The sequence below is a fragment of the Aphanothece sacrum FPU1 genome (assembly GCF_003864295.1).
In the GTDB taxonomy this organism is placed as follows: Bacteria; Cyanobacteriota; Cyanobacteriia; order Cyanobacteriales; family Microcystaceae; genus Aphanothece_B; species Aphanothece_B sacrum.
Genome location: NZ_BDQK01000006.1, coordinates 172,146 through 218,566, shown reverse-complemented (window position 1 = coordinate 218,566; position 46,421 = coordinate 172,146). Strand labels below are relative to the sequence as shown.

Below are 46,421 nucleotides of genomic sequence, written 5' to 3'. Positions count from 1 at the left end.
TTTTTTCTTAGCTTCTCTGGCTTTTTTCTCCTGTTCAAATTTATACTTACCGTAATCCATGATTCGGCAAACAGGAGGTTTAGCGGTTTCACTCACCAAAACCAGATCTAATTCTCTCTCCTGGGCTAGTTTTAAGGCATCTTCAGGAGTGACTACGCCTACTTGAGAACCATCACTATCGATGACTCGAATTTCGGGGAAGCGTATTCTTTCGTTGATTTTGGGGAGATCGCGTTGAGGGCGTCTTTTATCTATCACAGGCGTTTGTTAATTTTTCTCTATTTAGATGGATGAACTTTAGTAGATTAGGTTGATCAGAGCAATTATTTCATTTTACTAATTCTCCACAAAGTTCTGTCTGATTTATTTACTTTATTTTTAAGTTTACGCAATCGTTTTTCGGTTTTACCATATTTAGGTTTCTACCAATTTCATTTTAATCTGAGTCTTAAGTATCTTACAATCAAAAAGTGTAAAGATTTATAACGCTTACATTTTGGTATCAAATAATACACCTTGGGAAAAACGCATCGGAAAGCAACGGCTTTGGGTTTGGCGGGGTTGGCCTATCCGTTATAGTTATTTATGGGTTTCAGGTCAGAAGCAGGAATGTACTAAAACTCCCTTAATCCTATTACATGGATTTGGGGCGGCTATTGAACATTGGCGGCATAATATCCCCATTTTAGCGCAAGAATACCCAATCTATGCCTTAGATTTGTTAGGGTTTGGGGGTTCAAAAAAGGCAGCAACTGATTATAGTATGTATCTTTGGGCTGAACAAGTTCATGATTTTTGGCTAACTTTTATTGGTCAACCTGTTGTTTTGGTGGGTAATTCTATTGGGGCTTTATTATGTGTAACGGTGGCTGAACGTTATCCTGAAATGGTGGCAGGAATGGTCATGATTAGTTTACCGGATGTGTCTTTAAGACAGAAAACAATTCCTAGTTGGTTGCGTCCTATTGTTAATACTATAGAAGGGTTATTTTCCCCACCTTTATTATTAAAAGGGTTATTTAATATTATTCGTCGTCCTCAGATTATTCGTCCTTGGATTAAATTAGCTTATTATGATGCTTCTGCTATTACTGACGAATTAGTTCATATTATTACTATACCTCCTCAAGATCAGGGGGCAGCTAGAACATTTTGTTTATTATTTGAAGCGGTGAAAGGTACTGATTATGGGCCATCTATTCAAGCTGTTTTGCCTAAATTAACAATGCCTATGTTATTGGTTTGGGGTCTTCAAGATCGTTTTATACCTCCTTCTCTTGGCCCAATTTTTGCTCAATTAAATCCTAATATTATTTTAGTAGAATTAGATCACGCAGGTCATTGTCTTCATGATGAATGTCCTGATCAATTTAATCCTATTTTATTAGATTGGCTTAAAAAATTATGAATTATGAATTATGAATTATGAATTATGAATTATGAATTATGAATTATGAATTATGAATTATGAATTATGAATTATGAATTATGAATTATGAATTATGAATTATGAATTATGAATTATGAATTATGAATTATGAATTATGAATTATGAATTATGAATTATGGATTTGTGTAAAAAACCATCCGGCGGGTTTATCTAGTTTTTTTGTGAGAATCATTGATTTATGTAAAAAACCCGCTCCTAGTACAAATTTTGTGTAATTAATTTTGTCCACTTACTTATCATAACTTTAACCAATTAAAAACATCACCGACAGTTAATTTTAGTTCAGGCAGAAATTCAGGAACAGGTAAAATATCTTCTGAGGTTTCTAAGAGTAAGGGTTGTTGTTGAGGATAAAAGACAAGAACAGATTTTGTTTCAGGATCAATTAACCATCCTAAATCACTACCATTATCTAAACAATAAAAAATATTTCCCATCACTTTAATTGGGTTTTGATTAGGTGACAAAATTTCAATTGTCCAATCTGGATAGGTTAAACAAATATTAGCAATATCTCCATCTTCATCACAAGGAATTTTATCCCAACGCAAAACTACGACATCAGGAACAATAGAACGTTCCCCAAAAGTACAGCGTAACTCAGGAAAAGCATAAGCTATTTTCTGAGATTTGGCAACAGTATTAAGCGTGATAATTAACTCAGCTTGGATACGACTATGTTTTCCTTGGGGCATGGGTTTTTCGATAATTTGACCATTAATATATTCACTAGCGGGTTTAGTTTCAGGCAGTTGGAGAAATTCCTCTAAAGTGAGGATTTTATTAAGTGTTTGTACCATCATTACCTCTATGAAATTTAGTTAATTTTAATTATAATTTTCTTGATTTTAAAGGGATAAAAAAGACTGTGAACATCCCAGGAACAGTAAGTAAAAAAGCGACCATAAAAAATAAGGGATATCCAAGTTCTTGTTGAAGATAACCACTAATTAATCCGGGTAACATCATTCCTAAAGCCATAATTCCTGTAGAAATGGCATAATGAGCAGTTTTATATTCTCCTTCAGAAATTTCCATTAAATAAACCATAAAAGCGGTTAATCCTAATCCACTACCAAACTGTTCCAATGAGATAAACATTGTAGTTACTGGTAAAGAAGGTTTAACTAGAGACATATAGAAGTAAAAAAGATTAGGTAAGTTCAGGGCTAATGCCATTGGAAAAATACTCTTTTTAAGTCCAATTTTTGCTATGACAAAACCCCCTAACATTCCTCCTAATATTAAAGATATTACACCAAAACCACCATACATCAAGCCGACTTCTTCTGTACTTAATTCTAAGCCCCCTTGAGCAAAGGAATCTAATAAAAAGGGATTACTTAATTTAATTAAGAGTGCTTCACCAAAACGATAGGATAAGATAAATGCCAAAATTATTAATATTTTAGGTTTACGGAAATAGGAAGCAATAATTTGTAATGAGTTGATATTTTCAGATTGTTTCTGCTCATGAATATTAATATTCTCAGTATTATCTGATTTTTTGTTATGATAATTTGAGAATTTAGGTAAACTAAAAAAATGATATATAGAGAAAGCTAAAAAAATTAAAGCACAAACACTTAAGGCCGCTGTCCAACTCAGAGATATATTGTTCCATGATTTGGCTAATTTACCGGCCAATACTACTAAAAAACCTGAACCAAAGATCACAGCACCTCGATAAAAAATTGGTCTAATTCCGGCAAATTCTGCTTGCTGAGTAAAGTTTAATGATTCTAAATAAAACCCATCTACTGCAATATCATGGGTGGCCGAAACAAAGGCCCCTAATGTGAAAGTTATTAAAGAAATATAAAAGAAATTAGGAAGTTGTAAAGCGATCGCACTTATTCCCAAACAACTGACCATTACTAATTGAGTAATAATAATCCAATCTCTAGTTTTTCCTATTTTTTCAACCCAAGGCGACCAAAACATTTTAAGTACCCAAGGTAGATATAGAAGACTTGTCCAAAAAGCAATTTGAGCATTATCTACCCCTAGATTCTTATAAATAATAACTGAAACAGAATTAATTAGAATATAAGGAAGTCCTTCCGCAAAATAAAGAGTGGGAATGAAAAACCAGGGTTTAACTGTTGATTTTGATTGCATATAATTATTGTATGTATGGAGTCTCTTTTGTGGGACGTTATTAACTCGATGAAGGTTTCTCCCGCAGAAGTTTATCTGGTTCTACTTCATCTAGAATATATATTTGATTTGTGTAACTATAACATAGTGTTATGGCTTTATAAATAAATAAGTCAAAACGCATTTTAAATTCCTTTTGGCTTACTGGTGGGTTATTAGTTAGCATTTTTAAATTAATTCACAACCCCTCAACAATCTGAGACAATAAAGAGTTAATCTAGAATAGGAAGATGACGACAGGAGCATCATTGTGGCCTTTAAGATTGGTTTACTTGGGTTGGGAACGGTAGGCACAGGAACGGCGCAAATTCTGCTTGATCCATCGGGACGAAACCCTTTATTAGAGGAAATCGTCATTCATCGGGTCGGAGTGCGATCGCCTGATAAACCTCGTTCCGTAGAATTCTTATCAGGAGTGATGACGACAGACTTAGAAAGTATCGTCAACGACCCTGATATTGATATTGTGGTGGAATTATTAGGGGGGCTAGAACCCGCGCGATCGCTCATTTTACAAGCTATTAATCACAAAAAGCACGTTGTCACTGCTAATAAAGCTGTGATCGCCCGTTATGGAGATGAAATCTACGCAGCAGCCAATAAAGCAGGAGTATACGTCCTTTTAGAAGCGGCAGTTGGCGGTGGTATCCCCATCATTAAACCTCTAAAACAATCTTTAGGGGCTAACCGCATTAACAACATTATTGGCATTGTTAACGGCACAACTAACTACATTTTGACCCAAATGACCCTATATGGGGCAGATTTTGACGATGTTTTAGCCGAAGCGCAACAATTAGGCTATGCTGAAGCCGATCCCACTGCCGATGTGGATGGGTTAGATGCAGCCGATAAAATCGCTATTTTAGCCTCTCTGGGGTTCGGAGGAAAAGTCAAACGGGAAGATGTCTACTGTGAAGGCATTCGTCAAGTTAGCGCGGCTGATATTATCTATGCTGATAAATTAGGTTTTGTGATTAAACTATTAGCGATCGCTAAAGGATCACGGGGTGAAGCCTCAGAAACCTTACAATTAAGGGTGCATCCTACCCTAGTGTCTAAAACCCATCCCCTAGCTAACATTAACGGGGTCTACAACGCCATTTTGGTAGAAGGGAGTCCCCTGGGACAAGTGATGTTTTATGGGCCAGGGGCCGGGGCCGGCCCAACTGCCAGTTCTGTTGTATCGGATGTGATGAATATTGTGGCCATCCTTAAAAGTAGTGGCCCGGTTCAAACCCTAGATCCCCTTTTAAGTTGCGTTCATCAACATTATTGTCAGATTACCCCCATTGAAGCCATAGAAACTCGCTTTTATGCCCGTTTTCTCACCGAAGATGTGCCAGGAGTCATCGGTTATCTAGGAACCAGTTTCGGTCAACATCAGGTCAGTTTAGAGTCAATAGTACAAATTGGTTTTCAAGGGGAACTTGCGGAAATTGTGGTCGTCACTCACAATGTCTGTGAGGGTAACTTCCGCAAGGCTTTGGCGGAAATTCATTCTTTAGAGGCAATTAACAGTATTCCTAGTATTTTGCGTGTTTTATAGGAAAGTGAGTCGTGAACGGTGGTTATGGTTATTTGTCTCCCTGATCCCTCTGATATCTTTTAGTCCTTATTTGGCACAAAACTCTCCATCTTCTTTGTGTCCGGTTCCGGCCCTATCTCGGATACAACGTCATCGGGTGGCCCCAGGAGAAACTATTGAGAGTATTGCTAAGCGTTATAAACTTATTCCGGCGACTTTAGTTCGACTTAATCCTAGTTTAGCTCAGGGAAAGGTTCCAGTTGGCCAAGATATTCTTATACCTCCCTTTGATGGAATTCGGGTACAAGTGCCAAATGGGGCGACTTGGCGAGATTTATCCACTGCTTATGGTGTGCGGGCCGATGTTTTGTTTGAGATTAATGGCTGTGTACCTAACCCTAAAGTTGCTTTTATTCCGGGGGTAAATTGGCAACCATGGGAAACCCCCCGACGAGGGGATTATACAGGGCTTAAAAGCTATCCTTTGCCCTTTGTGGCCCCTATTGGACTGGGGTATGGATGGCATACGAATCCGACGACAGGACAATCATTTTTTCATGGGGGGGTAGATTTATTAGCGGAACCCGGAACCCCTGTTTTAGCGGCGGATCGGGGAATGGTTATTTTTGTGGCCCAAGAAGGAAGCTATGGCTTTTTAGTGGTGGTGGATCATGGTAATGGCCGACAGACTCGTTATGCTCATTTAAGTCGCTTTAAGGCGAAAATAGGTCAATCTGTTCAAGCGGGCGATGTGTTAGGCTATGTAGGGAAGACGGGAAAGCCTGATATTTTGCAACCTCATCTACATTTTGAAGTTCGTTATAAGTTTCCTGTTGGTTGGGTAGCTCAAGATCCCGAAACTCATTTTCCCAAAGTTAACCCATAGTTATGCAAAAGTTTGTAGGGGCGGGTTTTTTACAAAAATCACTGATTCTCAGCTAAAAGTTAGATAAACCCGCCCCGAATACCTGATTCTCACCAAAAACACGGTTCTACGGGACTTACTGTGCTAAACTAATAATTAATGACAGACCTTATGTCTGATCCTATAGAAACAAAGTCCACCTTCGTGGACTGCCATTATAGGTTGCGTAGGCAACCTTTATTTGTATAGCTTAACTCTGAGCGAGTTAAGGTCTATCATTTATAATAATTTAGAATAATTTGTCCGGTAGAACCGAAAAAATAAGGGAGATTGTTACTAATGGTTAGTCAAAAAACAATTGATTTAGTTAAAGCAACTGCTCCAATTTTAAAGGAAAGAGGAGAAGAAATTACTCGCAAAATGTATCAATTAATGTTTGAATCTCGTCCTGAGTATAGATTATGGTTTGAAACCACTTTTATGACTCATGTAGATGGGGGATCACAACCAAATAAATTAGCGGGTTCTATTTATGCTTATGCGATTCATATTGATAAATTAGATGAGTTAAAAAAAACAGTTGAAAAAATTGCTAATCGTCATGTTGATAGTCAAGTGATTGCAGAACAATATCCCGTGATTGGCGATTTTTTATTATTAGCAATGAAGGAAGTTTTACAAGAGCAAGCAACTCCTGAAATTATGGCCGCTTGGGAAGAAGCTTATACCGCTTTAGCAGATATTTTTATTCAACGAGAGAAAGAACTTTATCAAGACGATGATGTTAAGTTAGTTGCTTCATTAAAAAGTCAGCGTTTTTTTAATCATTAAGCTGGTTAAATAGGTAAGAAAAATTATAAAAATTTAATTGCACAACAAATGAAGAATTAGATTAAGGAGATAAACAGATGATTATTACTAAAAATATTGAACAGTCTTTGACTCTTGAAGAATTTCTAAAAAGTCCCGAAACTAAACCAGCCAGCGAATATATTAATGGAGTAATTTGTCAAAAACCGATGCCCCAAGGAGAACACAGTACCTTACAAATTCGTCTAGGAACAGCGATTAATAATGTTACCTTACCCCAAAAATTAGCCTATGCTTTTCCTGAGTTGCGCTGTACCTTTGGGGGACGTTCGATTGTGCCAGATTTGGCGGTTTTTAGTTGGCAGAGAATCCCAAAAACTCCCCAAGGGAAAATTGCTAATAAATTTGAAATTCATCCTGATTGGATCATTGAAATTTTGTCTCCAGAACAATCAGCTACTAAGGTTATTAAAAAGATTTTATTTTGTCTAAAACAGGGAACAGAACTAGGCTGGTTAATTGACTCAGAAGATGAGTCTGTGATGATTTTTAAACCGAATCAATTACCAGAAATTTTATCAGGATTGGATATTTTACCGGTTTTAAGTATTTTAGATAATTGGCAATTAACAGTTAAAGATATTTTTGATTGGTTAATAATTTAATATACAAATATATGACAAATATTTTTTTTTATGAATGCTAAAAACACGGTTCTACGGGACTTACTGTGCTAAACTAATAATTAATAAAAGGCTAAAGCCTTATTCTATAGAAACAAAGTCCACCTTCGTGGACTGCCATTATAGGTTGCGTAGGCAACCTTTGTTTGTATAGCTTAACTATGAACGAGTTAAAGTCCCTTATTTGTAATAATAAAGGCTTAATGGTATTAAGCCCCTACATAATTTTCATTTATTGATATTTTTCTAAAGCTTTTTTTAATGACTCAGGAATAGGAATAGGAACCGTTTTTTCTCCTTGTCGCTTCATACAAGCTGCTTCTTGTTTTCCTTTGGCCACTAATTCTTCTTCTTGGTCTGTAGTTCGCCAATATTCAAATAACATGGTAATACGATTTTGTTTAACTTCTGCTAAAGTCATTTTAATGATTACTTGATCAAAGGCGAATAATTCTGATAGATAATCACAAGAAACTGAAACCGTAACTAAGGCTAATCCTTGAGCAAGTTCTGTGATAATATCAGGAGCATTATCTTTGAGAAACATTTCTCGACAACGACCTTGCCATCTAACATAATTAGCGTAATAAACATTACCAACTAGGTTAGTTTCTTCAAAATTGACAATGTGATGATATTCGTAAGTTTTCATTGTTTCTAGTAATATAAGAGGATTTTCTTCATGACTCAGGATACATCAAATATAATTTGTTCTCAATCATTATGAAATATGGAAAATATTTTGATTATTTAGCAAATGTGGCACAAAAAATTGCTTAATTTTATTGTTAGTAAGGTGGGCATTGCCCACCCTACATTGGGGTTAAACATTTTTTGATTGATAGGGAGGGAAACGATGATAATACATGGCAATCAACATGGGAACTAGAATCATGAAATTATAAAAAAGATGTAACTCTAAACGAGGAAACCAAATTTGACCGATACTAATGGGAACAGGAGAATCAAACAAGTTTTCATGAATAATCGCTTGGCCTAAGAGTAGGGCGTGTTCAAAATGATGATAGAATTGTAGCCCAAAACCAATATCCCACCAGAGTCGGGCCCGACCAACAAAAGAAGGACGAAAAACAGCAAAGCCAAGTAACATAAATAAGGCGTGTCCATAGTGTAACCATTCAGATTTCATTAACCAGGGAAAACCTAAACCCAATAAGCCTAAACATTTGGGACGTGGCCACCCTAAACCCCAAAGTTGATAAGCTTGAACAAGATGTTCTAATAAATGAAAGGCAATGACCACCATAAAGATTTGCATGGCTGGTTTATGCCAACGTCCATTAAGCAAATAAACAAGAGAACGTAATCCATTAGAAATAGGATTAGATTGGATGCTTCTTTTAGTTGTAGTAGTCATGATTTATTGCTCCTTAGTAAGAGAATTTATGGGAAAAATTGGCAGAAATTGTAGTAGTAATGTTTGCATTTAAACGGTTTATTGGTTAAATGACAAACAAAATTAAACACCTTGATAATCAAGCGATCGCACCTCCTTTAAAACTTGTTCATGTTCTTTCACCTCCTTAACTAACACGGCAAAAACTAACGGTGTTTCAAACCCTTTTACTGCAACGACGAACGTGGCAATAATTGTTTCTCCAGCAGTCAACCAAACGACCTTAGATGTGGATTTTTTTTGCTTAGAAACAGCTTTTTGATTCATTAACATTAAGGGTGTATCAACCATCATTCCTGCTTTTTTTAAGCACTCATTGGCTGTCCAAATGCGGGTCGCTGATACATCTAGAGATTCTTGTTTATAAGCAGCAATAATGTCTGCTAAGGCTAATTTGTGGGTTCCTAAAAGATCGTGCCAAACTGTCCCAGAACGCTCTATAACAGGTTCCACATCACAGCCACATCCACCCTTGACCACTAGGGTTAACGCCCCTGTATGGGACACAGAAATCGCCTCTCCGTTGATTTCTGGTTTACCATCAAGCCTCCGATAGACTTTTTGCCCTTTGCCTTTTGCCTTTTGCCTTACCGTAAGGTTGCGATCGCTTCTTACTCGACGCTCCACTGTGGCATCTTGATCAATAATTAGAGTTAGGTTAGCATCAGGGACAACTGCCTTAATATTGCGCTCTAAATAGGGCGGTAATAGGTTAGAAATCCAAGGATCATCAGGGTTTTTATGTTTAATTATTTGTAATTCTAACCCTTGCCAAACTTCTAGTATATTCCCTTCAGCATCAAAGACGGTTAAGTCATAGATGAAAGTATCATCAAAGTGTTGCCTTTCCTTGGCTGAGACAAATTGATTTTGGGTTGCATTAACCTCATAAATGCTTAACTTTTCGATACCTATTGGCAAAATTGTGGCATGGGGAACACAAGCTTGTAAAGCATGAATTACTGCATCTCTTGCCCCTGGATCACCTAATATTAATGACTGGGGTAAATAGCGACTAAACCATTCTAGGTTGGTTTTGGTTTCAATTTCTGCCATACATTCTGTTGCTGTAAGATGTTCATAATGTTTAATCCTTTGAAAACGTCCTCCATGAAACAATAATTCACCATATAAATGTTGTTGCGGATCAATATTATTTTGTTGGTTATCTATGTTATGAATAGGGATAACTGTTCCTAGTTCACTGTTATTTCTTGCCTGACTAATAATTGTTGTAAAATGATCTACAGTAAACCCAGTTTGTTCACTACGGATCACTGTTTTTACTTTTCCTGACGGGTAAATTAAAGCAGCAATACGAATCTTTAAAGGTTCATTAGCAGAGACAACAATGGGGCGATTAAATTTGACAGATTCAATGGTTATTTTATCAACTAAATTGGGCATTAAAGAAGTTGCAACTTGCATCATTGCTTCTAAACCCATCACCCCAGGAAAGATATATTCTCCTTCGTAAACATGATCTTTGATGTAAGGATCATTATCTAGAGATAACTCAACATCAACAATTAATTCTACTCCAGGATAAGACACTTTTTGCTGTTCTAAAAACCGTAAGAAAGGTAATTCTAATGGTTCTATTTTTAGGGTAGGTGGTTCCCCAAATCTTCCTGAAACTATCACAGTTGTAGAATCAAAAGATTGAGTTATCAAACGACGTAATATATCAATACCCTGATCAGGGGGAATGGGTGTAATCCCTTGCTGCATTAAACTATCAATACGTCCTAATTTTTCTCCCATGCCTACCCCAGACCAAACAGACCATGCTACATTAAGACAGTGACAATGGGGATATTTTTCCTTAAATTCTGCTACATAATGACCTAACCATTCATTCCCTAAACCATAGTCTGCTTCCCCAGGTAGTCCCGTTTCAGCAATAATAGAACCAAAGGTTATTAAGTGTTTTAAGCTATCAGAGTTAATAGCAGCAAGCACATTTTTTAATCCTTGTACTTTGGGGGCTAATGTTTCTAAAACGTCTTCTTTTTCTAGGTTTTGTATTAATTTAGGCTTGTTTATTCCTGCACCATGAATTACAGCAGTTATTGTTCCTAACTCCTTTTGAATATCAGTCAAACATTTGTTAACTTGATCAGCATTAGTGATATCGACAGAAACATAAATGACTTTAATGCCAAGTGACTGCATACGCACTAAATTATGACTTAATTCTTCATCATTTTGTGGTCGAGATCTTCCTAATAAAACAAGATTTACTCCTGTTTCTTTTGCAATAGATAAAGCGCATTCAGCAGCAATACCTTTACCTCCTCCCGTAACACATAAAACATCATTTGAGGAAAGATTAATTCTTGATTTTTGTAGGGGTGCAAGGGTTTGCATCTCTACAGACTTCAAAATACGCGATCGCCTGATCCCTTTGTGGTCATAATAAATTTCAGTATAACCATCAAATAATAATGCTTCTGTAACGATCCAATTAATATTATTAGGATGATTAAAAGGAACATCAATAACACAAGTTTTAATCTGAGAATTCTCTAAATAAAGAGTTCTTGCAAAAGATGCTGCACCTCCTCCATGTTGAACTAAAATAAAGCAATTATTGGGGTTATTAATTGCAATTTTGGCCCCTTCTAATAAACTATCAATAATCTGTTCATCGGGGTTAGGAGGAAGACACACTACTACCCCATTACCCTCATATTTGGACAATGCTGCTTCTAAAGGTGTCTTTAAAGCATAATCCATCGGTGTAATGATACGCCATTGAGAAGCATTATTATTAGGGGTAGGAAGGGACGCTATTAAGGGAGATTCTACGAATTCTACAGTAAAAGAACGAATCCAGGAATCTATACCAAGAGGAAGGGTTTCTCTGGGTTTTATGTCCTTAGTTTGCGATAAATCTGTCAATGCTTGGGCAATATCTCCTACTGTTGCGTTAGCGTAGTCTGTGGGGGATACTGGAGCAGATAACCCTAAACGACGGGCCGCTTCAGCAACTAATTGACCTACACTAATAGAATTAAGATGTAAATCACCTAATAAACGATGATCTTCTTCTATTGTTGCAATGGGTAACTCTGTTTTTTCTGAAATTAGTTTACGTAGACAGTTCAAGGGAGAATCATCATTATTCTCTGTTACAGAAATGTTGTCTATAACCTCTTTATTATCTAGGTGAGGGACTATTTTTTGTGTTATTTTTTCCTGCTTATTTTTTGTAACCTCATCAATCATATTTTCAGGTGCTAACTCACAAGGGTTAACAAAAAACTTGGGTTTCCAATCAAGATTAAATGATCTGGTAAACCGTCCCTTAAATAAAGCCTTATGGTTAATATTAACTCCTAAAACAAAAGCCGCACCAACTGCCTGTAATAACCCCTTCAGAGAGTCACCACCACTATCTAAAGAGATTACAGGAACCTTAGAAAAACTAGAGACAATACGACCTAAAATTTGACCTGGCCCTACTTCAATAAATAAGTCTACATCTTGTTGGGCTAAAGAGACAGCATCAAGAAAATGTACAGGAGAAGTTACCTGTTGTATTAATAGCGATCGCAGATCATTTTCTGGGGTTAATAGTTGTCCCGTGATGGTAGAAATTACTTGCTTTTGTACGGGAGATAATTGTTCATTTTTGAGATAATCTGCCAAAGGTTTAACTGCTTGAGAAACTAAAGGAGAATGGAAAGCATGGGAAACAGGTAAAAGAACCGTTTTGATGTTTTTTTGGACAGCTTTTTCTATAACATATTTTACCCCTAAATCTTCTCCAGATATAATAGTTTGCTGAGGTGAGTTAATTCCGGCAATGACGACAACACGACCATTTAATAACCCTTTAACTGTATTTTCATCCGTGCCAAGACTCGCCATTTTTCCGGTAGAATCACCTAATTCTGCCATAGCTTTTCCCCGTACTTTAGCTAGACGAATTAAAGCTGTTTCATCAAAAACTTCAGCCCAATATAAAGCGCATAATTCACCTAAGCTATTACCCACAGCAACATCGGCTTTAATGCCAAATGTTTCTAAGATTTTTAACCCAGCAATGGTAGATGTCACAATAGCAGGCTGAGCAATTTTGGTTGATATTTTGTCTTCCGTATTTGGTAGTTGTGCTGTCTCATATAACATCTTTAATTGAGAGAAGCGATCCTGCCAAAGTCCACCATGATCATAAACAGGGGCAGATTGTCCAGGAAATAAAAAGCCAATTTTAGGACTTTTATTTTTGATTCTTAAAAAGACATTACCTGTGTTTAAATTAGTTTTTAATTCTCCATCTATGAGCAAAATTAGTTCTTGTAACTGACTGGTTAATTCATCTACTTTATTGGCAATAACCGCAGCACGAATTTGTAAATTAAAATCAATATTTTGATTGACTTTGGCAGATAAATCTGTTATCTCAGCAGAGGATAATTTATAACTAAATTCTAATAATTGAGAAAGTTTAGTTCTTAACTCATCTTTAGTTTCTGCTGTAAAAAGAAGTAACTCAGCATCCTGATAACTGGTAATTAAGTCTTGTTCCTTGGCTGTTAACTTTTGACGACGAATATTTCCTAATCCTTCTAAGACAATATAGGTATTAATTCCGCCAAAACCCATGGCACTTACCCCAGCACGTAAACATCGATCAATAGGCCATAACTTACCGATGTTATTGACTTGTAAAACCGGGTTATTCTTAGTTAATTGATCATGGGGAGTTTCACATCCTGTTGTTGGGGGAATAATTTGACTATAAACTGCCATTGTTGCTTTAATTAAACCTGCTATTCCAGCAGCAGCTTTAGTATGTCCAATATTAGCTTTAATTGAACCAATATAAGCAGGTTCAAAAACTGTATTGTTAGGGTTGATAGTCTCTTTAATAGCACGAGAAAGCACTTGTAATTCTACCCCGTCACCTACAGGTGTTCCTGTACCATGTCCTTCAAAATAACTAACCGTATTAACTCCTAAACCTGCACGACTATAAGCACGTTTTACCGCCAATAATTGTCCGTCAACTTCAGGTCTTGTCATCCCTCCATGACCATCAGAAGAAATGCCCCAACCTCGAATCACACCATAGATACGTTTTTGTTGTTCTAAAGCATCTTCATAACGCATTAATACGACAAAACCGCAACCCTCACCAGGAATAAAACCGGCAGATTTTTTATCATAAACTCGCATCTCTTTTTCTGCTAATGCACTCGCTTTAGCAAATCCGACTAATTCAAAGGGATCAATGCTTAAATCTACCCCTCCAGCTAAAGCTAAATCTAGATCTCCTGTTAATAACTGATTACAAGCATTTGCTACTGCTAATAAAGAAGAACTACAAGCACCATCAATTGTATAACCGCCCCCTTTTAAGTTAAAATGATTACAGATTCTTCCGGCAATTGTATTAGATAAATTACCTGCTAAAGATTCCTCTCCAATAGGTTCAAAAGGTTCTTTATATTTTATTTCTAACTTATCAATAAATATCTGAGTTTCTTCGAGAGAAAATCCTTGATTAATTAATTGAGATTGAACGACGCGACGGACATAAGGCCAACGTAAACGTAATGTATTAGCCCGCGAAAATTCTCCGGTTAAAGTATTTCCTAATAACACTCCGGTAGTCTCATTTGGTAAATTTTTACCTTCGATAAATCCTGCATCATTTAATGCTTGAGATGCCATATCTAAGGCTAACCAATGGACTAAATCTGCTGCTCTAAAGGTACTGCCAACTACCCGAAAAGCAATGCGATCAAAGTCATATCCTTCTATAACTGCTGCTTGTTTAGAATAGATAGCATCAGGGGTAGATTTATCTGATGAAAAATAGTCATCTAAACATAATCTTTCATCAGGAAAGCGACGAAAAGCACGACGTTTTGCTAAAACATTTTCCCATAATTCTTGAGGATTTTTAGCATCAGGATATTGGCAAGACATACCAACAATAGCAATTTGAGGATGACAAGTATTCATGGTTTAATCTCCTTAGTAGGGTGGGCAATGCCCACCATTGTGACTTAAATTTGTGTAATAAAAGGACGTTCACTTAGATGAGACTTTAATCTTTCAATCAAGGGATTTAAGTAATAAATTAAACCCCGAATTAGACAGATTAATGTGAGTCCGAAAAACATTCCAAAGACTACATGAAACAGCATTAAAATTCCGTAAGCAGCACCAACAGATAAACCAAAAATGACTTGACTTTTAGCTTGAATTGGGGTAGTACCTGGATCACTTATCATATAGAAAGTAAAGAGGACAAAAGCAACCCCTGTCATGGGTAATAAGGCTGGAACTAATGGAGTTCCAAACCAATAACTTCTGATAACTGCTTGTAAAAAAAATCCGCCAACCCAACTCATAATTAATGGTAATTTATGAGTAAAACGAGCATTAAGAAAAGTTCCTGTACATATAATAATTCCTGGAAACATCCAATCTGCCCATCCATATAAATTCTCAGTAAATTGATATGGTGGAGCAATTCCTATCCAAGGAAATAGAATTAAAGTTACACTAATTCCAAAATTTGAAGGATTGAAAAAATGTCGTAATTTATTACCTATAGAAACCCGAAATAGATATTTAGAGGCAATAGCAACTGCTGTCGCAAAAGCAATAGGAAATAATCGCTCATTAGCATATAAAAGCATAGCCACTGCTAATGCTGTAATATGAGCAGGAAGTAAAAAGTCAATAAATGTAGTTAGATTTCCCAAGAAACGAGGTTGTTTATCTTGACTTAAAGCTTCAACTGTTTCTAACAATAATTCCATGATATAAGCAGTAATTAAAGACACAAAAGGTTGGGCCCAAGATTGCTCAAAACCGAGGAAAGTATGACCTAATATATTGAGGAATGTAATAGCGATCGCAAAACGACGTAACCCTGCAAGACGATAGTTTATTGTCGAAGGTTGAGTTTGAGGAATTGGGGTAACATTGGAAGTAGAAATCAATTGGGTAATTGTCATGGCTTTAATTCAAGAGATAACAGAGGATGTGATCTTTCCTTCTAGTGACTTACTGAGTGATGAACCGCCAATGGAAACAGAACTGCATTTGCGACAATTGATGTTATTGATTCAATCGTTAGAATTATGTTGGCGAGATCGTCAAGATTTCTATGCTTTTGGGAATTTGACCATTTATTACAGTCCCCGTCAACGGAAATCTGAACATTTTCGAGGCCCTGATTTTTTTGTGGTTTTAGATGTAGAAAGGAAACCTCGTAAAAGTTGGGTAGTTTGGGAAGAAGGGGGAAAATATCCTAATATGATTGTGGAAATTTTATCGACAAGTACAGCAGAAACTGATAAAGGATTAAAGAAACAAATTTATCAAGATATTTTCCGTACCCCTGATTATTTTTGGTTTGAGCCAGAAAGTTTAGAATTTCAAGGATTTCAGTTAATGTCAGGTCAATATCAAGCAATAGAACCTAATGAAAACGGATGGTTATGGAGTCAACAGTTAGGGCTATATTTAGGGATTGATAATGACCAATTGCGTTTTTTTACTGCTGAAGGAAAGTTAGTTTTAACCCCAGAAGAAACAGCAGAACAGCAACAACAAAGGGCAGAACGTTTAGCTGAGAAACTGCAAGAATTGGGAATTAATCCTGATGACATTGAGTAGGTTGGGTTAAGCGAAAGCGCAACCCAACTACGAGAAATCTATGCCTTGTCTTGTTGACGTTTCTTGCCTAATTTCCGTTTGAAGAATGTGCCGAAACCCATAGCAGTAGCAGAACCCAAAATTGTTAAAGGTTCAGGGGCTGTCCTGACAGTATGATGTCCTGCACCACCAGCATCATGTTCAACAATACCAATAACAAAGAAATCTGTTTGAGTTTTGGAGAGATTTGTATGAATATTGGCATTAATATCTCCAACAACTCCTCTCACTTGACTCGGTCCTTCCGTCTGTATCACTTTCTCTGTGATACGACGCGTCCACTTTCCGTTACGGCCATGTAAATCAACAGAAAAGTTATCACACGGAGCAGTACCAAAAACGTCAGCACAAGAGAGAGTTGCTGCTCCTTTTGAAACAGGGTGGAAACTAGGAAGAAAATTGACAGTAAAATCACTAAAGAAAGTTCGATCTTCGTTGATATTTATGGTTCCTGTTGATTGTTTATTAGTATTGAGATCAATGAAGATATTAAATAATGACCCCTTATAACGTACCGGACTTTTACTCTTCAACGATAGGGCAACAACCTCAACATTGCTTACACCATATTCGCCGTCTTGAGCATCAGTGTTAAAGGTTATATCATCCAATCGTCTGACGACGGTATCTGTCTTCAGATTGAGTGTTACGCCTTTACTATCCTTGAGTGGTTCGCTTGAGCCAGGTGGTGTCCACTGACCAAGGGGACGACTAATAAATTCAACATTACCAACAACATCGTTAAAATTGAAAAATGAACCGTTTTTAGTTTTCCAATAATCAGACCCTTTAACAACTGTCAACGCACTAGCTGATTCTGCAAACCCTAAAAAGGCGATCGCACTTAACCCCACAGCACCGATTAAACTACGGGTAACAAACTTCGGTGAATTTAAAAAATTCATGGTTTAATACTCCTTGTGTAAAATAAACAAACTTGATTGATTTAGTACAGAGTGGATTACCTGTATCGATACAAATATCCTGAACTGCACCATCTAAAAATGCGACTAGGATCGACAGTAGTAGCGATCGCAAAACGACGTAACTCTGCAAAACGATAGTTTATTGTCGTAGATTGAGTTTGAGGAATTGGGGTAACATTGGAAGTAGAAATGAATTGGGTAATTGTCATGGCTTTAATTCAAGAGATAACAGAAGATTTGATCGTTCCTTCTAGTGACTTACTGAGTGATGAACCGCCAATGGAAACTTATTTACACCTCCAACAGATGATTTTGTTACTGAAATGTTTAGAATGGCGGTGGCGAAATCAACAAGACTTTTTTGCTGCGGGGAATTTGACTATTTATTACAGTCCCCGTCAACGGAAATCTGAACATTTTCGAGGCCCTGATTTTTTTGTGGTTTTAGATGTAGAAAAGAAACCTCGTAAAAGTTGGGTAGTTTGGGAAGAAGGGGGAAAATATCCTAATATAATTGTGGAAATTTTATCGACCTCAACGGCAGAAACTGATAAAGGATTAAAGAAACAAATTTATCAAGATATTTTCCGTACCCCTGATTATTTTTGGTTTGAGCCAGAAACTTTAGAATTTCAAGGATTTCAGTTAATGTCAGGTCAATATCAAGTAATAGAACCTAATGAAAACGGATGGTTATGGAGTCAACAGTTAGGGCTATATTTAGGGATTGATAATGACCAATTGCGTTTTTTTACTGCTGAAGGAAAGTTAGTTTTAACCCCAGAAGAAACAGCAGAACAGCAACAACAAAGGGCAGAACGTTTAGCGGAGAAACTGCAAGAATTGGGAATTAATCCTGATGACATTGAGTAGGTTGGGTTAAGCGAAAGCGCAACCCAACTACGAGAAATCTATGCCTTATCTTGTTGACGTTTCTTGCCTAATTTCCGTTTGAAGAATGTGCCGAAACCCATAGCAGTAGCAGAACCCAAAATTGTTAATGGTTCAGGCATTTCTCTGGGATCTACAGGGATACGTGCAGATTTGGTGAGTCGAAAATCAAATTCAGCAAAATCATCCTGGTTAAAGCCAATACCGTGACCGGCTAAAGTAAGACTACCAAATGCTTGTCCTGGGGTACAGCGACGAATAACAGGCAGACAGCTCTTAAAGTAAACTCGAACGGGGTCTGAACTTTCATGGAGATAGACAACTTTGGGCGGAAAGTTCATCAGATTATCGTCCCCTCTTAAAAAGAGTGCTTTAGTATTAAACAATGTTCCCAAACCGGGAATATCGACTTCAGCAAAAACATTGAAAAAACTCTTGGCAGGAAAATCAAAGTTAGTATTACCGATATCATCCCCTGTTGCATTGGATTGAACTTCCCCTGGACTGATGGGGCGATTCGGTGCTTTACTACCAACCCGAACATTAAATCCTCCGCCACCGGTCAGCAATAATGACTCAACATTGGTATGAACTTCTCTAGCAGCAGGAAGTTTAAATTCAAGAGGCATAATCGAGAAATCACTATCAGAGATGATTCTCTTTGCCGTACCTACGATTGCTCCTCCTGTGTCAGCAGCATCCCCATCAATATGAGGATTACTGCGCCCAATGACGGTGTTGGAATCAAACAAAATAGGACTGGTTAAAGTAAAGGTTTTCTTGTTATATAAGGAGGCAGGTTGACCAACAAACAGGTGTCGCCACTTACGATTAACCACAATCTGGAAACTGCCTAGAGATTGTGTTACATCGTCAGTAGGTCCTGCATTGAAGGGACCTCCGGCGGCTTGTGCTTTTACTGGAATTAGGGTGATCGCACTTAACCCCACAGCCCCAATAAGACTGCGACTAACAAACTTTGGTGGATTTAAAATCTTCATGGTTGAATACTCCTCGAATTAAACAAATTTGCTTGATTAACACAACTTTTAAAGTATATTTAGTCCTAGCTTTTGCTAGAAGCGATTTTTGTCGTTTCTCCCAGGCGCACTGTATGGCTTCCTGGTGATAACAACAAACTTGTGTGCTGGGGTTGTCCCTCTATATCGCGCCACTGCACCTCAACAGGTAAGGCAGCATCTACACTCACTTTTCCTAAGCCAAAGTGCAACCGAGAACTTCTCACACCGGAATGTCCATTTCCTCCGTCTACTTGGGCCACTAACTTGCGGCCATCAGGTAAACCTACGGTTACAGAAGCACCGATCGCCTCAGAAATAGAAGCGTTACTATAGCGCAATAGTTTTAAATCTAAAAATGCCCCTGTGTCATGACTATCATTGCGATAGAAATAGGAATCGTCCCATTGGTTGGCAAAAACGAAGTCTAAGTCCCCATCTCCATCAACATCGGCAGTCGCAATACCGCGCGTCACATAAGGCTCATCTAACCCTAATTCTGGGGCTAAATCATAGTAACGACCATCCCCAGCACGGACAAAGAAGGGGTTATGTTGATGACCACTTAAATCATCTCCGTCTTGGAATTTAAACCAACTATTAGATACTTTTAATAATTGATCATTGCTTAATGCTAATTCATGTAATTCTGGCCAACGGTAAACCTCTCCTTTACGAAAACCAGTCGCTTGTAAAGCTTCTAATTCTCCATCGTTATCAAAGTCAGCAAATTTGGTTTCCCAACCCCAACCACTACGAGATACTCCTAATGGTTCACTTTGATCTTTATAAGGTGCTATTCCTTTTTTCATCTTATCATATTCTCCTGTGCTTGTAAAGAGAAAATGACTTTCTTCTAAAGCATATTCATCAGCAATGTTACTGACATATATATCTAATAAGCCATCATGATTAATATCGCCAAAATCTACACTCATTCCTTTAAAAGAATCATGACCCAATACTTTAGAATTAGGCGTGGTAAACCCTTTCTTTCCTTGTAAGACAGCAAATTGAATTTTGCCAGGAACCGAGCGATTATGTAACAATCGATCTGGCCCAAAATCATTAGCAAAGTAGATTTCTGGTAATAAGTCTCCATCTAAATCAGCCGTTCCTACCCCCAATGTCCAGCCATGAAGTGTCTGTTGATCAAAAATACCTTTGACATCTTTATAAGCAATATTTTCAGGATTTTCTTGCCACAATAAAACTCTATTTGTTCCACCATTATATGCACGGGTCATAGAATCTTGCATTTCTTCTATTTTCGTGCTATCAGGATCAATAATTTCTGAGTTATCACGGAAGTAATTACCAATAATTAAATCATTGTGTCCATCCCCATCTAAATCAGAAAAAGTAGCGGCATTTGTATACCATTTATCCCCGGTAAAAACAATATCTTGAGCCTCATAACTATTACTATTAAGACTCAATAAAGTTGAAATTTTTTCACCTTTGTGTAAGGGCGAGTTTATCCCATTTATTTGTGTTGAATCCTCAATTTTTGCTATGTGTAAGGGCGGGTTAATCTCATTTATCTGTGTTGAATCCTCAATTTTTGCCAAAAACCCGCCCCTACCGACTTCTGAATTCAAAAAAGCAACCGGAGTGCGTCCCCAATAATAAACCAAGAGATCCATGGCCCCATCTTCATTCATATCCCCTGGTAAACAACCCATAGGTGCCATCGTTACAGCATCATAGGCTAAATTAATAGGAGACAAAGTAAAGGGTTTATAGCGATCGCCCGTCCCTGGTACTGGTGCAACAATGACTTGATCATTACGTGGTTCCACATAACAAACATCATTATCTAACCCATCCCCATCAAGATCATTTAGGGCAACAGCCGCCCCTACCGCCGAAATCCAACCAGAATGACGTTCTAAACTAGGATTTACTTGACGAAGCTGATGATAGGGTTCCCCTGCTACTTCTGGTAAGGGAAAACGAGTAAATTGGAATCTAGAAGCGATCGCCTCCCTTTCAGTGGCCGAGAGGACAGGAAGACGAGAAAAGGCAAATAAGACAATAATAACGGTAAAAGCTAAGATATGCTTGCTATAGCCTCGGATGGCTTCTTTTAAGTTTCTCATGATGCTAATTTCTACTTAAATAAAGTGCTTTTGAATCCCTTGCCGCCACTGTTCATAAACCGGAACAGTTTCGCCGTAGGATAATCCTGTTAAGGTGTCATCCGTAATATCGGCTGCTTGTTGGGCTGACATTCCACATAAAATCTGAGCCGCTATTTCCGTATGTTCGGTTAAATTTCCAGCTCTAATGCGTGTTTTAGCCGCAAAAGCCACCCCTTGAGCTAATTCTGGATAATAAGGTTTCGCTGCCTCTTTTAAACTGGCTATAGCATGGTTTTCCATACCACCTGCATAACCACAAGCTAAACCGATACCACTCCATAAATCAGCCCGTCTATGAGGTTGAAATTGAGCGATCGCTTGTTGAATGGCATTAAGATCAGCCCCTTTGACAAACCAAAGACTTCTACCTAAACCTTGATCAAAGACGCGACAGCTATACCCTGACAGGTTTTTCGGTGGTTTAATGCCTTGTATATAGTCTCGCCAATGAAAATATCCTTGATGAAACCCATACCCGTCTATGGATAACCAACCCAGTAGGGAGTGAGGGTGTGAGGGGGTGAGGGAGTGAGGAGAAGTAGGGCAAATATCCCAGTTTCCCAGACTTCTAACCTGTGCCTTTTCTAGTTCAGTTAAATAGGATTGAATGCCCCCAGGAAGCCGCGCTAATAGCCATCCAATGCCCACATAAGTCATATAAATGTGGTTTTGACCTTCATCTATTAAATATTGTTCAATTCTCCTAGAATTCCAAGGAGTGAGGCGATCTAATAAGGCTAACCCCATAGCAGCCCCTTCAAAAGCAAAACCCCGGTATTCTGCCTCTATTTGATTAATTTGGGCAATAACACCACTAGGATCATTAAAGGCGATCGCTGTTTGATATCCCTGTAAAAAGGTCTTACCAATGGTTTCTAAATGCTGTTGTGTCTTGGCATTCGTCTCTTGAAACCCCCGTTTAGCAAAGGTTGCTTCTTCAAGGGAAATGCTTAACAGGGTTTGTCGTAATTTATCCACCAATGAAGGTGCAAATGTAGACTTCTCCTGACTCTTGAGAAATGGTGTTGAAATTGCTAGAATGATAAACATAATGGTCTGAAGTCATCCACCCCTGGCAGGGTGGATGGTTGTAAAATGACTATTTTTAGAATTTTTTAGGCTGAGTTGGGGCTTTTGTGCTTCAACTCGGTTTTTTTAGGAATCACCCTAAGTCGAGTTTATGCTTTGTGCTTGTATCATCTTTTTCTCCTTGCTATTTTAAACAGCAAATATTTGGATAGCAATAAATGTAAAGCAAGTCTTTTCATTCCGGTGTTAGTTTTCCGAAAAAATGTAAACGTTCGTTACATTTTTTCATATATATTCAAATAACTTAAAATAAAAAAGACTGATTGTTAAGTTAATATTCATTTGTCATAAATTCTATCCAACTTTGTCCAACTTTGTCCGACTTTGTCTCACTTTGTCCCACTTTGTCCATTAATTTTAACCTCAATTATTCATAAGAGAGTTGAAAAAAATATTAAAAGCCTTATGCAGTCTCCAACATAGAGATTTGAAGCCAGAACAGTCTGTTCTATCTATCTATATGACCAAATTTTCAATATTATCTGTGATAAAATCCCTAGAATTTGTTTTTGTCTGTAAGCCTCTACGCATTTAAACTGTATATTGGCAAAGCGCGGAAACAAACCATCAAACCATCACCCCATAACTCCATCACTTGTTACTTTTATCAATAAAAATTACTATCAATAGAATCCGTTAGTAGCAGAATTTTTGCTAGATCAGCTATCGTAGGTTGCTCGAAAAAATAATGTAGAGGAATATTTTTCTGCATTTTTTGATTCAGTTTATTCATAATTTGAAGCAGTTTTTGAGAAGTTCCCCCCAATTCAAAAAAGTTCTGTTTAATACCTACTTGTTCTAATTCTAAAACTTCTTTCCAAATATCAACTAACATTTGTTCTGTGAAATTTCTGGGTTCAATCACATTGATTGTTTCAATATTTTGCCTTGAAGAAGCTAACGAATTAAGAGCCATAGATGTTTGTTCATAAAAAGAAAAAAGGTCAGCAATTTTCTGATCAGGATTGGCAACAATATTTTTTAATAATTCCTGAAAATAGTTACTCATTTTGATGATAGTTTTTTGAGCAAATAAATCAGATTTATAAACAAGATAACCTTTAACACCCTCATCAGTTTCTTCTAAAGACATAGTTAAATCAAATTCTGCTGTATCTTCTTGTTCTATATTGGTTTCAAAGAACTGTTCCTTGAGGGTAAGATTAGCTAATTTTAAGTCTGGTTTTGAACTATTGTGAAACAAAAACATTACTTGAGTTAGTAGTAAATATCGGGAGTCTCTAATAGGCTTTAAATGTTCTATTAATTCTATAAAAGGAATTTCTTGATGGGCATAAATCTCTAAAGTAGCTTCACGAATTTGGCGTAGCAAATCCCGAAAACTAGGATTACCTCCAAAGTTAGCATAAATGGGAAAAAGGTTAACAAAAAATCCGATTAAGTCTTGTATTTCTGCTCGATTACGATTGGCAATTATTCCTCCCACAATAATATCTTCTTGTTGTGTATAATAAAATAATAATGTTTGAAAAGCTGATAACAAAGTCATATATAAAGTAGCCTGTTCTTGTTGACTTACTATTTTTAAAGCCCTAGTTAATTCTAAAGAAATAGTAACTGGATAAGTGGCACCTTTAAAAGTTCGTTTTTCTGTCCTTGGATAATCAGTTGGCAGGTTTAAAATAGGAGGATTAACCCCTATATATTGTTTCCAAAAATTAAGATGTGATTCCCAGAATTGTTGATTACGTGACTGCCATTGCCAAAGGGAAAAATCAGCATATTGAATAGGTAAATCAGGGAGTGAGGAAGGTTGATCCTTAGAAAAAGCCTCGTAAATAACGCTTAATTCTCGAATAAAAATACCAAATGACAAGCCATCAGAAACAATATGGTGCATGGTAACAATAAACAGGTAGTCATCATTCGATAATTGAAACACTTTACTGCGGAATAATGAACCCTTTTCTAAATCAAAAGATTGAGCCATTTCCTCAGATAATAATTGTTGAGAAACTTGTTCTTGTTCTTCTTGACTAAGTAACTCTAGATTAACAATTGAAAAATCTAAACTTGTTTCAGTTTCAAGGGGAATTCTTTGAAATACTTGTCCATCTTTATAAATAAAATTTGTTCGTAAAATTTGATGACGCTTAACAATTTCTTTTAAGCTTTTTTCTAAAATAGAAATATTAAGCTTGCCTTGAATTTGATAAACTAAAGGTAAATTATAGACAGAGTTTTCTGGATAAAATTGATCAAAAAACCAAAGCTCAAACTGAGTTAATGAAATGGGAATTAATTGATTATTACCTAATTGTCGTGAAATTGCAATAATTGGTTCGCTTATCTTATTATTGTTCTGCTTTTCAATATTTTGAGCTAATGAGGCAATTGTAGGAGAATCAAATAAACTTCTTATCGGTAACTCTATGTTAAACGTCTTACGAATAAGAGCCATAACTTGAGTAACTAATAGAGAATGTCCTCCCAAGGAAAAAAAGTTGTCATTAATTCCAATTTTTGTGAGTCCTAAAATATCTTGCCAAATAGCTGTTAATATTTCTTCAGTGGGTGTATTAGGTGCAACATATTTTTGGATTAATTCTGGTCGGTTTGTTGTTGGTTCAGGCAATTTTCTACGATCAACTTTCCCATTGGATGTTAATGGAAGATATTCCATCGACATAAACACAGAAGGAATCATATATTCAGGAAGTTGTTTTTCCAGAAAACTTCGCAATGCTTCAATAGTAATTGTTTCAGTTTTTAAAGGAACAAAATATGCACATAAATATTTATCTGTAGCTTTTTTTCCATATACCTTAACGGTCGCTTGACTAAGGCCAGGATGTTGATTTAATACAGCTTCTAATTCTCCTAATTCAACACTATAACCTCTAATTTTAACTCGGTCATCCATTCGACCGATAAATTCAATATTTCCATCGGGTAAATAACGAGCTAAATCTCCTGTTTTATAAAGATAGAAATCGAACTGATTATCTTGACAAAAAGGATTAGGAATAAATTTTTCAGTAGTTAATTCTGGTCGATTAAAATAACCACGGGCTAATCCACTACCACTAACATACAATTCTCCGGTACTACCTAATGGGACAGGTTGTAGATCCTCATTTAATAAATAAACTTTAACATTAACAGCTGGTTTACCAATGGGAGGATAAAAAGGCCATTTTTCAGGGTATATATCAAAAGCATAAACTGTTACTAAATCAGCTTCAGAAGGGCCATAAAAATTATAAAATCTACAATTATCTAATTGTTTAAATAAGGCAATCATAGGTGGAGTTATTTGTAATTGTTCTCCTGCCGCAATGGCTTCTTTTAAGTTCTTAAATAGATGAATTTTATCACCATATAATTCAGCAATTTGTTGCCATAAAGTTACAGGAAGAATAGCTTTCTCAATCGAATTATCAGCAAGTAATTTAACTAATTTATCTAAATCTAACCGAGTTTCTTCCGAAGCAATGTATAGGGTTCCGCCAAAACACCAAGCAGCAACCATTTCATGATAGCTAACATCAAAACTAAAAGAGGCAAACTGAAGAACCTTACAACCAGTTAACATTTTATCTCGATGATGTTCAACTAAATTGGTGAGTGAACGATGGGGAACAGCAACCCCTTTAGGAATACCTGTGGAACCAGAGGTGTAAATAAGATACGCTAAATGATGATGATTAATTTCAATCGTTAAATTTTGACAAGACTCTTGACTTATTTCCTCCCATTGATCCTCTAATATAATCAAATGCTTTACCAAATCTTTAGACAGCATTGACTGAAAAGATTCTTGAGTTAAGACAATGTCGGTTTTGCTATTTTCTAAAATAAAATTAATTCTTTCTTCTGGATATTTAGGATCAATCGGAACACAAGCACCTCCAGCTTTTAAAATCCCCAAAATAGCAATAGCAATATCTAAAGACCGGTCAAGACAAATTGCTACAAAACTATCTGGTTTAACTCCTAAATAATGTAAATAATGGGCTAATTGATTAGCTTTTTCATTTAACTGTTGATAGGTTAATAATTCGTTTTTATAGACAACTGCTACTGCATTAGGATTCTGTGAAACTTGTTTTTCAAAGAGTTGATGAACACATTGGGTAATAGGAGACAAAGAAAGGGTATTATTCCATTCATTTAATATCATTTGTCGTTCTGCTTTAGTCAAAATCGACACATCTTTATGACAACGATCAGGATTAATAACAATTTCTTCTAGCAAAGTTTGTAGATGACAAAGCATTCGATCAATGGTAGTAGCATCAAAACTATTTTCTTCATAATTAATCATTAAAGCCATTTCAGAAAAAGGAATCGCTCGCACTACTAACGGATAATTAGTTTGTCCAATATCTTCCATTTCGATGATTTTTAATCCATCAGGAAGGTTTTCAGCTATAGCGGTAGCAGGATAATTTTCAAAAGCAAGAATTGTCTCAAATAATGACTCATCTCTAGATATATCACTCCATCCTTTAATATCGACTAAAGAACTATAAGAATATTGTTCACTCTCAATATGTTGCTCTTGAATTTGGCTTAACCAGGGTAAAATTTTTGTCTCTTTAGGTATTTTAATTCTGGTAGGTAGGGTATTAATAAATAACCCTACGATAGATTCTATTCCTGATAAAGTAGAAGTGCGCCCAGATACGACCGTGCCAAAAACAATATCTTTTTCTCCACTATAACGGCTCAATAATAAAGCCCAAGCGGCTTGAACTAAGGTGGACAAAGTGAGATGGTTTTGAGTGGCAAAAGATTTTAATTGACTTGTTAATGAAGCTGATAAATTTTTCCGAAGAATATTATAAGTTTTATCGGTTTTTTTATCTAATTTATCTTCTCTTAAAGGAGTAGGAATAGTAAATCCTTTTAATGTCTTTCTCCAAAAGGTTTCAGCCAAAGATTTATTTTGTTTTTGTAGCCAATTAATATAGTCTTGATAGGGACGAGGACTAGCTAAATTATCAGATTTTCCTTGCTTAATGGCTTGATAAATAATAAATATTTCCTGAAAAATAATAGGCCAACTCCATCCATCACACAGAAGATGATGAAAACTCCAAATTAGTTGATAAGTATTATCATTAATTTGAATTAGGTTACACCGCATTAACGGAGCTTTATCTGTGTTAACACCTTGCTTTCTATCTGCTTCTAGAAAAACCTTAAGACAGCTTTCTTGATCTTGTTGTGATAGATTTCTCCAATCATGATTAATCCAAGGTAATTTTACTTGTTTTCGCACAATCTGAAGGGGAGTTTTCCGATTTTTCCAGATAAATACCGTTCTTAATATAGGATGTCTATCTAATATTGTTTGCCAACCTTCCTGAAAAGCTATAATATCAAGTTCCCCTTGAATTTTCAAACAGAATTGATCAAAATAAAGATTAGAATCAGGATTATAAAGAGTATGAAATAACATTCCTTCCTGGGTTGGAGACAGGGGATAAATAGCTTCGATATCTTTATTTTTGTGAGATTTATTTGAAGTGACCATAGGTTTTTAAGTTCATAATTAACTAATCAGGATAAAAAAACACACCTTAGTTGACCTTTTATTGATGAACAGTCTCTAATTTTCTAGAAAGCTGCTGTGGATAAACCACCATCTACAGGAATCGTTACCCCTGTTATATAACTAGCACATTCTGAGGACAAAAAAGTGACAAGATTGGCGATTTCATGAGAATTTCCAATACGCTCAATGGGGATGTTTTTGATTATCTTTTCTCGAATAAAATCAATAGTTGTACCTTGTTTGTTAGCATTAATTTCTAAATATTGTCTATGTCTTGGAGTATCAATAATACCAGGATTAATACCCGTTACTAAAATATTAAATTTAGCTACTTCAGTTGCTAATGCTTTAGTGAAATTAATTAACCCTGCATTAGCAACTCCTGATTTAATTAAACGAGATGATGGTTCTTTACCAGATGTTCCAATAACATTAATAATACGTCCCCATTGTTGATTTTTCATACTTGGCAAAACTAAATTAGTCATGCGTATGTAGCCCATTAATTTTCCTTCAAATGTGTTTTTCCATGCTTCATCTGAAATATTTTCTATTAAGTCTCCTGAAAAACTAGCTCCTTCTGAATTATTAATTAAAATATCAATTTTTCCAAACTTTTCTAAGGCTTTTTGAACCAGATTACGAGAATCAGATTCTTGCTGAACATCCGCTATGACACTCATGATTTCTCCCTGAAAATTAAGTAATGCTTGATGCGCTTTCTCTAGATTTTTACTATGTCTCCCACAAATTATTAAATGACATCCTTCCTTTGCCATTTGTTCAGCGATAGCAAAACCAATTCCTGCACTAGCTCCTGTCACTAGAGCGATTTTTTTAGTTAATCCTAAATCCATTTTTATAACTCCTTTAATAAAATCTCAAGTAAGGAAACAGTTTGATTGCTAACATTAACTACTTCATAAGAAGTTTGAGCAGGAACATAATAAATATTTCCGTACGTTAAATGTTGCTTTTCTGTAGCTATTTCAATTTCTAATTTTCCGTTCAGAGTAATTCCCATTATTGATAAATTCGGTTGTTGTTTCGGAATGTTTTTTTTAGGAGGAATGTCAGTAATCATAATCTCAAACCAAGGGCCTTCTACAGACCGACAAGGTAATCCAAAAGTTTTATTATAAGCGTCAACAACTCGTAAAATTTCTGACCCATTTTCTTCTGATACAGAGGCAGGAATAATCCGTTTGACATCAAATCCTAATATTGTTTGAGATAGAAGATTTTTTGAGCCATGAGGAATATTTGCACCAGCAACATACACATGATCTAAAGATTGAATAATAGTTTTATTTCCATTAATATTAATTTCCAAATTGTCATTAAATATCATTCCAATTTGACTTTCTTGGTGTTCATGGAGAGGAAAAGTAGCCCCTGGTGCAATAGAAGCTAATTGAACGATAGCATCTTCGCATTGAAAGGCTAATAATTCAACCTGTCCATTAACATTAACTATTTTTTGTTGTGGAAAGAATCGAGACATTTTCTTTTCTCTTTTAGGAGTTTCCTTAGAATTTCTGGTTAGCATTTTTTCTTACTATTAAAGGAAGGGTTTAATTTTAGATAATTAATGGTGTTTAAAATTAAATTTTATCAGTTTACAATCGCTCATCCAAATTGATCTTTTTTCTGAAAAATAGACCAACTCATATTGATTTTTCCGTAAGTTACAATAAACTCTAAATCATTATCTTTTAATGCCTTTTCATTAGTAATAGCTAAATCAGCTAATCCTTCTTTAACGTAAATAGCTGCCAGACTGGTAGAGTTAACGAATTCTATTTTTATATTTTTTTTATTTTGATAGTTGGGTAATAAATAAGATAGCAATGGTAAGGGAGCAGGATGAGTAACAATTGTACAATTTTCTGTCATAAACTTTGCTTTTTTTTGTTTAGCTAATCCATAAATTGGAGTGGGATAAGTAAAGAGAAAACTCAGTTTAAAACATGGCTCCATATAAAAATCATTAATTTTTTCATACGCATGGGGAACCAATGCCAAATCTACCTCATTTTTGAGTAAGGAATTCTTGAGTTCTGTGAAACTATCAAACCAACAAGGTATTATAGTAATTTGTTCTGCTTGCCATTGAGTTGCTAGGTAGTTTAAAGTTTGTCCACTACTGGTATTTTCAGGACCAAGAGTCCCTACTTTTAAAGGTTGTCCTGAAATTCCACTAAAACTAAATTCTATTGAATATTTTAACATAATTTTAATAATGAAGATAATTTTTGTAATAATAAATTAAGACTGTTGGAATTCACGATAATTATCTGAACTTTAGTCTTAATAACTGTTTTGAACAGATACAATAATTTTACCATAATTGATTCCATTAATCAAGAAAAAAATTATTCTAATTGTGATAGCAAATCATCTAATTCATCTTGAGTAAAATTAGCATCGGGAAAATCTGATGGAGTGTAATCTCCCTCTGTTGATAGACAGTGATTAATAAGACAATCTAAAGATTCTTGATAATTACTTACTAACTGTTGAATGGTTGCTTGATGATGAAAATTTTCAGCATATTGCCATTCTATTTTTAGTTGACCATCAATCACCATCCCATTAATATCAATTAAATGAGAACGTTGTCCCAATGGACTATGAATAGACCCGCTAAACGCCTGAGAAAATTGCCAACCCATCCCAATTTGATGATGAGTAAATTGTCCTAAATAGTTAAAGCTAATTTCTGGTTTGGGATAACCCTTTAAACGGGATTGAATGGTTACATCTGGGTTGAGATAATAGCCAATTCCGTAATCAATTCCTCTATTGGGAATTTGTCGTAATTGTTCTTTCACTGACTTAATACACTCTCCGAGTGAGTTGATATTTTTTACTTTCAAACAAACAGGAAATAAACTGGTAAACCAACCAATTGTTCGAGACAATATCAAGGAATCAGAAATATTTTCTCTTCCATGACCCTCTAAGTCAAGTAATAGAGTAGAACAACCAGTCCAAGACACAAAAGTTTGAACTAAAGCTGTTAACAAAATATCATTAATTTGGGTATTATAAGTCTGGGAAACTTCTTGTAATAATAAGTGAGTTCTTTGTTTTGTTAGGCTAAAAGAAACTGTTTTAGTATTAGCGACAATATTGGAGTTGATATCAGCTTCATTGTCAACAGGTAAAGAAGAAATGATAGAAATGTCAGCGTTTAACCAGTAGTCTAAATAAGACTTATGTTCTTCTGTTTGAGCATAGTTTTGTAATGCTTGAGACCAATCTTTAAAAGAGTTAGTTTTTAGAGGCAATTTTATAGATTGTCCTGATTCTAATTGTTGATAACTGGTTGTGAAATCTTCAAGAAGAATTCGCCAAGAAACCCCATCCATAGCTAAATGATGAATAATAATTAATAATCGTCCTTTTTCACCTAATTGAAAGAAAGTGACAGAACTTAAAAGTCCTTTTTCTAGGTTGAAGGAACGCTGATAACTTTCAGCTAATTCTTCTATTTTTGTTAATTGTTCTTGTTTAGATAAGGATGATAAATCAACAAGATTAAAATTGAAAGAATTGCAATTATCGCTATTATGTTGTTGCCATTGTCCCTCTTGTTTAACAAAGCGTAAACGCAAAGCATCGTGATGTTTAAGTAAATTTAATACTACGTTTTTTAATAATTCTGGGTTTAAACTTCCAGGAACTTCTAAAAGAATTGATTGATTAAAGTGATGAGGTTCGGGTAACTGTTGCTCAAAAAACCATTTTTGAATGGGGGTTAACGACACTTCTCCTGTCACTAAATCTTGCCTTATTTGAGAAACATAATTTATCTCAACTACCGAGGCTAATTGAGTGATCGTTTGATGCCTAAATAACAGTTTTGGTATAATTTGTAGACCCGCTTGATTCGCTTTAGCAACAATTGAAATGGCAAGAATGGAATCACCACCTAATTCAAAAAAGTTGTCATGAATGCCAATTATTTTCAGATTTAAGACTTCTTGCCAAATTTCAACTAAGATTTTTTCTATTTCCGTACTAGGAACTATATGAGTTTCCTGTTCATCTATTTTAATATCGGTTTCAAGGAGGGCGCGACGATCTATTTTTCCATTAGCAGTTAAGGGGAAAGCGTCCAGTTTGATAAAAAAAGCTGGTATCATATATTGTGGTAACTTCTCTTCTATAAAGCAACGCAATTCCCCAATTGTTAATGAGTCAGAGGCAATAAAATAGGTATACAAACGCTTTAATCCAGATGGTTCTTCTTTAGCAATAACTATGGCTTCTTTTACTTGAGGATGAAGATTAAGTACAGATTCTATTTCACCTATTTCAATCCTAAAACCTCTAATCTTTACTTGATCATCAATGCGACCGACAAATTCAATTTGTCTATTGTTTCTATAGCGAACTAAATCTCCTGTTTTATAAAGTTTTTCTCCTTCTATTCGACTAAAAGGATGAGGAATAAATCGAGTTTCAGTTAATTCAGGAAGGTTTAAATAGCCATAGGCTAATCCTGCGCCACCAATATATAATTCTCCTGTGATGCCAATAGGAACTGGTTGTTGACATTGATCTAAAATATAGACCTGATTATTAGTAATAGGACGGCCAATAGAAGGCTCTTTTTCTCTTAATAAATCAGAGGTTAGTTTTTGTGAGGTAGTAACGACTGTATTCTCTGTGGGACCATAGTTATTGACTAGGGTAAAAGGAATGGATGAAGATGGAAAATGATTCAACTTATCACCTCCGGTTAACAAAAATCTTAAAGAACAATTGTTTGTCCAATCATCAGTGATTATGGTTTCTGCTAGAGGAGTAGGTAAGAAAGAAATAGTAATTTTTTGCTCAGATAAAAAATCTTTGAGCAGATTAGGAGAAGTGATAATATCTGAGGGAACAATATAAAGACTAGCACCACAAGTTAAATAAGGCCAAATTTCCCATACCGAAGCATCAAAAGCAATTCCAGCTAATTGAGTTGCTCTATCTTTTTCAGTAAGATTAAAAGCATTTTGATGCCAAAAAACAAGGTTTAATAAACTTTTATGCTGAATTAAAACTCCTTTAGGTGTTCCTGTAGAACCCGATGTATAGATAACATAAACGAAATTTTTAGAACTTATTATATTGTTAGGGTTATCTAGAGAATTTTGTGTGATATTGTTCCAATTTTCATCTAAGTCAATCCTTGTCCCTGAGTAATTATTAAAAAGATTGGTTAATTTAGTTTGAGTTAGTAAGACCAATATTCCCGAATCTTCTAACATATAATTTAGCCGTTTTGGAGGATATTTTGCATCCAGAGGAACATAAGCTCCACCCGCTTTTAAAATAGCTAAAAAGCCGATAATCATTAAAGGAGAACGCTCTAAACAAATGCCGACTAATTGATTAGATGTTACCCCTAAACGTTGCAAATAATGAGCGAGTTGATTTGCTTTTTGATTTAATTCTTGATAAGTAAGGGACTCATTTTCATAAACAACTGCCACCGCATGGGGCGTTTTATTTACCTGTTCTTCAAATAACTGATGAATAGATTTATCACTAAGATAAGGGGTTTCAGTTTGATTCCATTCTACTAATAATTGTTTTTTTTCTGCTTCAGTTAATAAGGGTAGTTTAGTAATTTTTTGCTGCGGATTCGTTATAATGCCATTTAATAGAGTTTGAAAATGATCTATCATTCGATTAATTCTTTCCCTATCAAATAAATCACTATTATATTCCCAACAACCTTCTATATAAGGACTTTGTTCTGTTTCTTTTTCCTCTAAAATCAAAGAGAGATCGAATTTTACATGAACATTTTCTACAGATATTGGTGTTATTTTTAACCCTGATTGCTCTAATTTAGTAATGGGGGTATTTTGTAGCGCAAACATAACTTGAAAAAGAGGATTATAACTTAAACTCCGTTCTATCTGCAAAGCATCTACAACTTGCTCAAAAGGGGCATCTTGATTAGCATATCCTTCTAAAACAATTGTACGAACTTGTTGTAATAATTCTGTAAAAGAAATATCCTCATCTAAAGACGTTCTCATGACTAAAGTATTAACAAAAAAGCCAATCAGTGGCTCAATTTCTTTGTGGTTACGATTAGCCATAGGAGTTCCTATGAGAATATCTTTTTGGTTACTATAACGAAATAGTAAAATCTTTAAGGCAGTTAACAGAGTCATAAACAAAGTAACCCCTGATTTATGACTCAGAAATTTTAACTTTTCTGTTAGTTCAGCATCAATTTTAAAGAAAATACTATGACCTTGAAAAGTTGGAGTTGCTTGTCGAGGTTTATCTGTTGGAAGTTCTAATAAAGGGGGAGCATTTTCTAATTGCTTTTTCCAATAATTAAGTTGTTTATCTAAGATATCTCCTTGTAACCATTTTCGTTGCCAAATTGCAAAATCTGCATATTGAATAGTTAATTTTGATAAAGGAGAAGGTTCATTTGATAGATAGGCTTGGTAAAGGATAAATAACTCTTTAAAGAGGATACTTTTTGACCAACCATCAATAATAATATGATGAATCACTAAAACTAAAATATAAGATTCTGACCCTTCATCAATCAGAGTAAATCTGAACAAGGGAAGCTTAGTTAAATCAAAGCTTTTTTGGAGTTCTTGAGTAATAATATTATCTATAGTATCTTGTGAACTATGGTTTAAATTAAGAAGGTTCAATTTAATATTTAAAGCAGGAGAAATTGTTTGGATGGGATTATCCTCTACCAGGGTAAAACTGGTTCTTAAACTCTCATGGCGTTGAACAACTTCCTGAATACTTTTTTCTAATAAATTAATATTTAAACTGCCTGTCAGACGAATAACAGCAATCTCATTATAAGAAGGATTATCCTTATCCATCTGAGAAAAAAACCACATTCTTTGCTGAGCAAAAGATAAGGGAATATCTTCATCTCGTGAGATAGGAACAATGGGTAAAAAATCATTATAGTCAGATGTTTTGCTCTCTTTTAAGAAAGTCAGAATATCCGATTTTCTGATTCCTATTTCTTGCTTAATTTCGGGAGTCATTACTCCTTTAGGCGCGTTATATTTTAGCTTTTCTTCTTCAAGCCAAAGTTGGATATCTAAACTATTTAAGTAAGCTAAAAATTCTACGAGTTGCATTTGTCTATTTTCTCCAGAAAATTATGAATAATAAGTTTTTTAGCAATCCTCCTACTTGTTAGTTAGAAAGTTTTCTCGTTTTGGGGAACAGAAAATAAGGAATAAATTAAGATATACCTCATAAGTCCAAGAAACGTTATATGAAATAATATCATAATTCTCCTTCTTCATAATCTTTTTCTGTTTTTCTTAACAAAATTTTGGCATTCTGTGTCATTTTTAGCACCTCAATTATTTGACCTAAGTTGGCAATAGTTGGATAGTCTAAGAGATTTTTTAAGGAGAGATGTACGGAAAAAGTATTATGTAATCGAGAAATAACTTGACTTGCTAGAAGAGAATGACCTCCTAGTTCAAAGAAATTGTCGTGAATGCTAATTTTTTGTATATTTAATATTTCTTGCCAAATTTGAGCTATTTTTGTTTCGGTGTCATTTCTAGGTATTATCCATTCTTTATCATTTTTTCCTGTGATTTCTTGAAGTAAAATATCTTTATCAATTCGACCATAACTATTTAAAGGAAAAGATTTTTTAAGAAATAATTGACAGCTATAAGAAGTTGCAAAGCGATCTTTTAGATATAATTTACTAGGCAATTTAAGCGCGTTAGAAGACGGTTTAAGGGAGTAGTAAGCAGTTAATTTTTCTAACCTTTCAAACAAAGATATATAAGGCTTAATTTTAGGTTTATTTCCGTCTAAACCAATCATTAATTGTTTGTGATGATGGTATAAACTAGCTAAAAATGAATTTAATCCTTGCTGTACCGTTACACTATAATAGCCTTGGGAACGAACTGTATATTTTCCTTGACTCATCCCTGTTTCTTGCCAAGAAGTCCAACTATAACAATAACTGGGATATACATTTGTTGCTTGTTGATAGTCGTTTAAATGTTCGAGAAAACGATTAGCTGCAGTATAACCACTAAGGGTTGCACCTCCGAAAAAACTAGCTAAAGAGGAAAAACTAATAAACATGACTCGCTCTTTTTTCATCAGTTGATGTAAGTTCCAAGTACCTAAGACTTTGGGACGAAGTAGTTCTGATAAATTTTGTTTTGTCTGCTCAATTATTAATTTTTCTTGATAAATTCCAGCCAGATGAATGACCCCATTGAGTTTACTTTGCCATTTATTTTGTGCCTCGTTGACAGCTTTTTCTAACTGAGTTAAGTTACCTATATCTACTGCTTTATAAATGACTTCTCCTCCCAGTTTCTCTAAAGTTTGAAGATGTTTTATTTTTTGACTATACTTATCTTCTTTTTTGATGAACTCATTCCAATCTTTTTTATCCGGTAAAATAGTTGTTCCTAGCAATAGTAAACGAGCGTTATAATTTTTAAGTAGATACTGAGAAATTTCTATACCAATACCGCCTAAACCTCCAGTAATTAAATAAATTCCTCCTTGTTCAAAGGGAATTTTTTGTGCATTTTTTTGAGAAAATTCAACTTTTTCTAACCCTTTTACTAACCGCTTTCCTTGTCTGTAAGCTATTTCTTTTTCTTTAGATAAAGTTAATAATTCTTCTAAAATCAACTTACTATTGAGTGTAATTCCGTCTACAGGTAAGTCAATATGGCGACTATTAATCCAAGAAAATTCTTGAGAAATTGTTTTATTTAATCCCAAAACAGGAGACTTTTCATATGCTATTTTCTCATGATTATCAACCCATTGACTATCACTTGAAATAAATAGCAACTGAATCTTTTCATCAATGTATTGTTTTGCAAAATATTGATTTTTAGCTAATGCTTGAACAATGAATAATAAACTATAAATACCTTCTTCTTGAGCTTTTTCTAGTTGTTCTGAACAATCAATTTCTCCTTGATAAGTTTGATAAGTCCAGAGATGAATAATATTGCTAATGGGATGATTTTGTTGAGCTAAAGAGGTAATTAAACTTAGATAGTGGTCGGATTCTGTGGGATTAATTGTATAAGAATTACTGTTTAATTGAGTATAATTTTTTCCTGCTAGAATGGTGATATAAGGTAAGTTTTTTTCTTGTAATTGTTTGGCTAAAAATTCTCCTAATCCTAACTGATCAAGAAAAATCAAAGTATGCCCATTGGGTAGATTTTGCTTGAGATGAAAGATTTTTTTTTCTTGCCAAACTTTACGATAAAACCAATCAGGAATAGTCTGGTTATTTTCTAAGAGAATATCTATTTCTTTTATAATATCTTTAAATTCTCCTTGTCTGAACCGTTCGATTAATTGAGATCTCTGAGTTTTCCCAATAGAGGTTTTAGGGATTTCTTTTTTATTTAAAGGAATTAAATAGTCTGGATTAATTCCAAAATTATTAATAACTTTTTGTCTGATTTTTTTCAGTAAATTCTTTAATTCTTCTGAAGTGACAAGTTGCGTACTAAAAAATAAAGCTAATTTATCAGTTTGACTATTATCTTCTTTAACTGCACAAGCTGCTGTGTAAGATGCTTCTACCACTTCTATTGTATCGACAACAGTTTCAATTTCGTGGCTATAATAATTAACTCCATTAATAATAATGGTTTCTTTACTTCTTCCTGTAATAATAAGGTGTCCATCTTTAATAAAACCTAAATCTCCTGTGTCAAACCAACCGTCTTTTAAGAAGGCTTTTTTATTGGCTTCGGGGTTTTTATAATACCCTGGTGATACGGCATCTCCTTTAACCTGTAAATGACCGATGGTATCTTCTGGTAATAAAACATTATCTTGATTAACAATTCTAATAGAAATGCCTGAAATGGGCAATCCTAAATCGGTAAATGTTGTCCCATTGGGATGTTCTGGATGAACTCGTTTTAAGGTTTGATTTAAAGAAAATTTATCAATGGTATGAAACAATAAGGGATGTTCTTCAGTACCTTGATAATAAGTGATTCCTGAACCCATTTCTGCCATACCAAAAGCAGGACGAACCGCAGTTTTTTTAAATTTATATTGATTATGAAGTTTGTTAATAAATTCCTCAACTGTTGTATCAGAAACTGCTTCACCTGCTGTTAAAACAAACTTAACGCAGCTTAAATTCCAATTTTGAGAAGGTTCTTTTTTTAAAGCTTCATTAATCAGGGTATAGGCAAAATTAGGAGACCAACTATTTGTGATACGATATTGATTAATTAAATCTAGCCAATTCAAAGGACGACTAAGAATATAGTCTGTTTCCACATAAACCATATCACAGCCTAAATCAACACAGCGAATATGAAATTCAGAAATACTGCCAATATGGTCAAAAGGTAGCCAGTTAAGAATAATATCATCCTTACTATAACCGCATAATTCGTTAGTTCCTCGACCACGAGAAAGGAGATTTTTATGGGTTAAAGGTATACATTTAGACATTCCTGTACTACCAGATGTAAGGCTAAAAAATGCGATATCCTCTGGTTGATTAATATAATAATATTCTTGGGGAGAATAAGCTTTTAATTCTTCAATTAATTTAATATTTAAAGTTTGGTTAGATAGCCATTTTTCTAATGTTTTCACTTCGGATTTACAAAATTCATTAGTAATAATTAAAGGATGTTCTAGTAATTCCCATACCTGACAAATTTTGTTAATGTCATTACTAATATTTTCATAGCTAGGAGGAACGGCTAAAATTACTGGAATAACCCCGCATAAAATACAACCCCAAAATGCGGCAATAATATCACTGGTTTCTGATAATTGGAAAATAACTTTATCTTGAACTGTTAAACCACTATTTTTTAAGGCCTGTGTGTATTCTTTGTGCTTCATCCCAGAGTTGTTGATAGGATTGAAAAATTTCCTGCCCATTGGACTTAATATAGATAATTCCTTTCTGCTGATTTTCTCTTGCTTGTTTCTGTAAGACTTCTCCTAAAATTTTAGGGTTTGAAACCGATTTTAGCAAACTTTTCCCATGACTAATTGCAAGTTTAGAAGGGTAAAAATTATCCTGTTGATTACTTTTATTTTCAACAATTTTAGTCTTTTCATTAATCTCTTTTGTCTCTTTTTGGGGAAGTATATCCGATAAATGTAGAGGCAAAATGTTATTTGTTTGGGGTGTAATTAAAACTGCAGCCTGATCAATTTCAGGTAAACATTTTAGTTCTTTTTCAGTATATTCAATTAAATAATTATCAATAATTTCTATACTTTTCAGGGCAATTTCATCAACCTGACCGATTTCTGTTAAAGGAATACAAGAAACAGGTACATAATGATTTGGTAATAAATAATTTGGTAATTTGGCTTGTAAATCAGTAGATAATTGTTCAGAATTCCAGATTCCAGCATAAACAATATAGGCAATTAATTCGTCATCGCACATTAGTAAATAACAATCTTCTACTAAGGGATTAGATAACAATATCTTGACAATTGCCTGATGATCTAACTGTGGCTTTTTTGGCTGGATTAACATACGCTAATAACTATCAGTATAATGGAGATAATTGTTCCTAAATACTTAAAAAAAGGTTGATTGTTTTGTCTCTGAAATCGATAATAATCTGTTCTGGATGCTCCAATAGATATAACTACCAAACTAAGCTCAAATTTAACTTTTCAACCCTTTAAGATTTCTCGGCTTTTTCTTCTTCTTTATCGCTGTCAGACGGGAGTAAACCTTTGAGTAAAGGCTTGAGATTTTCGGGACGATATTCAGCAGAAGATTTCAATCTTTCTACCACACTGTGATGAATAAAAACCTGAGATGAGTCTATCTTTCTCCATTCTTCTCCACCTAAAGCATAAATTCCCGTTACACTGTTATCAAACTTCGTCATGGGGTTCGGTTGAATTTGAAAGTCCTCTTCATCATTTTCTGTTGAATAAAATTCTAATCCCAATGTCTGTGCTTTATTGAGCATCCATTGTAAGGGATAATCAGATAACCCTCGATATTCTTTTGTCCCCCCGCCTAGGCATCCATGGGTTCCAGCAAACCAAACTTCTTCGACTTTTTGCTGAGGATTTTCCTGACTAGGAATCATCGGAGTAGAAGGAAAAGATTTCCGTTTTTCGTCAATGGCAACGGCATGAAAAGCGTTGTCAATAATAGGACTTAAACTAGCGTCCAAAAACTCATATTTTTGATTCAAAAATTTTTCAATCGGTAGCCAAGGAATTATATCAGGCATACCTAAAGCCCCAACAGTATCCCAACAACCGAGCATTTTGATAGGAACACGATAATTTAAGTAACTTTCTTGATTATCTATTTTTTGGGCGTTACTTTGACGAAATTTTTGTAGTTCTGGATCATCGGGCTTAATTTTAGCATTCCGATACAATTCATAGGCTTTAGGGATTTCTTTAATCTTGGAACGTCTTAATAAGCCACAGTTATAAATCATTGCTGCTAAACAACGGGCAATATAAGCACCACGACTAAACCCCACAAGATATATTTCGTCTTGGGCGGTTTCATCATAATTCATACATAATAATCCGTAGGCTTGTTTGATGGTTTCATCAATTCCCCATCCAAATGCCCCCCCTCCTAGTTGTTCAATAGCATTACCGTCTTCTGTGCCTAACCCTGGCAAATAAAAGACCAGTTGAGGGGTTTTATCTTCAGCCATATACTTAACTAACCGTGCAAATTTAAGCACATTGCTAGGATAGGAATTCGTCAATTCATTCCAAGTTCCATCACAGCAGACGACTAATCTTTTTTTCTGATTCATAGAATTAATTGCTTGAGTAATTTGTTGATTTTGTGAGTTCGATAATGTTTTCACCGAGTCCACTGATGGACTCGTTTCTTCCATTTCTACCTCAGATGATAACTCAATTGACCGAGTAATTTCTTCTGTTTCTATTTCAGATGATAACTCAATTGACCGAGTAATTTCTTCTGTTTCTATTTCAGATGATAACTCAATTAACTGAGTAATTTCTTCTGTTTCTACTTCAGATGATAACTCAATTAACTGAGTAATTTCTTCTGTTTCTACTTCAGATGATTGTTGAATGGATGGAGTTACTTTATCAGTTTCTTCATCAGGTAATTGTTCAACTTTAAGGGGAATTTTTCGCTCCATCCAACTGGCTCCATAAACAATGGCATGATTACCATTTCCACTGTGATCTGATGTATCTCCATTTAAAGGTAAATAAACCGATAAGCCTGGCTCATTGCCTACTAAACGTTCATTACGATCTTCTTTTATTTCTGCTTCAGTACAAGCTCTATTCCAGATACGAAATTCCGAAAGATGCCCTTTCCAAAACTCAGAGCCATTGACAGAAGAGCCAATCACTAATTTTTGAATATTTGTTAAAGGTTGATACATTTCATCCGCTTGATGCCAGAGCCTTCCATTTTGATAAATCGACATTTGAGCAAGAGACAAATCCTTCACAAACGTCCAATAAGTCCAGATTTTATACTCTCTAATGTTTAGTTTTTTTTCGATTCGATCAACCCCATTTTCATGGACTACTTCCCAAGAAACACAACCACCTGTTCCTTTTTTATAATAGGGTAAATGGACGTTTATAACTCTTTCATTTTGAGAATTATAACCTTCAACAATGGTTGTCTGTTGAGTTAATCCGCTTTTTCCTTTTGCTAAAAACTCAAGGGTGATTCCTGTTTCAAAACCAGAAAAAATTTGAGATAATTCAATATAATCATCTACTCCATCAAATTTTAGTACATATTCCTGGTTTTGCTCAGTCATCGGGTTGAAACTCCATAAGTTCTTAATCCTTTTTGAGTTAGCAAATAAGTTATTTTAGGTTGACCTAAATTAGTCTTGAACAATGGTAATTGTTTTTTCAACTCTCGGAATTTCCTCTTTATTTAGTCGGTCTCTGAGTTTACTTTTTAGAGCATCTGTTAAAGGTAAAAAATCAATTTCCTTTACCAGTTCTTCCAAAGATTGACTTTTGAGACGTTCTAAATAAAAGGCGACTAAGATGATTTCGATTCCGTAGCCAGTCATGGAGTCCCCAATAACACCAATAGTCCCAGCTAGAGAAGTAGCAAGGGTCGTGACTAAGGGTGTTCCCCCAAAATTAGTGACAAGGGCCACAAGAATAATGCTAGGGATACCAATGGATGCGATCTTTTTAGCTACCTCATCTAACGATAAATCAAGAGAAGTAAACTGTTGAGAAAGTTCTTCAGGAGAAATGCCGAAAGCCCTGAGTTGCTTGTCCACATCCTCGGAGAAAACAGTCTGCGAACTTGCTATAGGAGTAATTTGGCTCATAGAATTGTAATGTAATTCTTGAAACTAATCTTCGATGATTTCAATTACTTTAGGAGAATCATTAGGCTCCTCTTTTTTGATGACTTTTTTCAATTTAAGTTTTAAAGCATCAGTAAGAGGTAAATCTTCAATTTCCTTTTCCAATTGCGAAAGATTTTCCTTCTTGTGACGCTCTATATAAATGGCAGATAAAAAAGTTTCAATGCCATAGGTGGTGATTACATCGCCAACCACTGTCATTAACCCTAAGACTCCCAACCCGCCCACAATACCGAACGGACCGCCTAAAGTAGTCAGAGCAGCAATAACTGCAGCAGATCCCATACTTCCAGAGGTATAAACAGCAATCACCAAGATAACCCCAGGTAATCCGAGAGAGGCAAGTTTTTCAGTAAACTCGTCTAAACTTATCCCTAATTCTTTGGCCTTCTTGTAAAGCTCTTCTGGAACAAGTCCCATGTCCTTCGACGGTTTGGTTACATCATCCATCCTTCACTTTCTCTTAATTACAATAATTGTTTATTTTTTGGGTTCAACTTTGAAATGCTTAGTTTTCTTTGAACTCAAGTTGAGCATATCACAAAGAGGAATCTTGCACAATATTTTTTTCCTGTGTTGCCCCCATTGCTCACAAACTGGTCGGTAATTAGCTATAATTCTGCTCTAGTAGGTCTTTTCAAGATGATAACAAAACTTACTTGCGCTGTGAGAGCTTTTATTTTAAGGTGTTAAATGTCCACAAAAAATAATAAAACTTAAGTTCCAGTGAATAAAACCATTCCCATTATTGACTTTGAGCCTTTTATCAACGGTAATTTACAGGACAAGGAAGCAGTGGCACAAAAATTTTATGATGCTCTAGCTGAAGTTGGCTGTTTATACCTGAAAAATTATGGCTTTTCGACAGATTTAGTGGATCAAGCTTTTGCTCAATCTAAGGCTTTTTTTGATCTCCCCCTTGAAGAAAAAGCAGAAATTGCTATGAAGAAAATGAGTCCAGGTTATGAGAAAGCTACAGATGAGGAGGGAAAGGATTTTCGAGAAGTGTTTCACTATGGTCCTGAAATTAATAAAAATAATTGGATTAATCAATGGCCAGCTAGTCTGCCAAAGTTTCGTAAAACTTGTACTCAACTTTTTGACGAATGTTACACCATGTCCCAAAAATTATTCCAAGCTCTAGCTTTAGCTTTAAAGGTACCAGAAACGGTATTTTCTGATGTTCTTTCAGATGGCAACTGTTATTCTTTTTTCGCCCATTATTTACCTTTAACCGAACCTGTTAAACGCAATCAAACCCGCGCTAAACCCCACTACGGTTCAGGAACTTTTGGCTTGATCTTTCAAGATGATGGTAAGGGCTTAGAAATTTGTCCTCATCAAGGAGAATGGATGCCTGTTCCTCCAATACACGGGACAGTTGTTGTCATTATGGAAGACTTAATTCAACGCTGGACAAACGACAAACTGTATTCTACATTGCATCAAGTATCTATTCCTGAAGAGGATTTTTATAAAGCCCGTTCTCGGTACTCAATTGCCTTTAAAATTACTCCAAATAATGATGCACAAATTCGCTGTGTTGAAACCTGTATTAGTAAAGATAATCCCTGTAAATATCCCCCCATTTCTGTAGAAAATTACTACCAAGAATGGGAGGCTAAACATGAAAATATCTACAGTGATCAGAATTAGTTGATGAGCTAGTCGAATCAATTTAATTCAAAGCCTAAAAGTTGATTCAACAGTTTTTGGTTAAGATTTTTTCGCTTAATTTAGGAAATTATAAGGTTTAATTGTAAATGAATCAAATGATTCCGATTATTGACTTTCAGCCCTTTTTAGAAGGGAACCCACTGGAGAAAAAAACAGTAGCTCAACAATTTTATGCTGCTCTAGCTGACGTAGGTTGTTTATATCTGAAAAATTATGGCTTTTCGACCGATTTAGTGGCTCAAGTTTTTGCCGAATCAAAGGCTTTTTTTGATTTACCTCTAGAGGAAAAAATGCAATTGGCACTCAATCCAAAAGAACCAAGTATTGGATATTATAGAAATAACTCAAGAACTCAAGAAATATTCAATTATGCTGCTGAAAAACGTCACCCTATCAGTCAGTGGCCGGAAAATTTACCAGGTTTTCGTGACACTGTGATGGAATTTTTCCAAGGCTGTGAAGATTTATCATGGAATTTATTTCAAGCATTGGCCATGAGTTTGCAACTTTTACCAACAGATTTAACCGATTTAATTTCTGACAAAAATTGCCACGGAGCTTTACTTCATTATCCACCTATTAATAATTCTCCAGAACCGAATAAATTTAGGTTTAAACCCCATACTGGAGCCGGAACATTTGGCTTAATATTTCAAGATGAAGCTAAAGGTCTAGAAATATGTACAAGACAACAGCAATGGATTCCCGTTTCCTCTATTCCAGGTACAGTAGTTGTCATTATGGAAGACCTAATTCAACGATGGACAAATGATCAACTTTATTCTACATTGCATAAAGTTTCTATTCCCGAAGAAGAATTTTATAAACATCAATCTCGGTACTCACTTGCTTTTAAAGTAAGTCCTAATGATGATGCTGAAATTCGCTGCTTTGAAAAGTGTGTTAGTGAGGATAATCCCCGTAAATATTCCTCCATTTCTGTTAAAGATTATTACCAAGAATGGGAAGCTAAACATCTACACATATACAGTAATCAGAATTAGTTGATGCACTAGTTGAATTAACTTCATCCAAAACTGAAAAGTTGATTTAACAGAATTCGTTAGAAATAGATGGGTTAACATTAGTGTACTTACTTAATAGATTTTCACTAATTTTTTCCCAGGTAAATTGTTTAACTACCTTATTGCGTCCAGCTTTTCCCATAGTGTGACGAATGTTTTTATTATCAAGAAGTTGTAAAATGGCGTTAGCTAAAGCATTAGGGTTAGCACGTTCAACTAACAAGCCTGTTTTTTGTTCTTCAACAATTTCTGGAAAAGCACCGCTATAAGTGGCCACAACAGGTAATTCCATCGCCATTGCTTCAATTAATGGGATTCCAAAAGGTTCATTCCAAACTGAGGGAAATACAAAAATGTCGGCCTCTTGATAATATTTAACTAAATCGAGTTGTTCAACAGGGCCGACAAAAAAAACTGAACTAGAAGCATTAACAGAAATAATTTCTCGTAATTGCTGACTATATTTTCCCGTATAAAAAGGGATAAGATTTTGTGTGTATAATTCTTCTGTATCCAGCATTTGTAATGGTAATACCCCATCTTTTCCTTCAGGTCCCACAATTTTTAGCTGAACTTGGGGATATTTTTCTATTACTTTATTAAAAGCTTCTAGTAAAATATGTATTCCTTTTTCTGGTGAGACTCTACCCACAAAAAGTAGGGTGACAATATCATTATTTTTTTTGATATCAGGATTAACATTAAAATGATTAATATCTACTCCATTGTAAACTGTTTCACAAGGAATATTAGGAAATTGATTACGAATTTTATTAGTGATATAATCACTACAACCAATGACCATATTTACTCCTTGTAATTGCCGTTCAACCATCTGATGATCAAGTTGAGTTAACCACTCAGTTTGTAAATAAACAACTATTTTTGCCTGAGGATTTAACGCACGAATTAGAGGGGCAATGTGAAACGTAAAATTTATTTGGATAATATCACAATTTTGTAATTGTAAGTTTTTAGCGATCTGCCAATAATATCTAAAATCACATAAAATTGAAGCATAAAAAGGACGCTTTTTGGGTAAAATTTTCCACTCATCTAACACTCGTAACCAACCTAATATTTTATCAATCAAGTTAGTTGGAATTCTCTGATAAGTAATACCATCTTCAAAATATTCTA

Annotated in this window: 32 protein-coding genes (1 of these 32 only partly in view); 9 read left to right on the top strand and 23 right to left on the bottom strand. The window is 35.1% G+C overall.

Annotated features, from left to right (window positions below; translation table 11 throughout):
• Positions 1–258 (bottom strand): translation initiation factor IF-3 (gene infC / locus AsFPU1_RS08610; protein WP_125061082.1); only part of this gene is annotated, 258 nt, incomplete at its 3' end.
• Between the two features lie 235 nt (positions 259–493).
• On the opposite strand from infC, the gene AsFPU1_RS08605 reads away from it, so the two are divergent.
• On the top strand, positions 494–1,408 hold the full coding sequence (locus tag AsFPU1_RS08605) for an alpha/beta fold hydrolase (protein WP_124971741.1): 915 nt from the start codon (positions 494–496) through the stop codon (positions 1,406–1,408).
• 278 nt (positions 1,409–1,686) lie between these two features.
• Here AsFPU1_RS08605 and AsFPU1_RS08600 read toward each other — a convergent pair whose 3' ends face one another.
• Both AsFPU1_RS08600 and AsFPU1_RS08595 read right to left on the bottom strand, forming a co-directional pair.
• On the bottom strand, positions 1,687–2,250 hold the full coding sequence (locus tag AsFPU1_RS08600; protein ID WP_124971739.1) for a Uma2 family endonuclease: 564 nt from the start codon (positions 2,248–2,250) through the stop codon (positions 1,687–1,689).
• A 31-nt stretch (positions 2,251–2,281) separates the two neighbouring features.
• Positions 2,282–3,571: an MFS transporter gene (locus AsFPU1_RS08595; protein WP_124971737.1), complete on the bottom strand. Its 1,290-nt coding sequence runs from the start codon at positions 3,569–3,571 to the stop codon at positions 2,282–2,284.
• 289 nt (positions 3,572–3,860) lie between these two features.
• Between AsFPU1_RS08595 and AsFPU1_RS08590 the strand changes: the two genes are divergently transcribed.
• From AsFPU1_RS08590 to AsFPU1_RS08575, 4 genes are all read left to right on the top strand, one after another.
• Positions 3,861–5,159 (top strand): homoserine dehydrogenase, encoded by a 1,299-nt coding sequence (locus AsFPU1_RS08590; RefSeq protein ID WP_124971735.1) that lies wholly within the window; start codon positions 3,861–3,863, stop codon positions 5,157–5,159.
• A gap of 40 nt (positions 5,160–5,199) precedes the next feature.
• Positions 5,200–6,024, top strand: coding sequence for a LysM peptidoglycan-binding domain-containing M23 family metallopeptidase (locus AsFPU1_RS08585; RefSeq protein WP_227873374.1), 825 nt, complete (start codon positions 5,200–5,202; stop codon positions 6,022–6,024).
• Positions 6,025–6,342: 318 nt separating this feature from the next.
• Positions 6,343–6,834: a globin domain-containing protein gene (locus tag AsFPU1_RS08580; protein ID WP_124971731.1), complete on the top strand. Its 492-nt coding sequence runs from the start codon at positions 6,343–6,345 to the stop codon at positions 6,832–6,834.
• Positions 6,835–6,911: 77 nt separating this feature from the next.
• Complete coding sequence (locus AsFPU1_RS08575; RefSeq protein WP_124971729.1) at positions 6,912–7,478, top strand: Uma2 family endonuclease; 567 nt, start codon at positions 6,912–6,914, stop codon at positions 7,476–7,478.
• 250 nt (positions 7,479–7,728) lie between these two features.
• Here the strand turns inward: AsFPU1_RS08575 and AsFPU1_RS08570 are convergent, their stop codons facing one another.
• The 4 genes from AsFPU1_RS08570 to AsFPU1_RS08555 form a co-directional block, all read right to left on the bottom strand.
• A complete protein-coding gene (locus AsFPU1_RS08570) occupies positions 7,729–8,148 on the bottom strand; it encodes an acyl-CoA thioesterase (protein WP_124971727.1) in 420 nt (139 codons plus the stop codon).
• Between the two features lie 171 nt (positions 8,149–8,319).
• Entirely contained in the window at positions 8,320–8,874 is a 555-nt protein-coding gene (locus tag AsFPU1_RS08565) for a hypothetical protein (RefSeq protein WP_124971725.1), read from the bottom strand.
• Positions 8,875–8,976: 102 nt separating this feature from the next.
• The gene (locus tag AsFPU1_RS08560) at positions 8,977–14,892 is read right to left on the bottom strand and encodes a type I polyketide synthase (RefSeq protein WP_124971723.1); all 5,916 of its coding nucleotides are present in this window, start codon (positions 14,890–14,892) and stop codon (positions 8,977–8,979) included.
• A 44-nt stretch (positions 14,893–14,936) separates the two neighbouring features.
• Entirely contained in the window at positions 14,937–15,896 is a 960-nt protein-coding gene (locus AsFPU1_RS08555; protein WP_124971721.1) for an RnfABCDGE type electron transport complex subunit D, read from the bottom strand.
• Between AsFPU1_RS08555 and AsFPU1_RS08550 the strand changes: the two genes are divergently transcribed.
• Complete coding sequence (locus AsFPU1_RS08550) at positions 15,895–16,560, top strand: Uma2 family endonuclease (RefSeq protein ID WP_124971719.1); 666 nt, start codon at positions 15,895–15,897, stop codon at positions 16,558–16,560. The genes AsFPU1_RS08555 and AsFPU1_RS08550 overlap by 2 nt on opposite strands.
• Positions 16,561–16,598: 38 nt before the next feature.
• On the opposite strand, the gene AsFPU1_RS23035 is transcribed toward AsFPU1_RS08550, so the two are convergent.
• Entirely contained in the window at positions 16,599–17,504 is a 906-nt protein-coding gene (locus AsFPU1_RS23035; protein WP_227873368.1) for a PEP-CTERM sorting domain-containing protein, read from the bottom strand.
• A gap of 56 nt (positions 17,505–17,560) precedes the next feature.
• Entirely contained in the window at positions 17,561–17,734 is a 174-nt protein-coding gene (locus AsFPU1_RS22560; RefSeq protein WP_172957435.1) for a hypothetical protein, read from the bottom strand.
• Between AsFPU1_RS22560 and AsFPU1_RS08535 the strand changes: the two genes are divergently transcribed.
• The gene (locus AsFPU1_RS08535; protein WP_124971889.1) at positions 17,733–18,398 is read left to right on the top strand and encodes a Uma2 family endonuclease; all 666 of its coding nucleotides are present in this window, start codon (positions 17,733–17,735) and stop codon (positions 18,396–18,398) included. The two genes, AsFPU1_RS22560 and AsFPU1_RS08535, sit on opposite strands and share 2 nt — an antisense overlap.
• Positions 18,399–18,436: 38 nt before the next feature.
• Here AsFPU1_RS08535 and AsFPU1_RS23030 read toward each other — a convergent pair whose 3' ends face one another.
• From AsFPU1_RS23030 to AsFPU1_RS08470, 13 genes are all read right to left on the bottom strand, one after another.
• A complete protein-coding gene (locus AsFPU1_RS23030) occupies positions 18,437–19,417 on the bottom strand; it encodes a PEP-CTERM sorting domain-containing protein (RefSeq protein WP_227873367.1) in 981 nt (326 codons plus the stop codon).
• 65 nt (positions 19,418–19,482) lie between these two features.
• A complete protein-coding gene (locus AsFPU1_RS08525; protein WP_227873366.1) occupies positions 19,483–21,537 on the bottom strand; it encodes a CRTAC1 family protein in 2,055 nt (684 codons plus the stop codon).
• Between the two features lie 15 nt (positions 21,538–21,552).
• Entirely contained in the window at positions 21,553–22,629 is a 1,077-nt protein-coding gene (locus AsFPU1_RS08515; RefSeq protein WP_124971717.1) for a DUF1702 family protein, read from the bottom strand.
• A gap of 646 nt (positions 22,630–23,275) precedes the next feature.
• Positions 23,276–28,171, bottom strand: a complete 4,896-nt coding sequence (locus tag AsFPU1_RS08510) for a non-ribosomal peptide synthetase (protein ID WP_124971715.1) — start codon at positions 28,169–28,171, stop codon at positions 23,276–23,278.
• Positions 28,172–28,254: 83 nt separating this feature from the next.
• The gene (locus AsFPU1_RS08505; protein ID WP_124971713.1) at positions 28,255–29,049 is read right to left on the bottom strand and encodes an SDR family oxidoreductase; all 795 of its coding nucleotides are present in this window, start codon (positions 29,047–29,049) and stop codon (positions 28,255–28,257) included.
• Between the two features lie 2 nt (positions 29,050–29,051).
• The gene (locus tag AsFPU1_RS08500) at positions 29,052–29,741 is read right to left on the bottom strand and encodes a cupin domain-containing protein (RefSeq protein WP_305765116.1); all 690 of its coding nucleotides are present in this window, start codon (positions 29,739–29,741) and stop codon (positions 29,052–29,054) included.
• Between the two features lie 80 nt (positions 29,742–29,821).
• A complete protein-coding gene (locus AsFPU1_RS08495; protein ID WP_124971711.1) occupies positions 29,822–30,424 on the bottom strand; it encodes a LysR family transcriptional regulator in 603 nt (200 codons plus the stop codon).
• A 143-nt stretch (positions 30,425–30,567) separates the two neighbouring features.
• Positions 30,568–35,331 carry a non-ribosomal peptide synthetase gene (locus tag AsFPU1_RS08490; RefSeq protein ID WP_124971709.1) on the bottom strand — a complete coding sequence of 1,588 codons (4,764 nt, stop codon included), beginning with the start codon at positions 35,329–35,331 and terminating at the stop codon, positions 30,568–30,570.
• A gap of 151 nt (positions 35,332–35,482) precedes the next feature.
• On the bottom strand, positions 35,483–39,088 hold the full coding sequence (locus AsFPU1_RS08485; protein ID WP_305765115.1) for an SDR family NAD(P)-dependent oxidoreductase: 3,606 nt from the start codon (positions 39,086–39,088) through the stop codon (positions 35,483–35,485).
• A complete protein-coding gene (locus AsFPU1_RS23370; protein WP_305765114.1) occupies positions 39,051–39,740 on the bottom strand; it encodes a hypothetical protein in 690 nt (229 codons plus the stop codon). Before AsFPU1_RS23370 ends, AsFPU1_RS08485 begins: the two co-directional genes overlap by 38 nt.
• Positions 39,741–39,891: 151 nt before the next feature.
• Positions 39,892–42,006, bottom strand: a complete 2,115-nt coding sequence (locus tag AsFPU1_RS08480; RefSeq protein WP_124971707.1) for a phospholipase effector Tle1 domain-containing protein — start codon at positions 42,004–42,006, stop codon at positions 39,892–39,894.
• Between the two features lie 69 nt (positions 42,007–42,075).
• Positions 42,076–42,540 carry a hypothetical protein gene (locus AsFPU1_RS08475; RefSeq protein WP_124971705.1) on the bottom strand — a complete coding sequence of 155 codons (465 nt, stop codon included), beginning with the start codon at positions 42,538–42,540 and terminating at the stop codon, positions 42,076–42,078.
• A 24-nt stretch (positions 42,541–42,564) separates the two neighbouring features.
• On the bottom strand, positions 42,565–43,029 hold the full coding sequence (locus tag AsFPU1_RS08470; RefSeq protein ID WP_124971703.1) for a hypothetical protein: 465 nt from the start codon (positions 43,027–43,029) through the stop codon (positions 42,565–42,567).
• 276 nt (positions 43,030–43,305) lie between these two features.
• Between AsFPU1_RS08470 and AsFPU1_RS08465 the strand changes: the two genes are divergently transcribed.
• Both AsFPU1_RS08465 and AsFPU1_RS08460 read left to right on the top strand, forming a co-directional pair.
• Positions 43,306–44,235 carry an isopenicillin N synthase family dioxygenase gene (locus AsFPU1_RS08465; protein ID WP_124971701.1) on the top strand — a complete coding sequence of 310 codons (930 nt, stop codon included), beginning with the start codon at positions 43,306–43,308 and terminating at the stop codon, positions 44,233–44,235.
• Between the two features lie 107 nt (positions 44,236–44,342).
• Positions 44,343–45,260, top strand: a complete 918-nt coding sequence (locus AsFPU1_RS08460; protein ID WP_124971699.1) for an isopenicillin N synthase family dioxygenase — start codon at positions 44,343–44,345, stop codon at positions 45,258–45,260.
• A gap of 46 nt (positions 45,261–45,306) precedes the next feature.
• Here the strand turns inward: AsFPU1_RS08460 and AsFPU1_RS08455 are convergent, their stop codons facing one another.
• On the bottom strand, positions 45,307–46,421 hold the 3' portion of the coding sequence (locus tag AsFPU1_RS08455; RefSeq protein WP_124971698.1) for a glycosyltransferase family 4 protein. 148 nt of this gene lie beyond the right edge of the window; 1,115 of the gene's 1,263 nt are visible here — the last part of the coding sequence; its start codon lies beyond the right edge, outside the window; the stop codon is at positions 45,307–45,309.

Bases quoted from the DNA above. Each gene is read 5' to 3' on its own strand.
- AsFPU1_RS08600 (WP_124971739.1), bottom strand. From the start codon at position 2,250: ATGGTACAAACACTTAATAAAATCCTCACTTTAGAGGAATTTCTCCAA.
- AsFPU1_RS08595 (WP_124971737.1), bottom strand. From the start codon at position 3,571: ATGCAATCAAAATCAACAGTTAAACCCTGGTTTTTCATTCCCACTCTT.
- AsFPU1_RS08580 (WP_124971731.1), top strand. From the start codon at position 6,343: ATGGTTAGTCAAAAAACAATTGATTTAGTTAAAGCAACTGCTCCAATT.
- AsFPU1_RS08575 (WP_124971729.1), top strand. From the start codon at position 6,912: ATGATTATTACTAAAAATATTGAACAGTCTTTGACTCTTGAAGAATTT.
- AsFPU1_RS08570 (WP_124971727.1), bottom strand. From the start codon at position 8,148: ATGAAAACTTACGAATATCATCACATTGTCAATTTTGAAGAAACTAAC.
- AsFPU1_RS08565 (WP_124971725.1), bottom strand. From the start codon at position 8,874: ATGACTACTACAACTAAAAGAAGCATCCAATCTAATCCTATTTCTAAT.
- AsFPU1_RS08560 (WP_124971723.1), bottom strand. From the start codon at position 14,892: ATGAATACTTGTCATCCTCAAATTGCTATTGTTGGTATGTCTTGCCAA.
- AsFPU1_RS08550 (WP_124971719.1), top strand. From the start codon at position 15,895: ATGGCTTTAATTCAAGAGATAACAGAGGATGTGATCTTTCCTTCTAGT.
- AsFPU1_RS08555 (WP_124971721.1), bottom strand. From the start codon at position 15,896: ATGACAATTACCCAATTGATTTCTACTTCCAATGTTACCCCAATTCCT.
- AsFPU1_RS23035 (WP_227873368.1), bottom strand. From the start codon at position 17,504: ATGAATTTTTTAAATTCACCGAAGTTTGTTACCCGTAGTTTAATCGGT.
- AsFPU1_RS08535 (WP_124971889.1), top strand. From the start codon at position 17,733: ATGGCTTTAATTCAAGAGATAACAGAAGATTTGATCGTTCCTTCTAGT.
- AsFPU1_RS22560 (WP_172957435.1), bottom strand. From the start codon at position 17,734: ATGACAATTACCCAATTCATTTCTACTTCCAATGTTACCCCAATTCCT.
- AsFPU1_RS23030 (WP_227873367.1), bottom strand. From the start codon at position 19,417: ATGAAGATTTTAAATCCACCAAAGTTTGTTAGTCGCAGTCTTATTGGG.
- AsFPU1_RS08525 (WP_227873366.1), bottom strand. From the start codon at position 21,537: ATGAGAAACTTAAAAGAAGCCATCCGAGGCTATAGCAAGCATATCTTA.
- AsFPU1_RS08515 (WP_124971717.1), bottom strand. From the start codon at position 22,629: ATGTTTATCATTCTAGCAATTTCAACACCATTTCTCAAGAGTCAGGAG.
- AsFPU1_RS08510 (WP_124971715.1), bottom strand. From the start codon at position 28,171: ATGGTCACTTCAAATAAATCTCACAAAAATAAAGATATCGAAGCTATT.
- AsFPU1_RS08505 (WP_124971713.1), bottom strand. From the start codon at position 29,049: ATGGATTTAGGATTAACTAAAAAAATCGCTCTAGTGACAGGAGCTAGT.
- AsFPU1_RS08500 (WP_305765116.1), bottom strand. From the start codon at position 29,741: ATGCTAACCAGAAATTCTAAGGAAACTCCTAAAAGAGAAAAGAAAATG.
- AsFPU1_RS08495 (WP_124971711.1), bottom strand. From the start codon at position 30,424: ATGTTAAAATATTCAATAGAATTTAGTTTTAGTGGAATTTCAGGACAA.
- AsFPU1_RS08490 (WP_124971709.1), bottom strand. From the start codon at position 35,331: ATGCAACTCGTAGAATTTTTAGCTTACTTAAATAGTTTAGATATCCAA.
- AsFPU1_RS08485 (WP_305765115.1), bottom strand. From the start codon at position 39,088: ATGAAGCACAAAGAATACACACAGGCCTTAAAAAATAGTGGTTTAACA.
- AsFPU1_RS23370 (WP_305765114.1), bottom strand. From the start codon at position 39,740: ATGTTAATCCAGCCAAAAAAGCCACAGTTAGATCATCAGGCAATTGTC.
- AsFPU1_RS08480 (WP_124971707.1), bottom strand. From the start codon at position 42,006: ATGACTGAGCAAAACCAGGAATATGTACTAAAATTTGATGGAGTAGAT.
- AsFPU1_RS08475 (WP_124971705.1), bottom strand. From the start codon at position 42,540: ATGAGCCAAATTACTCCTATAGCAAGTTCGCAGACTGTTTTCTCCGAG.
- AsFPU1_RS08470 (WP_124971703.1), bottom strand. From the start codon at position 43,029: ATGGATGATGTAACCAAACCGTCGAAGGACATGGGACTTGTTCCAGAA.
- AsFPU1_RS08460 (WP_124971699.1), top strand. From the start codon at position 44,343: ATGAATCAAATGATTCCGATTATTGACTTTCAGCCCTTTTTAGAAGGG.